The following is a 57322-nucleotide window of genomic DNA, read 5'->3' on the forward strand; positions in this document are numbered from 1 at the left end:
ATCCATCACAACAGGGCTACGGGCCACCTTCGTTCAAGGACACGAAACCAGATTTCACCACGAACCACGGAGAGCCGAAATGCCCCGAACCAATCAAGGTCCGGGGCATTTCTGTGTCCCACTCCTCGGCGGTGTCAAGCCGTCTTAGCAAAAACTGCCCTCGACTGTCTCGTAACCTAAGTGCCTCGTATCCCATGGGATACAAGACGCTACAACTCCAAGCCGGACGCCAAGGGCCTGTCGAGCAGGCACTGCGGGAGGGAATCGATCGGTCCAAAAGCTCGTTCCGCACGCACGTACGTGCCGGCACTTTCGGCATAACTATTGGTACACGCAAGTTACGCGGAATCCCTACATGTTTCACGACCGTCAGTGTCTCAGTGGGGGAGTGTCCCACTTCCTTGGAACTGGGACGAACCGCAAACCCCTAAAGCTAGTTTGGAGAACTAGCACCGACATTCTCAGAAATTTCAGCGAATTCCCCGTTCCCATAGAGCTTCCAGTTGATGCCGGATGAATCAGTGAACGTGACAAAGATCCGATCAGACAACCATTTTTTCGCCTGTGACTCGGGGCCGTAAGGCCAATTTTCCCCACGAAGGTGCCATTTGGCATCTACACCGCTTATCCCGACCGTGAGGTCGCCGAGATTGGCTGGTGGGGCCTCAACGACTCTGAACCCTTTCGGCACTTCTGGGAGAGTGAGCTTCACATGCTTGTATCGTCCGCCCCTAAGGATTCTGAGGGTGCATCCAACTAAAAGCTCTCTCTGATCGTCGTAAATGGCCTCGCTAGGTTTGATCGGGCGGCTCATAAAAACCTTGAGATGAACAGCGCTTACAGCCTGTTCTTTTATTCTTTGTGCCTCGAGCGCGGCCTTCTCCGCCTCGACGCCCTCAGCTATAGCCTTGGCCTCCTTGGCGGTGTTGTGCTGCTCCACGGTGACATCGACTGCAGCCCTTTGAACCTTCAATGCCGCAATCGCACCGACAAAACCCAAGAACGTCACAACCACACCCGCCCAGGACGCAACAGGACCCCACTCAGTTGCCATAGGTGCAGAATCACGCCTCAGCATGACCAACAAGACGACTATGGAGCAGAGCAGGAAGACGGAGACCAGCAACAGAATTTGTTCAAGACCTGTCCGTTTTGCCCAGATTTCAACAACAGCGTGCGCAAATTTTTTCACCACGTAAGTCTGCCCCATGACGGGGCATTCCGCCTTCATAAATGCGGAAAAGATCTTCGGAACCGTGGAACGTATTGAGGGCAGCGTCATTGAGCAAACAGAAATGGACGCAGCCGACTATCAGGCAGGTGTGGAAGTCATGCGCCGCAAGCCGAAGAGGGCTATCGGCTGTTGAGTCTAGGAGCCGAGCCCTAGGCAGAGAACCAATCTCTGTTCCTCCGTCATGGTCGTTGTCAGTGGGTGGGCCTACACTGGATTAGTAGAACTCTATTTCTAGTAGTTGGTGTGTCATGGCTCATTTATTGAATGTATGTTTAGTAGACTTCGCGCCCCCTGTGGCACACCCTTTGCTGGCCCCAGTGTTGGTTGCGGCGGGGTATCCGTCCCCTGCTCAGGACTACTTCGATGGGACCCTGAATCTCAATACTCATCTGATTAGGGATGTCACGAGCACTTTCGTGGTGAGGGTGTCGGGGGATTCCATGGAGGGCGCTGGCATCAGTGATGGCGATGAGTTGATCGTCAATCGGGCGCTCACGCCTCGGGATGGGTCTATCGTGATTGCGATCTTGGACGGCGAGCTGACCGTTAAGCGTCTTCTCCTGAAGGCCGGGGGAGTGGTCTTACATGCGGAGAACCCCAACTACCCGGATATTGAAGTTCCGGACGCTAATTCTCTGACGGTGTGGGGCGTCGCTGAAACGTGTTTACATGACCTGCGGAACTAGGGCGGTGCTTTGATGCGTATCCGCACCGCTGACCCCGCAAGTCTGGCCTTGATGCCTAGCAGTGACTATATTGCTCTTGTTGATGTGAACTCGTTCTATGCCAGCGCAGAACGGGCCTTCAATCCCTCTTTGGAGGGCATCCCCGTGGTCGTTTTGTCGAACAATGATGGTTGCGTGGTCACTCGCAGCGCCGAGGCAAAAGCGCTGGGCATCCCGATGGGGGAGCCGTGGTTCAAACTCAAACATCTTGCATCTGATGCAATTCCGCGCGGAAAGCGATTAGTGGCGCTTTCGAGTAACTATGAGTTGTACGGTGACCTGAGTTCCCGTGTGATGGAGTTGCTGGGTAGGTACAGTGCGTGGGTTGAGGTGTATTCCATTGACGAGGCGTTCTTGGGCGTCAACGGCACCCCTGTTCAGTTGCGCCAGCTGGGACGAACCATGAAGGACGCTGTTCGCCGGCACGTCGGCGTCCCGGTATGTGTTGGCATCGCTACAACGAAAGGCCTGGCGAAGCTGGCTAATAAGCTCGCCAAGCACAATCCAGACTTCGCCGGTGTCTGCCACTGGGAATCCATCCCCGAAGAGGTGCGGGATGGGTTGATGTCCAGGTTATCCGTGGTCGAGTTGTGGGGCGTGGCCACCCGCCTCACCAAACGGCTCAACGCCATGGGAATCCACACCATTCTGATTTGAAGAACTCTAGCGCGGCGATGATTCGTGACCGCTTCTCCGTGGTGTTGATGCGCACCGTTTTGGAGCTCCAAGGCACCCCCTGTATCCCCATGGAAGAGGAACGTGTAGGTAAAGATCAACTGATCTTCTCCCGCTCCTTCGCTACCCCCGTGACCACGGCCGCAGATATGGGCCAAGTCATGAGCGTGTACGCCCAACAAGCCAGCGCCCGCCTCGCCAAACACGGCCTCCAAGCAAAAGTTTTGACTGCTTTTGCCGGTACGTCCCACTTCAACCAGGACAACATCTCTTACCCTTCGGTGTGTGTGCCGTTGCCGATGCCCACCGCAGATCCCGTACTCCTCCACAAAGCCGCCAATAGCTTGTGTGAACGGATCTACGAGGGTGTGAAATACGTGCGTGCCGGGATCATGGTCACCGACCTGCGCCCCACCGGTAACCAGTCACCGCTGGAACTCTTCGAGAACCCCCATGAAGAACGCGGCATAGGCCAGTTGATGGAATCCGTCTCTAAGAAGTACGGACGCGGAAGTATCGGCCTGGGAAGTGCAGGTCTCCGAGGCGGACCGGATTGGTCTATGAAACGGGACATGCTCAGCCCCCGTTACACCACCCACTGGGACGAGCTATTGCTTGTCAAAGCCTCATAAATGGTGCGGGGCGGGCAAGGGATGCATTCAGATGCACTCGACTTGCCCGCCCCATAGGGTGAGTTGCTGTGGTCCTCTCAAGCTGTCGAGGACCACCTACTACTGATACTGCTGGTGTTGCCTTGGCCGTCTCAAGCTGTCGACGTCCAAGTACTGCTGGTGTTACTGGTACTGCGGTAGTGCTTGTGTTGCTGTGTCCGTCTCCTACTGCTTGACGGCCTGGTACTGCGGTAATGCTGTGGTCCTCTCAAGCTGTCGAGGACCACCTACTACTGATATTGCTGGTGTTGCCTTGGCTGTCTCAAGCTGTCGACGTCCAAGTACTGCTGGTGTTACTGGTACTGCGGTAGTGCTGTGGTCGTTTCAAAGTGTTTGACGACCGGGTATTACTGCAACGGTGCTTCCCCTTTGACAATCAACTACAGCTACTTTCAGCGGGGGAACTTCCGTTCTCTTTTTCTTACGAGAAAAAATATAACCACTCTCTGGAATCTCGTCAAGTCGATTTTTTTGGGTGGTCTGAGTTTGCCCGCTATTCGCGATTGGCTCGGGGGCCGGGATACTGTCAGGCAGTGTGGGAACCTAGCGCCGGGCCGCTTCGCCCTTGAACTTCCCGCGAGTGCTAACTGGCTACCTGATAAGGCATCGTGCTCAGAGGTTGGACGCGGCCGCTGCCCCGGCCACAACGGCCAGATTCCCTCCATCAGCCGTGGACAGTGGCGGCTTCGGCGTGGCTTATTTCTTCGTTTGGTTGCTTGCTGGTTCTATCCGCGCGATGAGTGCGTTCTGTGTGTGTTGCAGGGTTTCGATGGTGGCGCGGGCCTCGGCGACTTGGCTTTTCAGTGCCCCGATTTCCTCTGTATGCTTTCGATCCGCGAGGGCTAGTTGTTCCCTGGCCTCGGCGGCCGCGGTGGCGTTGTCACGGGCTGCTTGGTTGCTTTCTTCGGCTTGAGTCTGCAGTTCTTTGAGGGCTTCTTGGTGGGTGCGGGTTGCGGTGTCGAGGTCGGCGGCGAGTTCGTTGATTTCCCGGTCCTTGTGGGTTTTCTCCTCTCGCCAAGCTTTTTCAATGATGGCGTGCTCTGCTGTGGCGGTGTGGAGCGCTTCGGCCCAAACCGTGCCGGCCAAGTGCAGGGCCTGCTCAGTAATGGTCGCCGGGGTGGCTGCGATCTTAGATCCAGCGCTATCACGCTCAGTCCGCCATTCCTTCAAAAACCGGGTTGCGTCGGCGTTAGACACCCCGGCGGCTTCGCGCACGGTGGCGACCGTGGGGTTGCGCTCGGCGCTGATCTGCTCGGCGGCGGTGTAAACGCGATCTTTCACTGATTGTTCAGCTACGGGAGACCTCCTGTCTAGTAATCGTTGTAGTAGTCCTACTACGATTACTACTATTTTGAGCTTGCTCCAACACATCAATTTCAGGATCCGTCGTCCGTTGCCCGTGTTAGTGGTGGTGACGTGGTGAGGGGATTGTTAGTACCTCGGGAACGGCTACTTGGTGTCGTTGCTGGACATGGTCAAGGCAGTGACTCCGGTTAGGAGCACCTTGTGGGCGGCCGGCGTGTCTTGGAATGACTGCACTGACATCAGCGCATCATTGACCACGCCGGAATCTATAAGGGAGAGCACCCAGAAGCCGGGCAGTGCGGTAGCCATCACCGCTTTGGACCAAACTGCAGCGGGCCACTTCAGCTGCCTCTTCAGGGACCATCGCAGTGCGGTATACGAGCAATCAGTTGCTGGTGCCCTTGCGAACAGCCTTATTCATTAGCGGATTTCGTTGTGCCATTTTTAAGGTCCGCGAGGCTAGATGAAACGGCTAGGTGATCCCGATATGGCTCTGAGTAAAGTCTTGGGCGGTCATTCCTCTACCTGTAATCAGAATCTTGTAAGCGCGGGGACCCCGGGGACTTGTCATCCCTACACGGACTGCTACATGCTGGAGTAATGACTGATAACGAAGGAAAAATTACTGTTGCCCGCCTGTTCGATGCCCCGGCGAAGGAGATCTTCAAAGTACTGAGCAACCCTGCCAACCACGCAGAGCTCGATGGCTCTGGCATGGTGCAATCAGACGAGAAAACGGACAGAATCACCGCTGTGGGGCAGATCTTTACCATGAACATGTATCTGGATAAGCTGGGCGGTAACTATCAGACCGACAACTATGTGGTCGGATATGACGTAAACAAGCTTCTTGCCTGGAAAACAGCGAGTTCCGGAGAGGAACCCACTGGCTGGCAATGGGTGTGGGAGCTGGAGGCCGAGTCACCGTCATCCACCAGAGTCTCCCTTACCTATGATTGGAGCCAAGTTACGGACAAGTCTGTACTTGCACAGGTATCTTTTCCCTTGGTCCAGGCGCAACAGTTGGAGGGTTCGCTGGTAAAGCTGGCCGAAATGGTGGCCGGGCCACACCACACAGACTAACTACGGCAGCTGTTGCCTCATCCCACCGCACCAGAGAGCTAAGGCTAACTCCAACGGTGAGACCTAGCGACTATGCCCGGTCGGTGCTCAGCAGTCAGGCGGGATTTCCGAGGAAGAGATACACGTTTACTGACGCTGGTGGAAGTGAGAACACCACCTCCACCAGCGTGGGTGCGTTGCATCTACAACGTCACAACTTAGCAAGTAACGATAGAACGCGATATATCGCCTGCCTTAGATAATCATTATTATCGGGGGATCAGCACTCAGAACTTTAAGCTTCTTTGTTGTTGTCATGAATTTTGGTGACAAGCGCAAGCCGGAAAGCACGGTGAATTCTCTATGGTCAGGGATCTGTGAGATATGACGGTTCCACTGCGGGCAATGGAGGGTTGTGCTGAGACCTTCTGAAATTCCGTGCTTAGCACCTCTGAAAATCAGATGAGAGAACACCACTCCTGATATTCTTGCGTTCGTCTTGGGAAAATGACACACGTAGATGTTGGCGTTCTGCGATGTCCGCGGCTGAGTGGAAACCGCAGTCGGTGTCTCATAACCTAGTTGTCTCGAAACCCATAGGTTTAGAGGCAACTAGGTTATGAGACACCGCGCCCCTGAAGAGTATGAGCAAAGCTACTATGCTCATGAAATCAGCTCGTGATCCTACGACGCGCACCACAAAACCACGGCATGATTCTTGGGAAGGTTCACAATGACTGATCACGGCAAGTCATTCCTGGCACGACTCGTCGCGCCGTCGGGACGCACATCCACGCCACGCACGATCGTTCGTCTAGTACTGGGTGCAATTCTTGCGTTCGCCGGCGTCAGCCATCTGACAGTAGCCCGCGAGGAATTCCAGGCGCAGGTCCCGAAGTTCGTGTCCCTTGATGCCGACCTGGTCGTCGTAGCTTCCGGCATTGTCGAGATCACCCTTGGTGCGGCGCTGATGTTGCTCGCGCGTCGGCGCGTCCCTGTGGGGTGGGTGGTGGCACTGTTCTTTATCGCCGTCTTCCCCGGGAACATCGCCCAGTGGCTGCATGCGCGCGACGGCTTTGGGCTCGACACCGACTCCAAGCGTCTGGTGCGACTCTTCTTCCAGCCAGCGCTCATCGCGGTGACCTTGTGGTCAACCGGCGCTTGGAAAGACCGGCCCCGGGTTTCCTCAACGCACTCCGTCACTGCTCAGGACGACCGAAAGTAGCCGCGGAGGCATTCTTTGGGTCTGATCAAGGTTTAGTTGACATCTAACTTGTGACTTTCGGCCGATACCGTCATTCTTAGCACGCACCTGACCGTCCGCCCAATGGTTCTTTGCAGCGGATTAGCTGCTGAAGCCGGCCTGAGGGCGTGGCTTTAGAAGTCGTGGTCGTCGGGTCCGTAGATGAAGGCTTTTGCGTACTCGACTGCTTTTTTGAACGCCTGGTTGCGGAGGGTGATGTGCTGGGTTGTTTGGGATTCCAGATAGTCGATGCTGCCGGGGCGCAGTAGCCATATATCTCCTCCCGGTGGCAGATAGAAGGTAGCGAAGGAGCGGTTGCTTTCATCGCCAGCCCAGACTGGGACTACGGCTACTGCCGCTCCGGTGTCCACATTGATCCATTGCGCTCTTGGTAGGGGTTGTTCGTGTAATTCAGGGTCAAGAAAGGGAGCTGTGCCTTTGCCCCAACGTTGTTCAAAACGTTCGTTGAAGGCTGGTAATAAGGGAGAATCGTAACGACGCCATGCGCTCATCTAACTGCACCTCCTGGTGGCTGGTTCCCACTGCTGCAATCTTTTCGAATCCCTAACGCAACGCCTGTAGCCTCCGGATCAATATGGAGTGGTCTGTGTAGAGATGAGAAGCTTCTTTCATACCATTTCACTGCCTTAGGCCGTGAGGGAAAGCCCCCTATGCAAGGGTGATGGCTTCCTTGCGGGAATAGCTGTGAGTGGCGGTCCCCGGCCCTATGTCCGGGGACCGCCACTGTCTCTACCCTGCCGCCCCCCTCAGAACAGGAGCTGCCTGGTTTTTGGAAGGTTAGGCATTGATGGCTTCGTACTCCTTTTCGTTGGTGGTGATGGAGATTTTGCGTGGTTTGGCTCTCTCGGCAACGGGAATGCGGAGGGTCAGCACGCCACTGTCATAGCTGGCTTGGATTTGCTCCGTATCCAGATTTTCACCGAGGACCAGTTGCCGGCTAAACACCCCGCGTGGCCGTTCGGATGCCAGCATTTCCAGTTTCCCGTCCAAGGCTGGCCGTTCAGCCCTGACCGTCACGACATTGCGTTCTACATCTAGGTTGATCGAGTCCGGGCTCACCCCGGGTAGATCAAACTCAACTTCGAAGGTGTCCCCATCACGCCAAGCATCCATGGGCATGGCTGCGGGCCTGTTAGCTGTGCCCAGAACCTGCTGGGCAATCCGGTCGAGTTCCCGGAAAGGATCTGTACGCATCAACATGGTTAGTCACTCCTTGTCAGTGTCACACTATTTTTCTGTAACTACCCCGCTTCGATCTGTGTTGGCGGGTATAGAATTTTTATAACATGACTGACACGCTGATGCAAGATAACTTTTAGTAGAACCTGATGGATCATTGAGCTGAACCATTGAAAGGGAGTGACGAAAGTGGCAGAACATCCACGGGCCCGCGGGGTGTACGCTATCTCCGTCGCAGCTGAGATTGTGGGGATGGGCCAACAAAACCTGAGGCTCTATGAGCGCAAAGGGCTCCTAGAGCCGGGCCGCACCGATGGGGGAACACGAAGATACAGTGAAGATGACCTCACCCGGCTGCACCGGATAGCCGAACTGCTCGCACTAGGACTGAACCTCTCCGGAATCCGCTTGGTTCTCGCCTTGGAAACCGAGAACGCACTCCTCAAGGCCAAGTTGTCCCACCGCACCTAAAGCACGCCATCCCCGATTCGGGATGGGCGCGCAATTCAGAAAAGATTAGTAGCCTTGAGTCCGCAGTTTCGGTGACTAAACCCTGCAGTTCTGACTCAGCAAAGGAGCCAGTGGCAGGCACAAAGATGGTCCTGAATCATCCCCAACATATGACCTGACTCAGACGGACAAAAATTAGACTTGACGAGACTTCAAAGAGTGGTTATATTTTTTCTCGTAAGAACAAGAGAACGGAAGTTCCCCCGTTCAAAGTAGTTGTATTTGGTTGTCGAGGGGGAAGCACCGTTGCAGTAATCAGTGGTCCTTATCAGATGGAGAAGACCGCAGCAGTACCAGTAATGCCGGGCCGTCAAGCAGAAGGAGGCGGATATAGCAATACAAGATATAGCAATACAAGTAGTGCCAGTAGTACCAGCAGTAAGTGGTCCTCGACAGCTTGAGAAGACCACAGCAAGAGCAGTATCAGTAATACCGGGCCGTCAAGCAGGAGGAGACGGATATAGCAATACAAGATATAGCAAGACAAGTAGTGCCAGTAATACCAGCAGTAAGTGGTCCTCGACAGCTTGAGAAGACCATGGCAGTGCCATCATTAGGTGGTTGTTGACAGCTTGAGACAACCACAGCAGTACCAGTAATACCGGGCCGTCAAGCAGGAGGAGACGGATGTAGTAAGACAAGTAGTGCCAGTAATACCAGCAGTAAGTGGTCCTCGACAGCTTGAGAAGACCACAGTAATTAACCCTATGGGGCGGGCAAGAGATGCATGCGTGTGCATCTCTTGCCCGCCCCTCTTCATTGTGACTCTGAAGTGCTTTCTACCCTGGCGGGAATTCACGCGCTGTAAACCGGAGCTGGCCTTACCGCGAGGCACCCTCCGGAGAGCGTTTTCTTCACACAGGAAGTGCGGGGAAGCTACTTCTTCGTTTCGTCGTTGGGGTGCTCTTCGCGGAGCTTGGCCTCACGGGCCTCCAACTCTGCCTTGAGCTTGCGAAGCCTCTCTGCCTCAAGCATCTGGGCCCTGTTCACCGCAAGGTTGCGCAGGAACTCGGGATCGTCGTCGGGCGCGGAGGAACGCTGATGGTTACCGGAAGAGGCCGGGCTGCGTTGGCCGCTCGAGGACGGTCCAAACTTGGTGGCGGCACCCGAAGAAGCACCCGAAGACGCAGAGGCGTATTGTGGGCGGCCGAACAGGAACCACAGCCCCACACCAATGACGTTCAAGAAGATGATCACCAGTACCCATGCAGGCTTGGGGATGCTGCGTACGTCACTGGGTTCACTGCGAAGGCAGTCAATGAGTCCGTACACAAACAGGACAACACCTAAAGTCAATGGAATGATATAGCGCATACTTCATTCTAGCGTTGTGCGAAAAATCGGGCTCGGCAATGACGTAGGGCAGATGCCCAGCTTCAGCGGCTAAACTGAGAACGTGGCTTTCATCAAATACTCCCTGATCCGCGGCGTGCTCTTCTTGGCATTCTTCCTCATCGCCTACATGGCGCTGAACTTCACCCCGCTCACCGCAGCCCTCATTGCGGCCCTGTGTGCGTTTGTGGTCAGCTTCTTCTTCCTACGCAAGCAGCGTGACGGGGCCACTGCTATTGTTGCCAAAACCTTCGCCCCCAACGCCACCACCAGCCAGTCGGCCGGTGCCATGGCGGACGCTGACGCCGAGGATGCACTCATCGACGAAAACCCGGACATCTGGATTGACGCCGACCGCAAATCAGGCACAGCCACCTTGGACAAGCCCGCAGGCGCCGAACCCGCCTGAGCTGCTCGCCTAACGGCCCGCCCGGCTCAGCAGTTACGGAGCAGGGGCCGAGCAATTACAGCGCGGTCAGCATCATAGCCGCGGCGAACAACACGCTGAATCCAAGATTGATCAGCCCCGTTTGTTGCAGGACAGGAATAAGGCTCTTGCGCTTCTTGCCCTTGAGCATCAACCAACTGGGCATCAGCATGAACGGCAGCAGCAGCAGCACCAGCAAAATCCACGGCTTGGCTGGCACCAGAATCATCATGAGCACCAGCGGCAACACCAGCATCACCACATAGCTGAGCCGCGCGTTCTTATCGCCCAGCCGCACGGCCAGAGTCCGCTTGCCCACCTCCGTGTCAGTGGGAATGTCACGGACATTGTTGGCCATCAAAAGTGCGACGGCGATCAGTCCAGTGCCGATTGAGCCCAACACTGCCGCCGTGCTCACCTGCCCGGCCTGGGTGAAGGTGGTACCCAACGTTGCCACAGGGCCAAAGAAGATGAACACAAAAACATCTCCCAACCCCATATAGCCGTAGGGGTTCTTGCCGCCGGTGTACCCCCACGCAGCCAGAACCGCGCCGGCGCCCACCAGCAACAGCCACCACGCTTGGGACAACAACACCAGGGCCAACCCGGCAACCATGGCCAGTCCCAGCGCCGCAAACGCCGCCATCTTCACATGCGACGCCTTCGCAACCCCACTGCCCACCAGGCGCAACGGACCTACCCGGACCTCGTCCGTGCCGCGGATGCCATCGGAATAATCATTGGCGTAGTTCACCCCGATCTGCAGCAACAACGCCACCAGGGCGGCCAAGACGGCGCGCCCCCAGTGCAGAGCACCCAAATCGTAGGCTGCGCCAGTACCGATGATGACGGGGGCAATTGCCATGGGAAGGGTCCTCAGCCGGGCCCCGGCAATCCATTGACCCACAGTGGCCACAGCGTTACTCCTTATATAGATAAAAAAGTCAGCGGGCCAGAGAGCCCTACGTTAATTCTGCCTCTTTCCGCGCTCAGGCGGAGCGGGAGGCTTCGGTCAGTGCCGCCAAAATGGCGCGTCTGTCAGGTTTTCCCGTGGCTAGCAAGGGCAGTTCGGAGACTAACACCACAGTCTTGGGCACTAAATGTGGCTCCAAAACAGCTGCCGCACCCTGTAATAGTTCAGACTCGGAGCAGGAGGCAACCACCATGGCGGCTACCTGCTGTCCCCATTCAAGGGAATCTACGGGCACCACAAACGCTTCGCGCACGCCCTGCACCCGGTGCAGCCCATTGGTGACAGCAGCCGCGGAAACCTTCAGCCCACCGGTGATGATGACATCGTCAACACGGCCCAGAACACGCAGCCGTCCCTGGTCATCCAACTCGCCCAGGTCTCCGCTTGCATACCAACGCACCATCTCGCCGTGGTGCTCTTCCTCGAAGAAGGATGCTTCGGTGAGGGCCGAATTTCCCAGGTATCCGGAAGCCACCACGTCCCCGCCAAGCAGCACCCGGCCATCGCGGATGGTGAGGTGCACGCCGTCGAGCGGGACGCCGTCGTATACGGCCCCGCCGCAGGTCTCAGACATGCCGTAGGTGGTCACAACCTTCAGCCCGGCACCGCGTGCGGCCTCAAGCAGCACCGGGTTGATAGGCCCGCCGCCGAGCAGGATCGCGTTGAAACGGCGCAACACGGTCAGGGTTTCGGCGCTGGGATTTCTCAACAGGCGGCTGAGCTGCGTGGGCACCAGCGAGGTGAAACGCATCTTGTCCGTCAGTTCCAAGGCGGCTTCAGTGAACGCCTCAGGGGTGAATCCGGCGCTCAAATCCATGGCCCAAGGGCGGGTTCCGGCGAACAGGCTGCGCACCAAAACCTGCAGCCCGGCCACATAATTCATGGGCAACGCCAACAGCCATTGCCCCTCACCCGAGAGCGCCATCGCCGTTCCCACGCTTGAGGCGGCCAGCGCATCCACACTGAGCAGGGTGCGCTTGGGGGTGCCTGTGCTCCCGGAGGTCAGTACGACGGCGGCAATCTCGGTATCGCTGCCGGCGGGCAGTCCCAGCTCGGCTTGCGGGATGAGGGCGAAGCTGCCATCGGGGGAAATCTGGACCGCGGGGCCCTCGCCAGCGAGTGCGTCTGAGAGTGCTTTGAGCAGGGGTTCAATGTTCATCAGGAGGTGTTTCCTAGAAGTAGTAGGGGAAGGAAGACCAGTCGGGATCGCGCTTTTCCAAGAACGCTTCCTTGCCCTCCACTGCCTCGTCCGTCATATAGGCCAGGCGGGTGGCTTCCCCAGCGAAGACCTGCTGGCCGGCCAGGCCGTCGTCGGCCAGATTGAAGGCGAATTTGAGCATGCGGATGGCTTGCGGGGACTGACGGGCAATATCAGCCGCGTATTCCAACGCCACGTTTTCCAAGTCTTGATGGGCCACGGCTTCATTGACGGCGCCCATGGACACCATGTCCTCGGCGGAGTACTCGCGGGCCATGAAGAAGATCTCGCGGGCCTTCTTTTGCCCGATCTGGCGGGCCAGCAGGGCGGAGCCGTAACCGGCGTCGAAGGAGCCCACGGTGGCGTCCGTCTGCTTGAACTTGCCGTGCTCGCGGGAGGCGATGGTCAAATCCGAGACCACGTGGAGGGAGTGCCCGCCACCAGCCGCCCAGCCATTGACCACGGCAATGACCACCTTGGGCATGGTGCGCATGAGCCGCTGCACTTCAAGGATGTGCAGGCGCCCGGCGCGGGCGGGGTCAATGGTCTCCTTGGTTTCACCCTCTGCGTACTTGTAGCCGTCGCGGCCGCGGATGCGCTGATCGCCGCCGGAGCAGAAGGAGTGGCCGCCGTCCTTGGGGGAGGGGCCGTTGCCGGTCAGCAGCACGGTGGCCACGTCAGGGGTCATGCGGGCGTGGTCCATGGCCCGGTACAGCTCATCGACTGTGGCCGGGCGGAATGCATTGCGCACCTCTGGCCGGTCAAAGGCGATGCGGACTGTGGGAAGGTCACGGACAATGGCGCCATCGGAGTCCCTTTCCACTTGCCGGTGGTAGGTCATATCAGTGAAGTCGAAGCCTTCCACCACGCGCCACCGGGTGGGATCGAAGATGTCAGATACCTGGGGAGGAAGATTCATTGCATTCACGCTAACGATCTTAGCTGGGAGGGGTGCGTGATGGGGCGCGTCACAATGTGACGGAATGTGTCGATAAGTAAAGTTGATGGATTTTCAAAAAAGCTGTCAGCGGGTGACGTGCGCGCTACTGGCCAAATAGCTAGTTTAGCGAATGTTGCTTGCCCGAATGGTCAGGGTGGGCCATTATCAATCAATATCGAACAAGTTCAATCCTCCCTGCTTGACGTTGTTTCAGCCCGAACGCTCAGCGATCTGCGGGAGAAGATGGACTGAGGTGCGCTTCATGGTCCTTTTGGATAGTTTCAAATATGTTACCCACGAGTACGGGGTGTCATGGTTGCAAACAATTGGGGTTGAGAATTTTGAAAAAAAGTAGTTCGAGTTCCGTCAGGGGCTCAGCCATTCTGGCCGCGTCCGCATTGGCGGCAGCGTTGACTGTGGGCGGATTCTTGGCAGTGATTCCCACGGCAAATGCTGACGGCGGGTTTGCCTGCCCGGAGAACATGCCCGGGCTGGGCAACGGTGCGGTGGAAGGGTTTGACAACAACACCAATATTTTTGTTGGCGGCAACTTCACGGTGTCTGAGAAGGCAGCTGAAGCTGAAGGGCTCGTTGTGGTCATGGGAGATGCCTCTTTTAATAAGGCTGATGCGAGCCGGTACAACATTGGGGTTGTTGGAGTTGGCTCGCAGATTAGACCTACACCCGGCGCGGATATGCTGCTGGTGGGCGGGGATGCAAGCAGCAACGGGACCACCCTTGACGTTGGATTCGGCACGGACCAAGGCGGGGCCGTACGTATTGCGGGTGCCAACAAAGTCCCGGCCGGGAAACTGGTCACAAATGGTGGCGAGTTGTCCGTTCCGGATGCCTCCGCAGTTTCTAGCCACACGGATTTCAGTGCTTTATTGAAAGAGCGCTCAGAGGCGTTCTCCGCCCTGCCTGACACCGGCACGGCCGCACTGGATGCTTGGTCCGCTGTGTTGACGGGCGATGGCGTCTCATCCCCTCAAGTCTTTACTGTGGATGGCAGCAAGCTGGGCACCGCCGCAATCAACCTCTCTCTGCAGTTCAAGGACATCCCTGCCAACACACGTGTTGTTGTCAACGTGACGGGCGTACCTACCGCTGGACTCTTCTTCAATGCCTTGTTGGATGATGCTGGCTCTGTCATGAGCACTAACGCCACAGCGCCGGAGGAGTCTCCGTTTGGTGCCATTGCGGCGCGGCTGGTGTGGAACTTCGAGGGGGCGGCCAATGTGAGTGTTGGCGGTTCGGCACAAATTCCGGGCAGCATCTTGGTGCCCTCCTCAGGAGGGACTACTGAGGTCTCTGCGTCCGGAACGAACGGACGGATCTTCGTAGCGGGGAACTTGAATCACCGTGGAGTTGGATCTGAGATGCACGCTTTCCCGTTGCTCGGAGACGATGACTTCGGCTGCCAAGTAGACGTGCGCCCGACCCCGTCTCCGGCTACTACGCCTGCGACCACGCCGGCTACTACGCCTGCGACGACGCCGGCTACTACGCCTGCGACGACGCCGGCTACGACGCCTGCGACGACGCCGGCTACGACGCCTGCGACGACGCCGGCTACGACGCCTGCGACGACCCCGGCTACGACGCCTGCGACGACCCCGGCTACGACGCCTGCGACGACCCCGGCTACGACGCCTGGCCTGCGACGACCCCGGCTACGACGCCTGCGACGACCCCGGCTACGACGCCTGCGACGACCCCGGCTACGACGCCTGCGACGACCCCGGCTACGACGCCTGCTAGTACACCCGCGACGACCCCGGCTACGACGCCTGCGACCACGCCGGCTGGCGAGGATGATCTGGCTCATACGGGTCTGAGTTCCACGAGCTCGGTCATATTCATCGGCGCCGCATTGATGCTGCTTGCGCTGGGCGCGTTCTCAGTACTCTCGGTCCGCCGTCGTCACTAGTTTCATAGGGCTCGGCATCTAAGAGTTGTAGAACAAAGGCCGGACAGCGGTTACACCGCTGTCCAGCCTTTGTTGTATCTAGCTTTCAGCCGATGCAGAATTCATTGCCCTCGGGATTGGCCATGGTGAACTAGGGTTGCGGCCTTTGGTAGGCCTTCCCCCAAAATGCGCTGACCCAACGCCCACACATGAACGCCTCATCGGAGGGTTCCACCTCTGCCAGCTCATGGTTTCAGACCACCAAGCGGCCCGCGTGTGCGGATTCGCCGTGCCGCGAAAAAATATGCGCTGCGCTGGGCTGGGTGGCTGGGCGGCGCATCAACCAATATGCGCCCGGTTCATCAGTGTGAGGTACGCATAAGTTCAGGGCACGGCATCGGCTAGGGTTTTCCCATGACCGAGATTGCCCCAGTTACCCTCCAGGGTAAGTACGTAACGCTTGAGCCGCTGAGTCTGGAACATCATGAGGGTTTGGTGGCTGCTGCCTCAGACGGGGAGTTGTGGAACCTTTGGTACACCTCCGTTCCGAGGCCAGAGGCAATGAGCCAGGAGATTCAGCGGCGTCTTGCCCTCCAAGAGGTCGGCTCCATGCTGCCGTTCACCATAAGACTCAACGATCCGGAGACGGGAGAGCCTGGGCAGGTCATCGGCATGACTACCTACATGAACATTGACGCAGGCGTGCCTCGCTTGGAGATTGGCTCCACGTGGAATGCCGCGAGCGTGCAAGGTAGCGGCACCAACCCAGACGCCAAGCGGCTGCTTCTAGGGCACGCCTTTGAAAGTCTGGGCTGTGTGGCCGTTGAATTCCGCACGCACTGGATGAACATGCAATCACGCGGAGCCATTGCCCGGCTCGGCGCCAAACAGGACGGCGTGCTGCGCGCGCACATCCGCATGGCTGATGGCTCGTTGCGGGACACAGCGGTCTTCTCCATTCTGGCTGCCGAATGGCCGCAAGTGCGCAACGGCCTTGACTACCGATTGGCCAAAAAGCGGTGACTGGGCCGCAGTGGGAGGGGGCCGTCAATGCGCATCTGCTTGCAGGCGATATTTACCGGATGGGACGCAGCGAGTGGCTCACCGAACGTGGCTGGAGAGAACTGTACACTGACGGCGTCCGTACCGTCATTGACCTGCGCAACTCTGGCGAGCGTAAGCACAGGCCCAGCGACCCGGTGGTGAGTGAGGCCGCCAAGGCGGGGTTCAACGTGGTCCATTCACCCACGGAGGACCCTGAGCATCCACGTTATCGGGACCACTTCCATCCTTATATGAACCACCCACGGCTCTATGCAGACATGCTGGAGATGTTTCCGGAACGGGTGGCGGCCGTGTTCAAGGAATTAGCTGCGGCAAAGGGCAAGGTGGTGATTCATTGCTCGGCCGGGCGGGATAGGACCGGGCTCATTGCCACGTTGCTATTGATGTTATTGGGGCAGGCGGAGTTGGCGGTTGCGGAGGACGAACGGGCCACACGGGGTATTAATGAGTGGCATTTGGTGGCCCCCGTGAAACATCCCTATGAACGGCATCTGGAGGCGGGAGAGCTCTCCGCGGTGGTGCAGGGGCGCGGGCAGGCTGTGGAGAATTTTGTTGAGGGAGTGAATGTTCGGGCGTTCCTTCTGGCCAATGGTGTCACTGCGGTGGAGATTGAGGCTGTGATTGCCCGCAGCCGCCGGTAGCGCTGTGGCGGGGGAGGGCTGGCAGGGAACATCTGGCGGGCGAGGGTCTGGATGTCTCCTAGACTGATCCGCATGCACAATCCCACATTGAAGAAGACTGCCAGTGCCAATTCTAAAAAGATGGTGGCGCTGATTGCCGCACTGGTGGTGGTGATAGTGGGCATTGTTTGGGCGGTGCTGGTGCTGATACCTGAAACGGATTCCAGTGGAGATCCAGACGCGGTGGCAGCCCCTGATGCTAGCAAGGCGCAGAGCCGTGAATGGACTGGAACCATGGAGTTCAACGGTGAAACCATGGATGTGACACTCTTTGGCGATAAGGCGCCGGCCGCGGTGGCCTCATTTCTTCACTTGGCCGAGACGGACTTCTTTTCCGGTACCACCTGCCACCGACTGACCACGGGCGGCTTCGATATTTTGCAGTGCGGTGACCCCACCGCCACAGGCGCCGGTGGGCCTGGCTACGAGTTTGGCCCCATTGAAAACGCGCCCTCAGACAATGTGTATCAACGCGGCACCCTCGCCATGGCGCGAACCAGCTCACCGAACAGTCACGGTAGTCAGTTCTTCATTGTCTACGGGGACACCAGCATTGGCCGGGACGCCGCCGGGGGATACACGGTATTTGGTGAAGTGAACGGCGGCTTAGATGCTGTGGAAAAAGTAGCTGACCAGGGAACATCAAATGGTCAGCAAGACGGGCCGCCCGCAGCCCCCGCCGTGTTGGGGACCATGCGTTTCGAGTAGGAGGGGCTGGCAGGCTCGGTGCTCAGTGTCTGGTGGTGCTAGCGGCCCAGTGCCAGGTGTCATATAGCGCTGGTGGTGTCAGCGCTGACCTGCCCCGACCAGAGCCGGACCTGATCCGCTCGGGACGGGTTGGAGCGTCTCGCCGAGCTCTTCGTTGAACACGAAGTACCTGTAGGCCAGGAAGCGGAAAATGGTGGCCAGAACCAGGCCCACCACGCCGCCGGCAATGAAGTCTGCCGTGAAGGTGGTGTATCCCAGAACATAGCGGGAGATGACCTGGCAGGCCAGCACAATGCCAAGGCCTAGCCCGTTCATCAGCAGAAATAGTGCAAATTCTTTCCATACCCGCTCGGAACGGCGGTGGCGGAAAGTCCAGTACCGGCTGGCGAACCAGGCGAACAAGGTGGCGATGATGGTAGAGACCACGCGGGCCTTGATGGTGCCATCTGACATGGGGCCGTGCCACAGCAACGTGTAGATCCCGTTGTCTATAAACCAGCCCAGACCGCCCACTGCGCCAAACTTAAGCACCTCGCGCCACAGCAGGGCAATGAGGTTGGACATTTTCGTAATCAAGCGAGGTCCTTCCGGCGATTCGGGAGTTCCGGCGCCGCCCTCGCCGCCAGTGTTATGCATCACAATTTAGCATTGAGACTGCAAAAAGTCGCCCCCGCAGCCCAACTGAGTGGCAAATGATCCTTTTGTGACGCAGCGCACTAACGGTAGGGCGCTGTGCGTGTGCGTGTCTGAGGTAATGGGGAGAGGTGGGGGCCAGAAACAGAGGAGTAGGCTGTGGCTGCCTTCGCAAAAGTACTGAGCGCAACCGGGCAAACGCCGCGGCACTGAACTTTCGCTGTTGCCGGAACCGCCGGTGAAACTACAGCCGGGGAGGGTACGTTGGTAGGAGCACCGGCTGGACCGGTTCCCAGAGACTCGAGGTATTTTGCGCCTGCCTAACAAGTTCAAGAACTGGCTCTTCAACGCCCCAGGGGTTGTAGACACCAGCGGCCTCGGTGGCGTTGTCAGCAAAGCCGTCCAACGTGCTGCTAGCCGTGGCGCCGCGCCCGAGCAGATCGAGGCGCTGCTGCAGAAGCTTCGTTCCGCCGCCCCCTCTGGGAGCAGTTCCGCCGCCTCCTCTGGGAGCAGTCCCGCGGCTTCATGGAGCAATCAGGAACTCGAGGACTATTTATTTGCTGCCTCAGTGACAGCAACCAGGGCCCTAGGCATGACACCCTTTGACACCCAGCTGCTGGCCGCCGCCAACATGCTGCGCGGCACCGTGGTGGAGATGGACACTGGAGAAGGTAAAACTCTGGTGGGTGCGCTGGTGGCTGGAGCCCATGCCCTGTGCGGGCGCCACGTTCATGTTCTGACCGTCAACGACTACCTTGCCCGGCGAGACGCCGCGTGGATGGGCCCGTTCTTTGCGCGTCTAGGTGTCACGGCGGCCGCGGTGACCGAGGGTATGGAGTCGGAGGACCGCCGCCGCGCCCATGCATCCGACATTGTCTATGTCTCCGTCAATGAGCTTGGCTTCGATGTGCTGCGGGACCGCACGTGCACCGAGCCGGAACAAGCCATGGTGCAGCCCTTCGAGGTGTGCATTGTGGATGAAATTGATTCGGTCCTGGTGGATGAGGCAACGCTTCCGCTGGTCCTGGCCGGCCGGGCACGCAGTGAATTGCAGTCCGTTGACGTGGCGGACTTCGTCAAAACGCTCCACGCAGGCCGCGACTACACCGTTGAATCCGACAAGCGGAACGTGTCCCTGACGGACGCCGGGCTAGCCAAAGTGGAGGTGAGGTGGCCCGGCGTCGAACTTTATTCCAGTGAAGGCACGCCGCTGTTTTCCTCCATCAACACGGCCCTGCACGCCGAGGTTTTGTTGCAGCGCGACGTTGACTACATTGTCCGTGACGGCAAAGCCGAGATTGTCTCCGATTCTCGCGGCCGGGTTGCAGCGTTGCAGCGTTGGCCGGACGGTTTGCAGGCCGCCGTGGAAACGAAGGAGGGCCTGAACGCGACGGAGCAGGGCGAGGTACTGGACCAACTGCTGGTGCGGGACCTCATTAAGTCGTTCAAGTCCGTGACGGGTATGAGCGGCACGGCCGTGGCGGTTTCGGAGTACCTGCGCACGCACTATGAGCTGGATGCTGGCCGGATCGAATCCCACAAGTCGTGCATCCGCCAGGACCTGCCTGAGAAGATTTATGCCACCGCCGGGCAGCGCGATGCCGCCGTCATTCAGGCGGTCCAGGACGCCCATGCCACCGGCCAGCCCGTTCTGGTGGGCACCCACAACGTGGCCACTTCGGAGCGGTTTGCCACACTTTTTCAGGCCGCCGGCATCGACTGTCAGGTCCTGAATGCTCGCAATGACAGCGCGGAGGCGCAGGTAATCGCCCAGGCCGGGCGGCGTGGCACCGTCACGGTCTCGACCCAGATGGCCGGTCGCGGCACGGACATTCTGCTCGGTGGATCGCCGGCGGACCCGGCGGCGCACAAGGAGGTCGCGGCGCTGGGCGGCCTGTTGGTGGTCATCGTGGGCCGGTTCTACTCGCCGCGGTTGGACTCCCAGCTGCGGGGCCGGGCCGGGCGGCAGGGTGATCCCGGCGCCAGTATTATCTTCTCCAGCATGGAGGATCCCGCCGCCAATGGTGAGGAGGCGCACGGTCTAGAACTCACGGATGCTGTTGCCCAAGACTTGGACGACGCCGGACTGGTCACCAAGGCGGGCGTGTCCACGTTGTTGGACCGGGCGCAGCGGCTCGCGGAACAGGAACGCTTCACCACGCAGCAAAACTCGTGGAAGTACAACGAGTTGATCGCCTACCAGCGCAGGGTGGTGCTGGCCGAACGGGACCGTTTCCTGCGCACCCCGGGAGCGGCACTGGATGCGTTGGATGCCATTGCCGAAGGCCCCCGGCTGGATGAACTCCTCAAAGCCGTGGGGGAGGAGGAGCTGGCCCGCGTGTGCAAGGCCGTAATGCTCTTTGTGCTGGACGGGATGTGGAGCGATCACTTGGCCCAGTTGTCTGAGCAGCGGGCCGCGATCCACTTGCGGGCGCTGGGGCGGCAGAACCCGTTGGATGAATTCCGGCGCGAAACCATCAGAGTCTTTGAGGGCTTCCTCGACGACGCCCGAGCAGAAGCCCTCACCACTGTTGAAGAGCTGGACGTGGTGGACGGGCACGTGGACTTAGACGCGGCCGGAGTGCGCAGCGGCTCCACCACCTGGACGTATGTGGTGGATGAGAACCCCTTCGGCAACCCGGGAGACCAAGCCATTAAGTGGTTGTTGAAAAAGTTGGGAAAATAGCTTCCATCCAACGCCGTGACCCGTGAATACTTGAGAAAAACACAGTCACGTTCCGGCAGGAGACCCGCGCCATGGCCAAGCTCATTTACGCCACATTAACGTCACTGGACGGCTACCTCGAGGACCGCGAAGGCAGTTTCACGTGGGCCATGCCAGATGAGGAGGTCCATGGCTATGTCAATGAGTTAGAACGAGGCATTGGCACCTACCTTTACGGGCGCCGCCTCTACGAAACCATGAAGGTGTGGGAGCAGATCTACCACCAGCCGGAACAAAATTCCGTGATGCAAGAATACGCCGAAATCTGGCACGGAACGGACAAAGTTGTTTTCTCCGCAACGCTTGAAAGCGTGAATACGGAACGGACCCGCCTGGAGCGCACCTTTGATCCGGAGGCCATCCGCACGCTCAAGGCCGGCTCGTCCATGGACATCTCCGTAGGCGGAGCTAACCTTGCCGCCCACGCATTGCGGGCGGGGCTGGTTGATGAGATCCACATGTTCCTCTCACCCATTGTTGTTGGAGGGGGCAAAGCCATGCTGCCGCCTAATTACGCAACCCGGCTGGAACTGCTGGGCCAGCGCGCCTTTGGCAACGGCGTCGTGCATCTCCACTACACAGTCTCCAGTGCCGGGTGACTGCGCGCGGCTAGCGGGCCAGCATTCCCCACACCAGCCATGCCGAGACCGCGGCGGACCCTGCAATCACCGCCGCAAATCCACTGAGCCAAATGAACGACGGCGCGCCTGTCGCCTGAGCCAGAAGGTAGGCATCGGAGCTGGCAAGCTGAGTGCGGCGGCGCGTATGGACGGCTGCCACCTTAAAGAAGTCGCGCACGGAGCCCACGCCCAGGGCTATTCCCAGTACCAAAACAGCCCAGCTGACAGTCCGCGCATCCGCGAACATGACAAGGGTTTGGGCTATGCCAGCACTCAGTAACGCCACTACAATCCCCGTGAAATTGCGCAAAAACAACAACGCCACCAACAGGATCAGGGCGCCGATGGAGGCTGCAGCACCGGCCCAGCCAGCAGAAACAGACCAAACCAGTGCCAGCCCAACTACTGCCGGGGCCGGATAACCCCAGAAACCTGACCAGGTGGCACTGAAACCGCGCCGTCCGCTGCTCACCAGCTGGCCGGAATGGTCCAGTCCAATCTTGAGCCCGTGCACCACGCGCCCCGTCATGAGTGCTGCAAAGGCGTGGCCAAGCTCGTGCACAAACGTCACATAGAGCCCAAACCAGCGCCACGTTACCCGCGGGATACTCACAATGACGGCAACGGCCACAATGCCGAGCAGGATTCCGGCAGGGACACTTAAAGGATCCGTGCGGGTGAAGCCTGCCAGTACCGCGTTCCACCAAGTGGACGCGGCATTTGTGATCTGTTGCGCTGCGTTGTTCATTCCTGAAGAGTAGAGCATCCAGTGCGGTCTCTTGGCACCCAGACCTCCTGCGGTGGTGCTCTGGCGAGGTGCGTCTTTGCCCCCTGAACAGGACTACGGGGATAAGCTGGCAGGCGTGAGTCACATCCCGAAAGCAACGCGCCGTTTTGAAATGACCCTCAGCAAGCCGAAGCTGGGCTGGTATCCCAGGCCCACGGTGGTGGTCAGTGGAGACGCTCAACCCGCCCAGTGGGGTACCCGGAATTGGAAAGTCCCTGAGGCACAGGAGCTCACAGTCACAGTGTTCTTATTCAACCGGTTGTGGAAGTACGGAGAAGCGAGCTTTGTTCTGCGCCCTGGAGCTGACGGACCCTTTTACTACCGGGCACCGTGGTTGCCGTTCGGCCAGGGGCGGATCAACAACGCATCAGCTGCTCTTAGGAATTGAGCCCCAACGGCCCCAGCCGTACAACGCCAGGAGTCCTTGCGCCAAGAATAGGAAGATCAGCACCGAACCACCGGCGGAGAGCGTTGTGCCCACAATTCCGGTCAGCGAGGCCGCCGCAATCAAGAACCAGCCCCATCGGGACCGCTGTGCCAGGCCCAGCAGTCCCGCTGGCAGCAAACCAAACAAGAATCCGTTCAACGCCAGGATGCCCAGCACTCCAACGGGTGGCGTGCTGGCTGAAAATCTGAGGAAAATACTCAAGGTGGCTAGCAGCGATACGCCCGTATAGAGGATCGCCACGAGTAGCGGGAACAACAGATCCGAGGTTGCAAAGCGCCGCAACGTGAAGTCTCGGATCATTGAGTTAGCCGGCGGAAATTTTTGGAACATGAGGAGGCCGTAAACTCCCACACCCGCAGTCAACACCAGGGTAATAACAAGGCTGATCAAAGTCAGAGCCAGTACCACTGTAGAACCACCTGCGGAGCTCACATTGTTGATCAAAGCTGCTGCGCTTGCGCAGATGAAACCTGCCGCAACCAGCCACCAACCCAGCTGGTTCCGCCGGCCCAGAAGCGCCAAAGCAGCACACATCACGGCCACGCTCAGCACGTTCAAGGACACCACTATCACGCTGAGGGTTCCGGACGTACGGCAAAAAAGCAGATCGCTCATTCCATCCATGCCTCCACTCTAAAGGGGGCACTGAACTTTGCTTACTTCTGGCAAATAGCGGGGTGATTCGTGCCGCAATTTGCCTCAGAAGTCACTGGAGAGTGCTTGGATTGGGAGATACCCGTGAAAGGCGGAAAATGACCATGGCCCGTGGAATTTATGTCAGTGCAACCACTCCTGGATCCGGAAAAACGTTAGTGTCTCTGGGCTTGGCTGATGCCTTGCACAGGCGGGCGGACAGGATCGGTTTTTTCCGGCCCATCACCTCCGCAGCGGACCCCGAATCCGATCCCACCGTGGCCATGCTGCGCCGCATCTATGGGTTGAGCCCAGAGGTGTGCCGCGCCGGAATGAGCAGCTCAGAGGCACGCATGCTGCTGGCCGCCGGCAAACGCGAGGAAATAGATGCTCGCGCCGTGGAGATTTTCTCCGAGATTGCCAAGAACGCGGATGTCATCATTGTTGAAGGTACTGATCTCACCGGTCAGGATGCGGCTGTGGAATTTGATCTCAACGCCCGCCTGGCCAACAATTTGGGCCTGCCCATGCTGGCCGTGGTTGGTGCCCGCGGCTTGGCAGCAGCAGAGGTTGCTGACGCCGTTGACGTGGCCCGCAAAGAACTAGCCTCAGTGAACTGCTCACTGCTGGCCATGATGGTCAACCGGGCCGATCCGGCAAATATGGAAGCAATTGCTGCAGCTATCCGTCCGGGCCACAGCCACCGCCCCGTCTATGCCATCCCCGAGATTGACGAAATTTCCCGGCCCACAGTGGGGGAGGTGGCCGCTGCCCTTTCTTTACGCCAAATGGCTGGCAGTTCTGAGCTGGACCGTGACGTCCACGCCATCAAGGTGGCCGCCATGACCGTGGGGAATTTCCTCAGTCAGCTCCAAGCCAATGATCTGGTAATTGTCCCGGGGGACCGCGCCGATGTCATGGTGGCCACGCTGGCCTCCGCATTTTCCCCTGAATTCCCGGTGCCCAGTGGCATGATTCTGACGGGTGGGCTGGCCCCGGATCCTCATGTTCTAACGTTCCTTGCCCACGCCCCCTTCCCTGTTTTTGCGCACGACGGCGATACCTTCCGTGCCGCTCAAGAAGTGAGTGAAGTGCGCAGTGAAATCACTACGGGTCAACGGCGGAAGGTGGCTGCCGCCATGGGCGCATGGGCCCGCAGCGTGGATGAGAGCGAACTATTAGAACGCCTTACCTTGCCCCGTCCGGCCACCATGACCCCGCTGCGGTTCTTACACGAACTCATTGAGCGGGCGCGCAGCGAACGTAAACACGTGGTGCTCCCGGAAGGCAATGATTCAAGGGTGCTGGCGGCCGCCGAGATTTTGCACCGCCGGGATGTCTGCGAGTTGACGGTTCTGGGCTCTGTCAGTGCGGTGGAGGAACTGGCTGCCTCCCACGGCATTGACCTGAACGGGATTAACATTGTTGACCCGGCGCTCTCCCCGTTACGGGAGGCCTTCGCTGTTGAATACCACCGGCTGCGCGCCCATAAGGGTATTGACTTGGCCCACGCGCGGGAGGTCATGCTGGACGGCTCCTACTTTGGCACCATGATGGTTCAGCTGGGCCACGTAGACGGTATGGTTTCCGGCGCGGCCCACACCACGGCCAACACAATCCGCCCGGCACTGGAGTTCGTCAAGACCCGTCCCGGCGCAAAGATTGTCTCCTCCGTATTTTTGATGCTGCTCGCAGACAGGGTGCTGGTGTATGGCGATTGTGCCGTCAACCCGGAGCCCAATGAGGAACAGCTGGCGGACATTGCCATTGCGTCTGCGGCCACAGCCGCCCAATTCGGGGTGGAGCCGCGCATTGCCATGCTCTCCTATTCCACCGGCGGATCTGGCTCCGGCGAGGCTGTGGACGCGGTTCGCCGCGCCACGGAACTGGCCCGAGCTGCCCGCCCGGATCTGGCCATTGAGGGCCCCATTCAGTACGACGCCGCCGTGGATGTCTCCATTGCCGCCTCCAAGTTGCCGGCCTCAGCAGTGGCAGGGCAGGCCACGGTGTTCATCTTCCCTGACCTGAACACCGGCAATAACACCTATAAGGCGGTGCAGCAGTCTGCAGGTGCTGTTGCCGTGGGACCCGTTTTGCAGGGGTTGAACAAGCCCATCAACGATCTCTCCCGCGGCTGCACGGTGGAAGACATTGTGAATACTGTAGCCATCACCGCCATCCAGGCCCAAACCAGCCAAGTGAAGGATTTCTAATGCGAGTGCTCGTGATCAATTCCGGATCCTCCTCCTTGAAGTATCAGGTGCGGGATACAGACACCAATGAGGTGGCGGCCAACGGGCTGATTGACCGTATTGGAGAAGGTGCCGGCGGGCCCGCGGATCACGGCGAGGCGATGGATCAGGTAGCGGCTGCGTTAGAAGATGAGCTGGCGCAAAGGCCGCTGGATGCCGTGGGGCATCGAGTGGTGCACGGCGGGGAGCGTTTCAGCGAGCCGGTGTTGATCAACAATGAAATTACCCGTTCCATTGAGCGGTTGAATCCGTTGGCACCCCTGCACAACCCCGCGAACGTGCTGGGTATCCGGGCCATCGCAGCCAAGTGGCCGCACATGCCGCAGGTGGCTGTTTTTGACACTGCTTTCCACCGCACGCTGCCTGAGCACGCCTGGCGTTACGCGATCCCGGATGAGTTGTACCGCCAATACGGAATCCGGCGTTATGGCTTCCATGGCACCTCCCACCAGTTTGTGACGGGCCGTGCCGCCGAACTGCTGGGTGTGCCCGTGCACGCGTTCAACGCAGTGGTAGCTCACCTGGGCAACGGTGTTTCGCTCACCGCCATCCAGGGTGGAGCCAGCATTGACACGTCCATGGGATTCACTCCACTGGAGGGCCTGGTTATGGGTACCCGCAGCGGCGACGTGGACCCGTCCATCCTCATTTTCCTGCAACGTCAGGGCATGTCAGCGCAGGATATTGACACCATGCTGAACAAGGAATCGGGGCTCAAGGCGCTCTTTGGCGATAATGACATGCGGGCCATTGTTGATGCGGCCAACGCAGGTAATGCCCGGGCCACGCTGGCCTTGGAAATAGCCTCCTACCGGTTGGCGAAGTACATTGGCGGCTACCACGTGGCGGTGGGAGGGGCTCAGGCGTTGGTGTTCACCGCGGGCATTGGGGAGAACTCCGCAGACTTCCGTGCACTGGTGGTCTCCCGCTTGAGTGCCCTGGGGGTGAAGCTCGACGGCGCCGCGAACCTGGTGCGTTCTAGGGAGCCCCGGGTTGTTAGCGCCCCGGATTCACTCATTCCGGTCCTGGTGGTGCCCACCGATGAAGAGCAGGCGATCGCGGAGGCAACAGCCGCCGTGGTCCGCGGGGAATAGCAGGGACTAAACGGGCGGCAGGGCCTGTTGCTTAGGGTTCCAGAAGCTCGGCCAGCAGTTCGGTGAGGAGCCATTCTGTGACGCCACTGGGCAAGGCTTCCACCAGTGCCAGCACCGGGGCCATGGCGCTTGGCAGTCCGCCACCGTTCAGCCCCATAGCACCTAGAATTTGCCGGGCGGTGGCGGAATTCCGGGGGAACTGCGCTGCGCCTGCCAACAGTGCAGCCATGGGTCCATCGGCCGGGCCCAGCACCCGCTGAGGATCGATTCCGGGCACCCCCCGAACATCGGTACCGGCTTGGATCATGGCCTGTTGAAGCTCCGGCAGGCGGGACTCCGTGACGGGCGTGATGGTCAGGTGCGTTGTCCTGGGCAGAACCGAGCCATCGCTTTGGATGAAAGCTGGTTGTAACTGGGCTGTGAACCCGTAACTTTTTAGCCGGTCCGCCCAATGATGCGGATCGATCCGCCCTGCTTCCGGAACACCCTCATCAACAGCCACGGCAAAGAGCGGGCCGGTAGGGTTTCCCACCACCGCCAACCCCTCAATGCCCGCCACCGTTTCCAGCAGTGCCCCCGTGGAGCGGTGGCAGGACGTTGCCAACTCCGCAAAGCCGGCGGTGCCCAAGAACTTGATAATTGCCCAGGCGGCGGCCAGCGGCGCAGCGGACTTTGATCCGAGCAGGGTGGGGTTCACTACGGGGTAGCCGGGCCAGGATGTGCTCGCAAAGTACTGGGCCCGCTGCCGGTCCCGGCCGCGTGTCAGCAGCACAGAGGCGCCCTTGGGGGCGTAACCGTACTTGTGCAGATCCGCGGAAATGCTCGTGACGCCGGGAACGGCCAAATCCCAGGCGGGAAGATCCGGCCAGAACGGCAGCACCAGCCCGCCAATGCAGGCATCAACATGAAGGTCTATACCCTTGGCCTGCGCGGCTGCAGCGATCTCAGTGACCGGATCTAGTATGGCGTGCGGATAGGAGGGGGCTGAGATGACAACCAGGGCCACACCAGGAACCATGGCAGCGATCATAGCGGCGGCATCGGCTCTGCCGTCTGGGCCGACAGGGACCAGCTCAAGGGTCAGCCCAAAGTAGTGTGCGGCCTTGTGGAAGGCGGCATGCACTGACGCCGGGGCCAACAGCCGCGGGGCTCCTTGCCCGCGAAAGTTCTCCCGCGCCGTTTTGACCGCCAGCATGCAACTTTCCGTCCCGCCGCTGGTCACGGTGCCAACAACGTCCTCATCACCGCCCAACAACTCGCGCGTGAAGGCGATGACGTCGCGCTCCATGGCGGCCACCGAGGTGAACGTGGTGGGGTCCAGACCGTTGAGTGGCTGAACGGCGAGCATGGCTGCCGCCGCAAGATCGTCGAGGGCCGCCAGCCCTGAATCGTACACATAGGAGAGGACCTTACCGCCGTGAGTGGGGGCGTCGGCGGCACGCAGGGTGGCCAGCTCATGGAGGATTTCTTCAGCGGTGGCGGCGAACTGGATCATGAGGTTCCTTCCCTACGGGGTGTTGTTGAGATGTTCTGGCCCGCATCAATGTCCTGCTGACGCAGTGGGTAGCGGCGGAATACCAGCAAGCTGGCAACAACTAACAGCGCCGGGACCAGACTAAAGCTGAGGATGATGCCGTTGATTGCGGCGGGGCTCTGGGCCACTGTTTCACCGGCTACAGATTGAACATAGCCACTGGCAGTAAGCACCGCCGTCAGAACGGTGGCCCCCAAGGCCATGCCTGTGGTTTCTCCTGCAGTCCAGACACCACCGAAGATCCCTGCCGAGCCCTCCCCATGTTTTTGCCCATCATGGGAGATGACATCGGGGAGCATTGACATGGGCAGGGACTGCATTCCCGCGTAACCGGCACCAGCTAGGGCTACGGGCAGATAGATCCACTCGCCGGGCGCCGCCAGTAAACCCACCATTACCAGCGCGGCCAGGCCAAACATGATGCTGGCGTAGTTAAAGGACCGTTCTTTTCCTATCCGGCCCGCAAGCAGACGCCAGAGTGGGGCGAAGAGTAGAGCCGGGCCAATCAGGGCGATGAACAGGATTGTCACTGCCGACTCGTTCTTCAGCACCCACGTGGCCACATATTGGGCACCGGCCAGCATGCTGCCAGTGGCCAACCCTTGCAGCGCAAAGCAGAAGAGGAGGGAGCGGAAAGCCGGGCTACGTTTGAGAGCTGCGAAGCCATCCCTGTAGTTGCTGGCAATACTGCCAGATTGGCTAGATGCGCCCAACTGGCCATATTTGCCACGACGCTGGATTCCCTGTGGGGCCACTCGTGAGGAGAGCAGCATGAAAAATCCAATGAGCACGCCAGCAACCGCCGCCATGAGCAGATAGCCCACGGGCTCATTGTCTCCTCCCAGAGAACGCAACGCCGGCCCGCCCGCTCCGAACAACAAAATGGCGAGCGATAAGACCACCACGCGGACAGTAAGTAGCCGGGTCCGCTGATCGTAACTGGAAGTTAGCTCAGCTGGCAGAGCAATGTAGGGGACCTGGAACAGGCTAAATGCAGTTGCCGTCGCCATGAAGGCAAGCAGCACCCACACACCGGCCAGCCCGGGGCCCATCCCGGCTGGGACAGCGAAGGTCAAGAAAAAGAAGAGTGGCAGTAGCAGCCCGCCTAGAACCATGAAGCGGCGCCTTGAACCGGTGACCGCAAGGGAATAATCAGACTTGGCGCCAATGATGGGATCGATGATGACATCCCACACCTTGGCCGCTGTCACAAGGAGTCCAGCCGCAATGGCAGCAATGCCCAAGGTGTCCGTCATGTAGTAAATCAACACCAGGCCCGGAAGGGTGGAGAATCCTCCTGTACCGAGGGAGCCGATCGCGTATCCGGCTACGGTTCTACGCGTCAGCGGCTGTTCCACCATGGTCATGGTGTGAAGTGTACGCACATAGTGACCATGGTGGAATTGCGGCCAAGGCCGTAAGGTTAAACGCAACCCAGTATTGCCACCCTAAGCCGCGTGAACCATGCGAATCATTGTCAGCAGACTGGCCCGCTGTGCAACTGCCGCAGCCCTCGTCGCTTCCTTCGGTGCCGGCCCCGCCCCGGGAGAAGCCACCGTTGCCGTGTCCTTGCCAAGCACGACGGCTGCGCTCACCACAACAGCTGCGCTCACCACAACAGTGTCGCCGTCGGTGCAACTAGCCCACCTGACGATGCAACAGCGCATCGGCCAAATCTTCATGGTCTCCGCCAGTGCCACGGGAGCTTCCGCAGCTACCCTTTCAGAGATTTCCGCCAACCATGTGGGAAATGTGTACCTCTCCGGCCGCAGTGCTACGGGAACTACAACAACGGCAGGCGTGGTCAGGGCCATGACCAGTAAGGTTTCCCCTAGCTCCACGGGCAGCGTCAAATTGCTCGTGGGCACCGACCAGGAGGGCGGCTATGTCCAGGTCCTGAGCGGGCCGGGGTTCTCAACAATCCCCACAGCACTGTCCCAAGGAACCCAGGCGCCGGCCACCCTACAGGCCAATTCCTTGGCGTGGGGCCGGCAATTGGCGGCGGCCGGGCTGAACCTGAACCTAGCGCCCGTGCTTGACACTGTGCCGAGCGCCGCGTTTGCCCCCTCCAACGCCCCCATCGGTTACTACGAACGTGAATACGGATATGCGCCACAAACAGTTTCCAGCCACGGGCTAGCCTTCAACAACGGCATGGCACAGGCCGGTCTCGTCACTGCGGCAAAGCACTTCCCTGGGCTCGGTCGAGTCACGGCCAACACCGATGTGACGGGCAATGTCCATGACATGCTCACCACCATCAACGATGCTTATCTGCAGCCGTTCCAGGCGGCCGTCAACGCCGGTATTGGCATGGTCATGATTTCCAGTGCCTACTACGACAAGATCGACCCCAACCATATCGGCCCGTTTTCGGCGACCATCATGGAGACCATGTTGCGCCGAAACATCGGCTTCAACGGCGTGATCATCTCCGATGACCTTTGCAACGCGGTACAGCTGCCACCGTGGTCGCTCGCCACCCGGGCAACCAGCTTCTTCAACGCAGGCGGCACCATGCTCCTGTGTGCCAACCCCGCCAGCATCCCCGCCATGTACGGCGCCGTATTCAACCTGGCGAAGGCCAGTCCGTCCTTTGCCGCAGTGATCAACGCGGCAGCCTTGAAGGTGCTCCAACTCAAGGCCGCCACAATTCCCAGTGCGTTTGGCAATGGGGCAACGAACTACCTGACCGACTTCAATGGCGACGGGTTGGGAGATGTGCTGGCCCGGGATGCTGCGGGGATTTTGTGGTTGTATCCGGGCAATGGTGCTGGTGGCTGGTTGCCCAAGGTGCGTGTTGGTGGGGGGTGGAACATTTACAACAACATGTTCACTCCCGGTGACTTCAACGGCAACGGCACCTCGGACATCCTGGCCCGCGACGCCGCCGGGAAGCTGTGGTTCTATGACGGCAACGGGCGCGGCGGCTTCGCAACCCGGGTGCAAGTGGGGAATGGGTGGGGCGTGTTTACGGCGTTGTTGAGTCCGGGGGACTTCAAGGGTGACGGCCGTGCGGATGTGTTGGCGCGGGATGCTGCGGGGATTTTGTGGTTGTATCCGGGCAATGGTGCTGGTGGTTGGCTGCCCAAGGTGCGTGTTGGTGGGGGCTGGAACATTTACAACGCGATGTTCACTCCCGGTGACTTCAACGGCAACGGCACCTCAGACATCCTGGCCCGCGACACAGCCGGGAAGCTGTGGTCCTATGACGGCGACGGGCGCGGTGGCTTCGCAACCAGGGTGCGGGTGGGAAACGGGTGGGGCGTGTTTACGGCGTTGTTGAGTCCGGGGGATTTCAATGGTGATGGCCGTGCGGATGTGTTGGAGCGGGATGCTGTGGGTGGTTTGTGGCTGTATCCGGGAAATGGTGCTGGTGGCTGGCTGCCCAAGGCCCAAGTGGGAAACGGGTGGAACCCGCTCACCGCAGTCTTCTAACCAAGGCCGATTCGGTGCCGCCGGTTCGGGCGGCGTTAACGGATAAGGACGGTGTTCGCGGGTAAAGACGGTGGTAGGCCGCCGTCTTTACCCGCGAACACCGTCCTTTGTGTGCCCGGCCCGGTTTAGCGTAAGTTCCCCGGTTTAGCGCAGTTCCGTGGCGCCGATCGCGTCGGCCAGGAACGCGTAGTCCCAGGCCCGGGTCTTCCAGCCCTCGTAGCGGCCCGATGCCCCGCCGTGGCCGCCATCCATCTCAATCTTCATGACAATCGGCGCCGAGCCGGTGGAAACGGCACGCAGTTCCTGCACCCACTTGGCTGGTTCCACGTACAGCACACGGGTGTCATTGAAGCTGGTGACGGCCGCGATCTTGGGGTAAGCCACGGGGCGCACGTTCTCGTACGGCGTGTAGTCCTTCATGTACTTGTACACGTTGGGGTCCGTGATGGGGTTGCCCCATTCCTCCCACTCCAGTGCTGACAGGGGCAGTTCCGGATCCAAAATAGTGGTCAAGGCATCCACAAAAGGCACCTGCGCCACAATGGCCGCATACTTTTCCGGGGCCAGGTTCGCCACGGCGCCCATGAGCAGCCCGCCGGCCGAGCCGCCCATGGCGCCAATCCGCGCCGGATCTACCCAGCCGGACGCTGCCAGCCAATCGGTCGCTGCCACAAAGTCACTGAAGGTGTTCTTCTTGTTTAGCTTCTTGCCGTCCTCGTACCAGTGCCGGCCCATCTCGCCGCCGCCGCGCACGTGCGCAATGACAAACACCACGCCGCGGTCCAACAGCGACAGCCGCGGCACACCGAAGCCGGGATCCATGCTGACCTCATACGAACCGTAGCCGTACACCACTCCGGCGGCTGAACCGTCCCGGGTCAGGTCCGCGCGGCGCAGCACGGACAGCGGAACCAGTGTGCCGTCGCTGGCAGTGGCCCACTCACGCGTGGCCAGGTAATCCTCGGATCGGTAGCCGCCCAGCACCGGAGTTTCCTTGCGCAGCAGCAGCTCACCCTCGGCACCCGCGGCGGGCAGCACGTAATCGTAGACGCGCGGCGGGGTGAAATCGGAAGTGTAGACCAGCCGGATGACGGGGGATTCATACTCGCTCCCACCCATGCCCGCGGTGTACAGCTCCTCGTCAAAGACAGGTTCGACGGCGGCACTCTGGCCGGGCGTTCCCAACCCTTCCAGCGCGGTCACCTGAATACGCTCAATGGTGTCCTTGCGCAGTGAGACCACCATATGGGTGGCGGTGACTGTGGCCCCGTTGATGCGAACGGCGTCATCGTGGGCAACCACCGTGGCCCACGTTTGTTCCTCCACAGGCTTACTGAACTCCGCGGCGTCAACCACGGAAATCATGGAGTTCACGGCGTCACGGTCATGGGTGAGAAGGACCTTTTCGGTGCCGTCTAAAAGGAAAGGTTCGGCGTCGTACAGGATCTCGGCACTGCGGGGGATAAGCACCTGTAGGCCCTTTTCCGGGGCGGCGAAGTCCAGCAGGCGGGTCTCGCTGAATTCGGAGCAGCCGATGCTGATCATGAGGTGGCGGCGGTCAGCGGAGAGGCCAAACCCGGTCCACATGGCCACATCGTCCTCCTGGTAGAGGATCTGATCGCTCTCTACCGGTGTGCCCAGGACGTGGGTTTTGATCTGGTGCGGACGCCATGAATCATCGGCAAGTACGTAAAAGAGGGTGCGCCCATCGGGGGAGAAAGCCAATCCGTAGAAGGCGTTCTCAATGGTTTCGCTCAACAGTTCCCCGGTGCGCAGATCCTTGATGCGAATGGTGAACAGCTCGTCTCCTGCATTGTCCACAGCGTAGGCGTACAGGTTCCCGTCGCGGGTCACGGCGGCGCCGCCAAGAGAGAAGAAGGGCTGGCCCTCCGCTTCTGCGTTGCCGTCCAGCAAGATTTCCTCGCCATCCACCGGAACGCCCGGCTCCACCAGCGGCGGGGTCCAATCCTCAAGAGTGCCGTTACTTTCGGCCTTCACCCGGCACTGGATGCCATAGGACTGACCCTCAACCATGCGCGAGTAGTACCACCAGCCGTCCTTGCGGCTGGGCACCGACAGGTCGGTTTCCTGGGTACGGTTCTTGATCTCGTTGAAGATGTCCGTGCGCAACTGCTCCTGACCGGCCGTGACGGCGTCCGTGTACGCCTGCTCGGCGTTCAGGTGCGCCACCACATCCGGGTTTTCCTTCTCCCGCAGCCATTCGTAGTTATCCACAAAAGTATCGCCGTGGTGGGTGCGCTCCACGGGAACCTTCTTGGCAACCGGGGGTGTGGGAGACGAATCGGGCGCAGTATTCACATCAGCAAGAGTCATGGAATCCACTCTATAGAGGGAGGCATGAAATGCGGCGGGGTGTCAGCCAACAGCAGAGCGCCGGGAGTTATTTGCGGCCCGTGAAATGCTCCATTGACTTGTAGACGCCAAAAACGCGTCCGGCCACCACGTCCCATGCCGCGATCGGCAGCACTCCACGCAGGGCCGTGCTCAACTTCACGGTCCAAGGCATCATGAGCATGGGCGTGCCTTCCTTCATGGCCCGCCACACGCGCTCCGTGACAGCTGCCGGTTCCATGAGAGGGGTGAACAGTGGCCCGCGGGCACCTTCGAACATGCCTGTTTTGATGTAGGAGGGGCAGAATGTGGTGACCTTGATCTGGTTGTGGCCGGCCTGCTTCAGCTCCAGCCGCAGGGAATCGCTCCAACCAATCACGGCCCACTTGGAGGAGGAATAGACACTCATCCGGGGATTGGCCAGCAGCCCCGCGGCTGAGGCGACGTTGACAATCCGCGACTCCCTGCCTCCGGCAATCATCTCCGGCAGGAATTCTCGGGTGATGTGCATCAGGGCCAGGGTGTTGATGGACATGGTGGCGACAATGTCTGCGCGCTGGTCGTGCTCCCAAAAGTACTTGCCACGCACAATGCCGGCATTGTTGATCAGGACGTCCGGGGTGCCCACCTCATCCCGCACCTTCTGTGCGGCCGCCTCAATGTCTTCGAGCTTGCTGACATCCACCGCGTAGGCGTGAATTTCAGCCCCGCGCCCGCGCATTTCCGCTGCGGCGTGCTCCAGCATCTGAGCATTGATGTCCCACAACACAACATGCGCGGCGTGGTCCGCCACGGCCAGGTGGGCGTACATTTTGCCCATTCCCATGGCGGCGCCAGTGATCAGGATGGTCTGCCCGGAAAGGTTTTCGAGGGTGTTGCTCATGGGGTTTCCTTTGTGGTGGGGGAGGTGGTGACGGGAGGTGCGGTGGTAGGGGGAATCAGCTTGCCGGGGTTCATGATGCCTTCGGGATCCAGGGTGTTCTTGATGCCAGCCAGCACCTTGATGCCCAACGCCCCGATCTCGGCACCCATGTACGGTGCGTGGTCTATTCCGACGGCGTGGTGGTGGGTAATGGTGGCGCCGGCGGCAACAATGGCTCCCGACGCCGCCGCCTTCACCCGCGCGTTCTGGGCCAGACCATCCGCTTCCAGACCGGACAGGAATGTGAAGTACAGGGATGCGCCGTCGGAATAGACGTGCGAAATGTGGGTCTGCACGTACGCTGCGGCGCCGTTTATCTGCAGGGAATCGAGGATGGCCGCCCTGACACTGGCGTACGTTCCCGCTAGCAGTCCCCACGTGGCCGCCGTCTCCAGCGTCTCCACATACACGCCGCGCGTGAGCAGCTCATCGCGCAGATACGGGCCGCTGAACCGCCCGTGCTCCCACGACTTTCCAGGCAACGGGCCCATGGAAATGCCGCCAGCGGCCCGCATGATCTTGGCGCTGCGCCGCTTGCCTGCCCTGTTTTCCCGCGCGTCACCTTCCCACACGAACAGCGCCATGGCCGGTGTCTTCTGCCCGCGAATGCCCAGATAACGTGCCAGTGCCCCGGTTTTCCAACCGCCCAGCTTAAAGGTCGACGCCGTTTCGTCCGTATCGCTCAACCGGCACACATGCGGCATGTCACCTCGTGCGCCGTCGTGCTTGAGCCTGCGCAGGGCCTCAGCACCTGCCTCAAAAGAGGGAAAGGCCCATGATCCGTACACCTTCTGCGCCGGCACGGGCACCACCTTGACCGTGGCACTCGTGATGACGCCCAAGGTCCCTTCACTGCCAACCACCACATCCAGCAACTTGGGGCCGGCGGCCGTTCCGGGGGCCGGGGAGCCTGCGTCGAACGCACCGGCAGGTGTTTCAAGATGCGCGGACTTGACCAGATCATTGGAGCGGCCGTAACCGGTTGAGGCCTGGCCTGCGGAGCGGGTGGCCACGTATCCGCCCAGCGTCGCCTCCTGATGACTCTGCGGAAAATGGCCCAGCGTCATGCCATATGGGGCAAGCGCAGCCTCAATGGCCGGGCCGCGGATGCCGGCCTCAAACGTTGCCGTCCGGGCCAACGAATCCACATGAAGCAGCTTGTCCATGCGCGCCATGTCTACGGTGATGACGCCGGCAAAACGTCCCCGCAGCGGTTCCACGCCGCCCACCACGGACGTGCCGCCACCAAAGGTGACAACAGCCAGTTTTCGCTGCACACAGAGGGCCAGGACTGCGCGGACTTCTTCGGCGGTGCCGGGAAAGACGACGGCGTCGGGAGCGTCCAGCGCGTCGCCGCTGCGGCGCCGGATCAGGTCTGGTGTGCTCTTTCCGCCAGCGTGCAGGATGCGGGTGGTGGCGTCGGTGGCAACGTGGTCTGCTCCCGTGATGGCCCGCAATTGCGTCAGTACGTCATCGGCCAAGGTGACAGGGCCAACACGCACATCGGACAGCTCCACCGGTGGGTGATTCTGGGCGACGCTGCCCAATTTGAGTGTGCGACGCAGGAATTCCAAGGCGTGCGACCCCAGTGGTTTCCCCCTGGAGGGGTCACCCCAGCCATACCAAACAGAGCGGGGAACTTCATCTGTAACGTGGATCACCATGGGATACAGTGTGACACATGGCATCACAACGTACCATCTTGCCGGTAGATGAAAAGATGCCGGATGAAAAGCTGATCGCCGCGATCAGGGAGTCAGTGGTGCTGCACGGGGTGCGGCGCACCACGGCCAACGACATTGCCGAGCGCGCAGGCATCTCTCGCATGACGTTTTACCGCCGCATGGGATCCGTGGAGAACGCAGTGCTGGCGGCCCTGACGCAGGAGTTTCGGGCCTACACCTCAACAGTGCAGACCGGAACCCCGGCTGGTACCGGCCGCCAACAGCTGGTCCACTTCGCCGTGGAAAGTGTGCGGGTCTTCGCCACCTCCGACCTGCTGGGTTCCATAGCCGAACGTGACCCGGAATTTCTGATCCCCTACGTCACCGACAGGCTTGGGGCCAGCCAGCAGCTCATCCTTGACCAACTGCATGAGCTGCTGGATTCCGGTGTCCGGGACGGCAGCATTGAATCCGCAGAAGGCACGGCCACAATGCTTCTGCTCGCCGTCCAGGGACTCGCACTGTCCTGCCGGGTCCTGTTCCGGATGGGCGCCTTCGAGGAATCCCTCACAGAGCTGACGAAAATGCTGGAACGCTACCTCACGCCCTCGAACGTCACAGGCGAAGGCAGCCAATCATGACGCCGAACTCCAGCTGGATCAACGAGACCACCAGGCAGAGCTCGCTGGCGTACGTGGCCGAAAACATGGTGGATGTGGCGGTGGTGGGCGGCGGCATCACGGGGGCGGGCGTGGCGTTGGATGCGGTGAGTCGGGGCCTGAGCGTGGCGCTGATTGAGAGCGGCGACCTCGCATCTGGGACCAGCGGCTACAGCTCCAAACTGGTCCATGGCGGACTGCGGTACCTGGCAAAAATGGAGTTCCCCGTGGCTTGGGAGTCGGCAAGGGAGCGGCGCTGGCTCATGGCCACCATTGCCCCGCACCTGATTCGGCCACTAGGTTTTGTCATCCCGGATGCCCGCAGTGCCCCTGTTTGGGAAGGGTTGGTGGCCGGTTTTGGGACAGTTATTTACGATGTGTTGCGCAGGCTTTCCGGATTGGGCAGCAAGGTTCTGCCACGCCCGCAGCTGCTTTCCAGCCAGGCTGTTGCCGCGCTGGCTCCCGGCCTCGATGTCGCCATGTTGCGGCGCGGCTACCTGTACTGGGACGGCCAAGTAGTGGATGATGCCCGGCTGGTTTTGGGTGTTGCACGCACTGCGGCCGGGCTTGGCGCGCACATCCTGCGCGACGTCCAGGCAACCGCCATGACGGCGGAAACCGTCGACGCCGTCGATGTGCGCAACGGTGCGCCCCTGCGCATCCGGGCCCGTTCCGTGGTGAACGCGACGGGTGTGTGGGCTGCCGACTTTGACCCCGGCCTGACCGTCACGCCCAGCCGCGGCACCCACTTGGTGGTCCGGGCGGAGCGGCTCGGCCGGCCTCACGCCGCGCACACTGTGGCCGTGCCGGGGCACTTTGGCCGCTACGTCTTTGTGCTCCCGGAACCCGGCGGCCGGGTCTACATTGGGCTCACCGATGAGGAAGACCACAGCGCGGACGGACACCATCCGCTGGTGCCGCCGCACGACGTCGACTTCCTCCTGGACGTTGTCAATGCCACCCTGGCGGTGCCCCTGACGCACGACGACGTTGTGGGAACCTTCGCCGGGTTGCGGCCCCTGGCCGAGGCTGCTCATGGTGACGGGTTTGACGGCACCTCCGACATCTCCCGACGCCACCTGGTCCGCAACGAGCCGGGCATGCCCATCACCATTGTGGGCGGAAAAATGACCACGTACCGGCGCATGGCCCAAGACGCGGTGGATGCAGTGGTGGGACGGCTCGGCTCCAGCGCGCAGTGCCGCACCAAAACCCTGCCGCTGGTAGGGGCGGCGCCGGCCACAGTGCTGCGGAACCTCCCTGTGCCAGCCCGGCTGGTGGCGAAATACGGCACCGAAGCTGTTGAGGTCCACGAGCTTGCGCTGCTGGAGACCATCCTTGCCGAGCCCCTGTTTGAAGGGACCGACATTACCGGTGCGGAAATCCTGTTCGCAGTGCTCGCCGAGGGCGCCGCCACCGTAGAAGACCTACTTGAGCGGCGCACCCGGCTGGCTTTTGTGCCCGCTGACGCAGACAAGGCGCGGGAGAGGGTGGCGCAGATCCTTGCCCTGGCAGCCTCCGGGGCCTTCGGTAGGGGAGGCGCGCAATGAGTGCCCAACGTGGCAGGCCGGGGAGTCCTGATATAAGTGGCGGGCCCATCCTACTTCTGGTCAATCCGACGTCGGGTCACGGCCGCAGCATGAAGCTGCTGCCACGCACGGTTGCAGCCTTGGAAGGCGCAGGATTCACGCCCACCGTCCACATCACGGAGAACCTGGCCGATGCCACCGAACACGCCGGCGCCGCAGCAGCAGGCAGCATCGTCGCGGTGCTGGGTGGCGACGGCTTTCTGGGTGCCAGTGCCGCAGGTGCCAAGGAGTCGGGGGCCGTGTTGCTGCCGTTGGCAGGTGGCCGCGGCAATGACACCGTGCGCCGTCTTGGGCTGGCCTTGGACCCGGTAAAAGCCATTGGCAGCCTCGGCCGGTTGGTCACCCGGGACCTGGACATGGGAACCGTGAACGGGCGGCCGTATCTTGGTGTGGCGAATGTTGGCTTTGACGGCCTGGCCAACGAATATGGCAACTCGGCGCGTCTGAACCTGGGCCCGTTCGTCTACCTCTATGGCGGACTCAAGGCGTTCCTGGACTGGAAAAACGTGACGTTCACGCTGTCCGTGGACGGGCGCCAGGCGGTGTTTCCCGGCTGGTTCGTAGCTGTGGGTAATGTGGGCCAGTACGGCGGCGGGTTGCGGATTTGTCCGCAGGCCAAGGTGGACGATGGCCAGCTGGATGTGGTGTCCCTGGGCCGGGCGGGAATTTTGGGCGTGGCAGCCACCTTCCTGCGCTCCTACCGCGGCGCGCATCTGGGCCAGCGCAACATCACGTTCAGTCGGGGCGCCGCCGTGACCATCAAGGCCAGCAAGCCCCTCAACGTCTACGCCGACGGCGAGCTGGTTGCACCCCTGCCCGCGGAGATCGGGGTACTGCCGCAAGCCGTCAAGGTCCTGGTCCCAGCCAACTCCCCGGCCTTGCGCTAGATCCTTCAGGCCGGGATGGTTGACCGCCTGCCCGGCGCATGGAATATTTATAGAACGAACGGTCGGTAATGATGCTGGCCGTGCCGTGCGGAAGGCCCCCGCCGTTCCGCACACCCACGTGATCCGTGAAGGGTGTGGCCATGTCACAAAAGGTGCCGCAGGCGTTCCTGGTGGATGGCGTGCGCACGCCCGTGGGCCGTTATGGGGGAGCGCTATCCAGCGTTCGCCCCGACGATCTCGCCGCTCTCGTGGTCGGGGAACTCGTCGCCCGCACCGGGATCGACCCGGCCGCCGTGGACGAGGTGATCCTCGGCAACGCCAACGGGGCAGGGGAGGAAAACCGCAACGTGGCCCGCATGGCATGGTTGCTGGCAGGCTTCCCGGACACCGTCCCCGGCATTACAGTCAACCGGCTGTGCGCCTCCGGCATGAGTGCCATTACCTTGGCCGGAAACATGGTCAGCGCCGGCGATGCGGACTTAGTTGTGGCAGGCGGCGTGGAATCCATGTCCCGCGCGCCCTGGGTCATGGCGAAACCGGAGAAGGCTTTCGCCAAGCCCGGCGCCAGCTTCGACACCTCCATAGGTTGGCGCTTCACCAACCCGCGTTTCCTCTCCGGCGAGCTGTCCCGCGACGGCAAAATGACGTTCTCCATGACCGAAACCGCCGAGGAGGTCGCCCGCCGGTTCAACACCAGCCGCGAGGACTGCGACGCCTTCGCGTTCCGTTCCCACGAACGCGCCCTGGCAGCCATTGCCGCCGGCCACTTCACGGCCGAAATCGTGCCCGTCACAGTCCCCGGCCGCAACGGCAACACCATGGTCATTGACGACGAAGGCCCGCGCCCCGACACCACCGCCAGCGTCCTGGCCGGACTCCGGCCGGTGGTACGCGGCGGCACTGTGGTCACGGCCGGCAACTCCTCCACCCTGAACGATGGTGCCTCCGCCATCCTCGTCGCCTCCGAAGCCGCCGTAAAACGGTACGGGCTGATCCCGCGCGCCCGCATCGTCGGCGGCGCCACGGCCGGGCTCGCCCCGGAAATCATGGGCATGGGCCCCGTCGCAGCCACCCGCAAGCTCCTCGAACGGCAAGGGATCGGCGTTAGCCAGCTCGCCGCCGTCGAACTCAACGAAGCGTTCGCCTCACAGTCCCTGGCCTGCATCCGCGAGCTCGGACTGGACCCCGGCACCGTCAACCTTGACGGCGGCGCCATCGCCCTGGGACACCCGCTGGGCTCCTCCGGCTCACGCATTGTCATCACGCTGTTGGGGCGGCTGGAACGCGAAGCCCGTGGCGGGCTGGGTCTGGCCACCATGTGCGTCGGCGTGGGCCAAGGCGCCGCACTGCTCGTAGAGGGACTCTGATGGAGCGCGCCGAGCACCACCTCCTGCCCAAAACTTTCGCCACGCTGCTGGTCACCGAGTCTGCGGACCGTGTTGCCGTCCGGCTGAACCGGCCGCAGGTGCGCAACGCGATTGATGCGGCCATGGTGGCGGAGCTGAACACCGTCTGCGCGATGCTGGAAGCGGAACCCAAAGTGCTCATCCTCTCCGGCACCCCGGCGGATGAAGCCGCTGGCACGAAGGGCGTTTTTGCCTCCGGCGCGGACATTGCCGAGCTGAAGGAGCGGTGCCGGGAGGATGCCTTGGCCGGCATTAATTCCGGGCTGTTTGAGCGGATTGCCCGCCTGCCCCTGCCCGTCATTGCGGCCCTAGATGGGTACGCATTGGGTGGCGGGGCCGAGCTGGCTTACGCGGCCGACTTCCGCATTGGCACCCGAGCCCTGCGCATGGGCCAACCGGAAGCAGGCCTGGGGATCATGGCCGCGGCCGGCGCTACGTGGCGGCTGAAGGAACTCGTGGGGGAGCCCGTCGCGAAGGAAATGCTGTTGGCCGGACGCATCCTCACTGGCGAGGGCTGTCTGCGTGCCGGACTCATCACCGAACTCGTGGAATCAGCCGGACTCATGGCTGCGGCCCACGCCCTCGCGGACCGGATCTGCGTTCAGGACCCGTTGGCGCTGCAGGCCACCAAACGCGTGTTCCACCTGCCCCGCGACGCGCACCCGGAGGCGGACAACAAGGAGCAGGCGGAGCTATTTGAGTCCCCGGCGAAGTTTGAGCGCATGCAGGCCTTCCTAGACCGAAGGAAAACGAAATGACCCCGCCCCAATCAGACGCTATCCCACCTTTGGGGCCATTTTCGCCAACGCTATCGCACTCCCCAGTCCTTCCACAGCTTGTGGGGGTGCTCGGCGGTGGGCGCATGGGGGCAGGGATCGCACACGCGTTCCTCATGGCTGGCTGCGCTGTAGTTGTGGTGGAGCGCAACGCCGAGGCGGCAGCTGTGGCCCGCGCGAGGGTGGCGAAGTCGGTGGCTGGCTCGCTCGAACGGAACCCGGAACCCACTGCTGAACGTGGCAGTGCTGACGAAATCCTCGCCCGTCTGACCGTCTCCACCAGTTCCACAGACTTTGCCCTCTGCGCCCTCGTGGTGGAGGCCGTGCCTGAGGAGCTGAACCCGAAAAACTCCGCCCTGCAAATGGTAGAAAAACAGCTGGCACCGCAGGCGTACCTGGCCTCCAATACCTCCTCCCTATCCATCAACGTTCTCGCCGAGGGGCTGCAACGCCCCGAGAACTTCGTGGGTCTGCATTTCTTCAACCCGGTTCCTGCCTCGTCGCTGGTGGAGGTGGTGCTGGGCCAACAAACTGCACCCGCACTAGCGACCACGGCGAAAGGGTGGGTTGAGGCACTCGGCAAGACGGCCGTCGTCGTCCGTGATTCTCCTGGGTTCGCCTCCTCTCGGCTGGGGGTGGCGCTGGCCTTGGAGGCCATGCGCATGCTGGAGGAGGGCGTGGCCTCGGCGGAGGACATCGACGCGGCCATGGTGCTCGGATACCGGCACCAGACCGGGCCGCTGCGCACCACGGACATCGTGGGCCTGGATGTGCGATTGGAGATTGCCGAGTACTTGGCAGCGATGTTGGGGGAGAGATTCGCGCCACCGCAGATTTTGCGCGACAAGGTGGCCCGTGGCGAGTTGGGACGTAAAACTGGCAAGGGATTTTTCGACTGGACTGAGCCCGAAATCGAGCGAAGGAATGCACCATGAACACCACAATTGAAATGATGCCCAGCTATGTCCAGGAAAAATGGTGGGTACCGGAAGGATCCGGCGGCACCGAGGCGTTGGACGCCAGTACGGGGGAGGTGCTGGGACGGGTGTCAACCGAAGGCCTAGACCTGAGCGCTGCAGTACATTATGGGCGGACAACGGGGCAGGCTGAGCTCGGGAAGTTGACCCTCCACCAGCGGGCCTTGAAGCTGCGCGAACTGGCCACATATCTCAACGGTCGGCGTGAGGAACTGTATGAGATCTCCGCCAGGACCGGCGCCACACGGGGTGATTCCATGGTGGATATTGACGGCGGCATTGGCGTGCTGTTCACGTATTCCTCCAAGGGCCGGCGTGAACTGCCCAACTCAAACGTCATTGTGGACGGGCCTCTGGAGGTGCTCAGCAAGGACGGCTCGTTTGCCGGAGAGCACATTTACACACGCATCCCCGGCGTGGCTGTGCAGATCAACGCCTTCAATTTCCCCGTGTGGGGCATGCTGGAAAAGTTTGCACCGGCGTTCATTGCCGGCGTGCCCACCGTGGTGAAACCAGCCACCCCCAGCATGGAACTGGCCGTTGCTGGCGTGCGCATGATGGTGGAATCCGGGATACTGCCCCCGGGTTCGCTCCAACTGCTGTCCGGCCCGGCCCGCAGCATCCTGGACGCGCTGGACTACCGCGACATGGTCTCCTTTACCGGTTCCGCCAGTACCGCCAACTTGCTGCGCGCACACCCAAACGTGGCCGCCGGAGGGGTCCGCTTCAACGCCGAGACGGACTCGCTCAACGCAGCCATCCTTGGGCCCGACGCCGTGCCGGGGACCCCGGAATTTGATGCGTTCATCCGCTCTGTGGTCACGGAAATGACCGTCAAGGCCGGGCAAAAGTGTACGGCAGTGCGCCGTGCCATCGTCCCGGAGCAGTTGAAACCGGCAGTGATTGAGGCGATCGGTGCCCGGCTGGCCGGGCGCGTGGTGGTGGGGGACCCGCGCACCGAAGGCGTCACGATGGGCGCGCTCGCCTCCCTCGACCAGCTCTCCTCCGTTCGCGCCGCCGTCGACACCATGCTCCACTCCGGGGGCACGCTCGCCTGGGGGACGCTCGATGCCCCTGACGTTGGTTCTGCCGGTGGGGGCGCGTTCATGTCCCCGGTCCTGCTGGACTGGGCCGACCCCGATTCCCCCGCCGTGCACACCCTGGAGGCATTCGGCCCGGTGTGCGGGGTGCTGGGTTTTTCCATGCACGACGGCGGCGCCTCCGAGGCGGTCCGGCTCGCGGCGCTGGGGGCCGGCTCCCTCGTGGCGACCGTCTGCACAAACGATCCCGACTTTGCCCGGTCCGTGGTGACGGGTATTGCCGGGCACCACGGCCGCGTGCTGATGCTTAACCGGGAGGATGCACGCAGCTCAACCGGGCATGGTTCACCGGTTCCGCACCTGGTGCACGGCGGGCCTGGTAGAGCTGGCGGCGGTGAGGAACTGGGCGGCATCCGTTCGGTCATGCACCACATGCAACGCACCGCCATCCAGGGTTCGCCGAACATGCTCACGGCCGTGACCGGGGTGTGGCACGCAGGCGCTGATCGTGTTGTTGCTGGTGACCCCGAGTATGGCGGGATGGAAGGTGCTGTGCACCCGTTCCGGAAATCGCTCGCGGAGTTGCGGATCGGAGACGCATTCGCGTCGGGGCTGAGGCAGGTCACCTTGGCGGACATCACGGCATTTGCCCAGTCCACCGGCGACACGTTCTACGCCCACACGGACCCGGTTGCTGCGCAGAAGAACCCGTTCTTCCCGGGCATCGTGGCACACGGCTATTTGTTGGTGTCTTGGGCTGCCGGGCTGTTTGTGGAGCCCGCGCCGGGGCCCGTCCTGGCTAACTATGGTCTGGAGAACCTGCGCTTTTTGACACCGGTCGCGCCCGGGGACTCCATTCGGGTTACCCTCACGGCCAAGCAAATCAGTCCGCGCGTCACCGATGACTACGGTGAGGTGTGTTGGGACACTGTGCTGCACAATCAAAACGGCGACATCGTGGCCAGCTACGATGTCCTGACCCTCGTGGAAAAGGAAAACACGCTCTACCCCTGATGCGGGCGGTTAGTGACGGCCACGGTCGTGGTGGTAGGTGTTGCGGCGTTCCCTGCGGGTCATGTCTTCGGACCAAGGAGGCGTGAACCATGCGGTGCCGCCGTCGAGCCTGACCGTCCATCCCCTGTCGTGCAGGTAATGATGATGCAGGCTGCAGCACAGCACTCCGTTATCGATGCTGGTGGGCCCACCGTCCTGCCAAGGGATGATGTGGTGGGCCTGGGTCCATTGCGGCGGTGCCATGCAGTCGGGGAACACGCAGCCCATGTCCCTGGCCACGAGAATTTTCCGTTGTGCGAAGGTGAAAAGCCGTTGCGTACGGCCGACATCCAGGATTGCTCCGTTGCTATCATGCAATACTTCCGTGACTTCAGCGCCGCACACTTACTCGTTGAACAGGGCCAGGGGTACTTGTCCGCTGTAGGGGGAATCGATACTCCCCGCTCCCTTGCGGCAGTCCAAATCATCTTGTGTCAGTGACAGGTACAGCTGGGTCTTCAACCCGCCATTCAGGGGCAATTTGCCCGTACCTGCGGCCATAGCGAGGCAATGGAGCATGCCGTCCAACAACATTTGTGCCCGAGTGCGCCGGTCCTTGACTGCAGGATCAGTGCTATCAGGATCGATGGGGCTCAACCCGGGTAGGGCATCTTCAGATCCTGGTGCAGGAACCGAGACGCCATTGATCAGATGTGGCCACGGTTCCGTACTTTCCGCGGAACTTCCGTCGGCGGAGCCACCCTCTTCCAGATAATCCGTGTCATCGAGATCCGGTCCCGACCAACCGGAATTTTCTGCGGTTTCCTGCGCTGCGTGGCTTGCTGGTGGGGGCCATTGCTTGGGCGAAGGTTGGGGGCCAGGATCCGGGATACCTGGAATCCAGAACCATGAATCGCCTTCGTGAACCGGAGGTGACGCATGGGGAGGTGCATCCGGCGGTCGCGGCGGGATTTCGTCCGGATTTAAGCGCCTGCGCCATCCTGGCCCTGTTGTGGGCGCAGATGGGCCCGTACCGGTGTCACCGAGAAGAGTCCGCAACAGAGTTTCCTGAGGAGGCTGCGCCCCGGTGCCCTTCGCCCTGCTGTCGTCTGCCCTGCTGCCAGGCGCCCCGCTGCCAGGCGCCCCGCTGCCGCCCGGAGTCGCCTCGTTCTCGGTGGGGGATTGGGAAGATTCCTCGCTCTGGTTGTCCGCCCGCTTGGGGTTCGTTGCCCAGTCGATGCATGCCATTGTTTGTTCATATTGGTTGATGGTCAGGTAGCCGTCCATCCTGACCCACCCCTTATACGGGCGGTGGAAGGAAAGTCCTTGTTTTGCCAACCGTTGCGACTCGGATGGCTTTTCCCCGTCTGGGTCAAGCAGCGCTAGCGCTCTGATGCCCAGGTGCCGTAGGAAATACGGCGGCTCCACTTCGGCGTGTTCGCTGAGCGTGCTCTCAAGTGAAGACACATCTTGGGCATCAACAACTCCCGATTTGGCTAGATGGCTGGCTTTGTCGACGAAACCGGACACCACCAGCGCCTGCTCTATGGATACTTTGCCGGAGAAGAGGGCCGATCCGAGAGTTTGCTGGCTGGGCTCGGTCTCCACGTGGGTCAGTGGGTCGGTGGACGGCAGGAACCTTTGCGCCAGCCGCAGCCGGTTGTTGGCTTCTGCGCGGCTCAGCTTCAAGGATGAACTCAGGAAGTCTACGGGTGTCCGTGCCCCGACTTCCTGATACCGTCCGGCTGAAATGCGTTCGGCCAGTTCGCCGGAGGTGTGTACGATCAGCCCCTGCAGGAAGCGGTTCAAGTGCTCAAGGGTTTGCGACCACGCCGCGACATCGTTGTCCGTAAGAGAAGCAAGCTCAACGCCCAAGGGTGCGGCAACGAAGGCCTTGGGCTCCGTGCGTGCAGCGGCAGATGTGGCGAGCGCTTCGGCAAGTGCCAGCAGATGGTGGACATGTCCATCAACTGCCCTGCCGTCCTGCGGGGATCCGGTGTAACCGGGCTCCTTTGCCGTCGTCTCCATAGGGCAAACATTACGCGTAGGCACTGACATTGTTCGGTGAAATATATGAAATGTGGAAAACTCTAGAAACTATTCGAACTGTGGAGGAATCGTTCGGGAAAATTACCTCTCATCAGCTATTTCGAACAGGAAGCGGCTGTGCCGGCAGCTGGCCGAATTAGCGGCGCAGGCCCTGAAAGGACATGGCTAGCACGTCGTCGGCTAGCTGTTCGGCAGTGAGTTTCCCGCCTGGCCGGTACCATTCAACGATTGAATTTATGGTTCCGGAAAGCAGTCTGCTGATGGAGGCGGCTTCGATGTCATCCCGAAGTGTTCCGGAGTTCTGGGCGTCTGCAACAAGTGCGGTCATGGCGCGGTCGAAGGTGCGCCGGCGGGCCATCGCATCCCGTTCCATCTCCGTGTTTCCGCGCAGCCGCAACAACAAGGTGACAAAGGGGAGTCGGTCCGCGAGCACCGCGATCATCCCCCGCAGCACAAACTCGAGGCGGGCTTCGGGCGCTCCGGACGTGGCGCCGTCGAGCATCAACATAGCTTCGAGGCCACCCAGCGCCTCCTCCAAAGCCTGGCGCAACAGTTCTTCCTTGGATGGGAAGTGGTGGTAGATCGCGGATTTGGAGATGCCAAGTTGCTCGGCGAGGATCCCCATGGAGGTGGCCTCGTAGCCGTGCTTGTTGAAAACGTCCACGGCAATTCGCAGCACTGACTGCTGGTCATACCCTGGCCTGCCGCGTTTGACGGGAGGTGCGGGTGTACCGGTGGGGGCGGAGTTGGGCATGTTTCCTAGTTTCTCACGGGGGTCGGTAGGTCAGCGGGTCAGGGCTTGGGGCGGTTGTCGTAGATGCGGCGCAGCTTGCCGTTGGAGCGTGCCAGGGAGCCAGGTTCCACCACGTCCACGGTGCAGGAGGAGCCGATGGTGGCCTTGATGTGATGTTGCAACGTGGCAGCGGCACCAGTGCGCTCCTCCGCGCTGGTGTTCTCCCTCGGTTCAATGTGGATGGTCAGCTGGTCGAGGCGCCCGGTGCGGGTCAGTTCCAGCTGGAAGTGCGGGCTCAGCGCCGGGATGCGCAGCGCAATTTCCTCAATTTGTGACGGGAACATGTTCACCCCGCGCAGGATGATCATGTCGTCGCTGCGTCCGGAGATGCGCTCCATCCTGCGCATGGCCGGCCGGGCTGTGCCCGGCATGAGACAGGAGAGGTCCCCGGTGCGGTACCGGATGACGGGCATTGCTTCCTTGGTCAGCGAGGTAAACACCAGCTCACCCTTTTCGCCGTCCGGCAGTGCCGTGGCGTGGTCAAAGGCGTCCACGATCTCCGGGATGAAGTGGTCCTCCCACACGTGGTTGCCGTCCTTCGTCTCCACACATTCACCGGCCACCCCCGGCCCCATGACCTCGGACAGCCCATAAATATCGCACGCGTCCAAGCCCATGCCCGTCTCCAATTCCGTCCGCATCTCTTCCGTCCATGGTTCGGCGCCGCACACGGCAAACTTCAGCGAGGTGGTCCGCGGGTCGATCCCGCCGTGCGCCATGGCATCCATGATGGTCAATAAGTAGGTGGGCGTGCACATGATGGCGTCGGGATCGAAGTCCAGAATCAGTTGCACCTGCTTCTCAGTCTGCCCGCCGGACATGGGAATCACTGTGGTGCCCAGCGCCTCGGCACCGTAGTGCGCGCCTAGGCCTCCCGTAAACAATCCATAGCCGTAGGCGTTGTGGACCTTCATGCCAGGACGGACCCCCGAGGCGCGCATGGACCGGGCCACGAGCGAGGCCCACATGCTGATGTCGTTCTTGGTGTACCCCACCACCGTGGGCCGGCCGGTGGTGCCGGAACTGGCATGAATGCGCACCACCTGGCTTTGCGGCACGGCAAACATGCCAAAGGGATATTCCTGCCGCAGGTCCTCCTTGGTGGTGTACGGAAATTTCGCCAGGTCCGCCAGTTCCTTCACGTCGGAGGGGTGGACGCCGGCGTCGTCGAACTTGCGCTTGTAGAGGGGCACTCGGTCATAGGCCCATGCCACGCTCTGTTGGAGTCGGGTGAGCTGCAACGCCGCTAACTCGTCGCGGCTCATGAGCTCGGCGGGGTCCAGCTGGGCAGGATCGGCCCCTTGTTCATTGCTTGTGCTGGTCATGGGATGGGCCTTTCAGTGCGGGTGTTTCTTGGGGATGGTACGGCTGCGGCCACGGAATTCCGCAACCACGGTGGGGGAATCGGCATCACCGGTGAAGACCTGCACGTCGTACAGCCCACTGCGCCCCTGTTGCTGGCGCAGCGTCGCGACGGCTGTGATGCGCTGGCCCGTGTGTGTTGGTGTCAGGAAATTAATGTCGACGCCGGAGGCAACAGTGACGCTGTCCCCGTCCCCGCCGGGAGGGTTGCAGGCCATGGCAAACGCGGAATCGGCGAAGGCGAAGATCATCCCGCCGTGAGTGGAACCAAAACCGTTCATCATTTCTTCGCGCAGCGTCATGGCGATGACCACATGCCCATCTGCCACCTCGAGCACCTCGATCCCGAGCCACTTGGACGCGCGGTCATTGAGCAGGATCGCATGGGCGGGCCCCGCTTCGGACCCCACGCCTGAATCAACCGCAGTCATGTGTGCTCCCAAAGTTTCCTACCGAATGTTCATTAGGTAATACCCTTGTGCGCGGCCTGTCAATGGAATCACTCCGCGACCTTGGAATGCCCTGCAAAGGCTGCGTAGATTCATTGACTGCCCATGCACTCCACTATATCCTGAACGAACGGTCGGTAATTATAAATGGCCGCCCTGAATGGAGAGACCATGGCAGAGAATCAGCCCGTCGATGACGCCGGGCAAGCCAACTTTGATGCAGTCATCGCCAAGGATTCACGGATTGAGCCGAAGGACTGGATGCCCGCCGACTACCGCCATGCGCTGGTGCGGCAAATGTCCCAGCACGCGCATTCGGAGATCATTGGCATGCAGCCGGAGGCCAACTGGATCACGCGTGCCCCCAGCCTGAAGCGCAAGGCCATCCTCATGGCGAAGGTGCAGGACGAGGCCGGGCACGGGCTGTACCTGTACTCCGCCACGGAAACCCTGGGCACCACCCGGGATGAGATGACGGAGGCTCTCCTGGCCGGCAAGGCCCGGTACTCCTCCATTTTCAACTACCCCACAGTCAGCTGGGCGGACATGGGCGCCATCGGCTGGATGGTGGATGGTGCCGCCATCACGAACCAGGTGCCGTTGTGCCGGGCGTCGTACGGCCCGTATGCCCGGGCCATGGTGCGTATTTGCAAGGAGGAATCCTTCCACCAGCGCCAGGGTTTCGAGATCCTGCTGGAGCTTTCCCACGGCACACCCGGGCAGAAGGCCATGGCGCAGGATGCCGTGAACCGCTGGTACGCGCCGTCGCTGATGATGTTCGGCCCGCCGGACGCCGATTCGCCCAATACCAGCAAATCCATGGCCTGGAACATCAAGAGATTTGGCAATGACGAGCTCCGTTCCCGCTTTGTGGGCATGCTCGCCGAGCAGGTCAAGGTCCTGGAGCTCGAGCTGCCGGACCCTGACATCCGCTTCAACGAGGACACCAAGTCCTGGGACTACGGCCCGCTCGATTGGGCAGAGTTCAAAGAGGTCCTGGCCGGCCGTGGCCCCTGCAATGCCCAGCGTATGGAACGCCGCCGTGCCGCGCACGACGACGGAGCCTGGGTTCGTGAGGCAGCCGCCGCTTACGCTGCCAAACAGTCCGCTTCGAATGACAGGGAGGCCGCGTAGCCATGGGCACTGGAGAAGTATGGCCCCTGTGGGAGGTCTTTGTCCGGTCGAACCGTGGACTGAGCCATGTCCACGCCGGTTCGTTGCACGCCCCCGATTCCGCCATGGCGCTGCGTAATGCCCGCGACCTCTATACCCGGCGCAATGAAGGCGTGTCCATCTGGGTGGTCCCCTCCGACGCCATCGCAGCCTCCGACCCCGATTCAAAGGGCTCATTCTTCGAATCGCCGCAAGGCAAGGACTACCGTCACGCCACCTACTACGTGAAGAGTGAAGGGGTGAAACACCTATGATCCCCACCGGCTCCCATCACTCGCAGGCTCGCGACGGGTCCCTCGCCGGCGTGGGCCCATCCACCGGCTCCCATCACCGGAACCCCACGCCCTACTCTCTCGGCGACAGCTCCGCCTCCGCCACGAGGATCACGCCCGGCAATGCGTTGCGTCCCGAAGACATTGCGCTGGCAGCAGCCGAAGGAACGGCGCATCCGCGCGAAGCCGTGGCCGAATATGCGCTCCGGCTTGGCGACGATGCCCTCATCCTGGCCCAGCGCCTAGGGCATTGGATTTCTCGCGGGCCAGAACTGGAAGAAGACGTAGCGCTGGGCAACATTGCACTGGACCAATTGGGCCATGCCCGCTCCTTCCTCACCTATGCGGGTGCCGCATGGGGCAAGAGCGAAGACGATCTGGCCTATTACCGCCGAGAGCCTGAATTCCGCTCAGCCCATCTCTTTGAACAACCCAACGGCGACTTCGCCGTCACGATTGCCCGCCAATTCATTGCCGCCAGCTACCAGTACCTCTTATATAGGGAGCTGACCCGCTCCAGCGACCCTATGCTGGCGGCCATTGCTGGAAAAGCCGTGAAGGAGGTCGACTACCACTTGGACCACAGCACCCAATGGGTGCTGCGCCTCGCCGGAGGCACGGAGGAATCGAACCGCCGCATGATCGCAGGGCTGGAGCTGATGTGGCCGTTTGTTGGCGAGCTCTTCGAAGACGATCCGCTGATTGCGGAAGTGGGGGACGCCGGCGTCGTGCCTTCCAGTCTGAAGGAAGAATTTGACCGGGCCACTGCTGCTGTCCTGGCGGAGGCCGGGGTAGAGGTTCCCGCACACCCCATGGCCACCGGCGGCGGGCGGCATGGGCGGCACTCGGAACACTTGGGGTACCTGCTGGCGGAAATGCAGGTCCTGGCCCGCGAATACCCCGGGGCAAGCTGGTGAGCGCCGTGGCTGAAACGAAGAGCGCCGCCGGGGAAGCAGTGCGCGCACCCGCCAACGCAGTGGACCAGGCAACGGCGTGGAACATCGCCGCCACCGTGTGCGACCCCGAACTTCCAGTCCTCACCATCGCGGACCTCGGCATCCTGCGCGCCGTGGACGTGGGGGTGGACACCGTACACTCCAACGCAACCGGGGTCCGGGTCACTATCACCCCCACGTATTCCGGCTGCCCTGCCATGGATGTCATCCGTGCCGACGTGCGCAGCGCTTTCGAGAGGGCGGGCGTATCTAATGTGGAGATCGTGACGGTGCTGGCCCCGGCCTGGACCACAGACTGGATGAGCGCCGAAGGCCGGGACAAACTGGAAAAGTTCGGCATCGCCCCGCCCAGCGGAAGCTCCCATGCCGGCGGGCACAGCGGCCCCATCCGGCTGGCCCTGCAGGTGAAATGCCCGCACTGCCAGTCCCTGGACACCCGCGAAATTTCCCGTTTCGGCTCCACCTCCTGCAAGGCGCTCTACAGCTGCCGCGGCTGCGGAGAACCGTTCGACTACTTCAAGGTGATCTGATGAGCATCCCAGCGAACGCCACCGCCCGGCGCAGGGCCTCGTTCCACACACTGACCGTGACCGAGGTGCGGCGGCTGACCGAGGACGCCATCGAGGTCACCTTCACAGTCCCCGCCAAGCTCGCCGGTCATTACGATTATCTGCCCGGCCAGTACGTGGCCCTGCGCCTGAAAATGCGCGACGAGGCCGGTGTGCTCCGGGAATTGCGTCGCAGCTACTCCCTGTGCGCCGTCCCCGTGCAATTCCCGGACGGCAGCTCGGAACTGAAAGTTGCCATCAAGCGCGACATCGGCGGGCAGTTCTCCACCTGGGCCAACGCCGAACTCGCCGCCGGGGAAGTCATTGAGGTCATGAGCCCCCAGGGTGCATTCGTCTCCCGCCACGCCGGGGCAGCCGTCAACGGTGGCGTGAACATCCTGAACAGTATGAACCACCCGGAGGAGCTGGCCCGCCACGCCGGAAACTATGTGGCCATTGCGGCAGGCTCCGGCATCACACCGGTCATGGCGCTGGCAAAGTCGCTGCTTGCCAGCAACAATGAGACCCGGCTGGATCTGGTGTACGCGAACAAGGCCGCCATGGACGTGATGTTCTTGGAGGATCTGGCGGATTTGAAGGACAGGTACCCGGGACGCTTTGCCCTCCATCATGTGCTCTCGCGCGAGCAGCGCATCTCCCCCCTGCTCAGCGGCCGTCTCGATGCGGTGAAGCTGGAAACGCTGCTGGACACGGCCATCCACGCGGACGGTGTTGATGAGTGGTTCCTGTGCGGCCCCTTCGATTTGGTACAGCTCTGCCGTGACGTGCTGGCGGCACGGGGCGTCCCACGGGACGCCATCCGTTTCGAGTTGTTCACCACCGGAAGCCCGGACCGTCCCGCCGGACAGCATGGGCGCCCGGTCCTGATTGACTCCTCCGAGGAAACGTGGAAGCTCACGTTCACCTTGGACGGCCTGCGTGCCGAGCTGCGCAGCCCCGTCCATGCCCGCGAATCCCTCCTCAATGCCGCATTGCGCGTGCGCCCGGATGTGCCGTTTGCCTGTGCCGGGGGAGTGTGCGGCACCTGCCGAGCCAAGCTGGTGTCCGGCGACGTGACGATGGATGAAAACTACGCCCTAGAACCCGACGAGCTGGAAGCCGGCTACATTCTCACCTGCCAATCCCACCCAACCACGCCGGAGGTCACAGTTGACTACGACGGCTGATCCCCAACCAACCTCAGGAGGGCCTGTGATTGAGCTGTCCATCGCCAATTCCGTGGCCGAGATTGTGCTGAACGCCCCGGAAAAGCTGAATTCCCTGAATGAGGCGGCCTTGGGGGAGCTGTCCGCCGCGTACGACGACGCTGCTGCCGCCGCCTCCGCGGGCACCGTTCGGGCGCTGCTCATCAGAGGTGAGGGACGGGCGTTTTGTGCCGGCCGCGACATTGCCGGGGTGGACGGGGCGAACGATGATGCCCGCGGCTACCTTGAGGGACTACTACTGCCGTTGCTGCGCAAGATGGCTGCATTTCCGGCACCCACCTTTGCCGCAGCTCAGGGCGCGTGCCTCGGTGTGGGACTGGGCCTGTTGATAGCCACGGACGTGGTCTACGTGGCAGAGAATGCCAAGTTTGGTTCGCCGTTTGGCAACCTGGGCGCCACGCTGGATTCGGGAGGGCACTGGCTGTTCACCGAAACGCTCGGCGCACACCGCACTCTCGACCTCATTTACACCTCGGAGCTCATGAGTGGGGCCGAGGCAGTGGCCTCCGGTTTGTTCAGCCGAGCCATGCCGGTGGAGGGGCTGCTGGACTTCACCCGGGCGGCAGCAGTGAAAACCGCAACCGGCCCCACCCAGGCCTTCAACGCCAGCAAAACCCTTGTTGCGCGGATCCGGCAGGAACGGCTGGGACTGTGGGACGCCGTCGGACGTGAAAACGAGGCGCAGGTGGCCCTGTCAGCTACAACAGACTATGCGGAAGGGTTCGCCGCATTCACGGCCAAACGGAAGCCCGGCTTTACGGGGCAGTAACCGCGGCAGCCTTACGGCGGCCGGTGAAGAACGCCCAGGCGATGGTCAGGGCGCCGAGGACGGCCAGGACGAGCGCCTCGCCGGGGAAGTCGAGCACGCGCAGTACGATGGCGGCGGCCAGATAGGGCAGTGCCGCCCAGCTGAGTGGCGCGAACTTGAGCCGGACGCCCCACGCCAGGAACATGAGCGCGAAGTACAGGCTTAGTTCAAAGCGGACCGAGAATTCCACGAAGAAGAACACCACACCCACAATGGCAAGGGCCCCGGCAGCCGCCGTGGTTTGGCGGCGCGCCTCCGTCTTGGGCGTGAACTTGAGCGAGAGCCAGAGCAGTACGGCGCAGATGGCCGGGATCATCGGGGTCAGGAAGAACACGGGCGCGCTGATGGTGGCGGGGTCACCGGAACCGAGCAGGAGCAGCAAAGCCGAAAGCAGTGCGCCGAGTCCGGCCACCATGAAGACCCGCCCGTTTACCAGCGGTGCCTCCTGAGCGGCGATGGCGGACTGGTCGGGAAGAGGTGCGGCTGCGGGGGAAGACGTCATGGTTCAATCGTCGCAGGTAAAAGCCGAGGCTGAGTTCAGCCGGGCACGGCCCTAAAAGCGGTCCCTTCTAGGAGACGGCGACCTTCACCACTTCTGTGACTTTTTCTCAACTGCCGGGCTCCACGTTTTCAGTGCCTAGGACACAGGCTAGATCTCCCCGCCATCGAGGCGTGCCGCGTCCTCGAACTCGGCGGTCGGGTAGCGGGTGTTAAACTGCCCGAATTCTTGACGCAGAAAATGACCTTGCCGTTGCTGTTCGCATAGGCTGGCATGCCGTACTAGGTCTTCGGCAGCAGCCCCGGAGCATTTTCAGACACGATCAGGCGAACGCGTTCTGCGAGCACACGGTCGTCGGTGCTGAAGCTAGTGAATTTCTCGTTCATGTATGGCTGCCCTTGTGCGACCGCGTTCAATGGCCCGGTAGACAGTGGAGCGACCGATGGAGAACAGCTCGGCTATTTCGCCCATGGTGTGTTCACCGGCAGCGTGCAGTTCTAGGAGGTGTAATTCTTGTTTGATGGAGAGCTTTGGTTGTTTCCCGCGGAGGCGGCCCTTGGCCTTGGCGATTTTCATTCCTTCGCGAGTACGCATGCTGATCAGGTCGGCTTCGAACTCAGAGATCATGGCCAACACGTTGAAAAGTAGTTTGCCCATTGGATCGGTAGGGTCGTGGACAGAGCCACCGATGTTGAGTTTGATTTCACGGCTGGCGAGGTCGTCGGCTATTTCGTGGGCGTCGCGGACGGAACGGGCAAGGCGGTCTAGCTTGGTCACGACGAAGGTATCCCCGCCGCGACATGCTGCCAAGGCTTCGCGGAGCCCGGCGCGGTTCTTGTTCCTGCCGGTAAAGCCGCGATCAACGTAGATTCGTTCACTGCCAACACCAAGGGCAGCAAGTGCATCACGCTGCGCGGTGAGGTCTTGTTCTTCCGTGGACACGCGTGCGTAACCGATCAGTAGTTTAGACATACGACTTAGTGTGCCATATAGCACCCCTTCACCGGTCGGGTGGTCGGACGGGTGTTACGGGACGTTGTCGGGGTGAATTTCACAATGATGCAGGTCAGGGGCCTGTGCGCCCGGTGGAGGACCGGCTTGTGGGACGGTTGGCCGACATCCTTTGACAGACAGTCTTTGCGGGGACCCAAGCTGTTGTGACGTTAAGGAAGCCATGTTCCGGATTCCTCAACTGGTGGTGTTATATGCTCGAAGAGCGATTCGTTCATTAACGCCACCGAGCAGGTGGTACTGGAAAGCTGGGGGTTCAAATGTATGGTTTTGGTGTCATGGGCGGCCTTTTTATCGGCCTCTACTCATTGGTTCTCGTCGTTATCGCAGTACTTGTCATCTGGGTCTTGATCCTGGCCGTTACTTTTCTGCGACTCCGGATTGCGGAGATTAGGGGCACCACGGGGTCTGCAAGCCGAAGCGAATAGTCTCAGTATCGCCATGCCGGCTTCGGTGGCGCTTGAACCCAGATGGATATCTGTCATCCGTACAAGGTTCCCTTGCGGGTGAGCATCGTCTATTCCAGACTGCCCAGACAGTGCTCGGATCCCACATCGATTCTCCTCAGCACCTAGTCCAGCGAAGAATTCAGACGGTGCACATTCCACAAGATTCCTGCACCCTGTATGTATAGCTCAGTGCCTTAATGATGGCTCGCATAAGGGCTCAACCAGTGCCTGACGAGAACGCTGACGAGACTTCACCAAGATGACCACGAACACTGCGGCCAAGACATCAGCGACCAGCACCATGAGCAAGGAAGCATGCGACGCCATCCACATAAGATCCGCATTAGGAAGCATCTGGGATGGATCGAAACCATTAGTCGTCTCCATCCGATTAATAGCCGCACCATCCGCGATCTGCCAGAGAGCGAAAAACAGCGAGAC

54 protein-coding genes and 1 pseudogene (1 of these 55 cut by a window edge) are annotated in these 57322 nt (G+C 61.1%); 30 read left to right on the top strand and 25 right to left on the bottom strand.

Annotated elements, in window-relative coordinates; all coding sequences use genetic code 11:
* Positions 1-433 precede the first annotated feature (433 nt).
* Complete coding sequence (locus CVS29_RS05560) at positions 434-1210, bottom strand: hypothetical protein (RefSeq protein ID WP_110105369.1); 777 nt, start codon at positions 1208-1210, stop codon at positions 434-436.
* On the opposite strand from CVS29_RS05560, the gene CVS29_RS18370 reads away from it, so the two are divergent.
* From CVS29_RS18370 to CVS29_RS05570, 3 genes and pseudogenes are all read left to right on the top strand, one after another.
* On the top strand, positions 1209-1367 hold the full coding sequence (locus CVS29_RS18370) for a hypothetical protein (protein WP_170120904.1): 159 nt from the start codon (positions 1209-1211) through the stop codon (positions 1365-1367). The genes CVS29_RS05560 and CVS29_RS18370 overlap by 2 nt on opposite strands.
* 160 nt (positions 1368-1527) lie before the next feature.
* On the top strand, positions 1528-1920 hold the full coding sequence (locus CVS29_RS05565; protein WP_245932082.1) for a LexA family protein: 393 nt from the start codon (positions 1528-1530) through the stop codon (positions 1918-1920).
* A gap of 51 nt (positions 1921-1971) precedes the next feature.
* Positions 1972-3266: pseudogene (locus tag CVS29_RS05570) on the top strand (Y-family DNA polymerase).
* A 735-nt stretch (positions 3267-4001) separates the two neighbouring features.
* Here CVS29_RS05570 and CVS29_RS05575 read toward each other — a convergent pair.
* A complete protein-coding gene (locus CVS29_RS05575; protein WP_245932083.1) occupies positions 4002-4586 on the bottom strand; it encodes a DNA-binding protein in 585 nt (194 codons plus the stop codon).
* A gap of 168 nt (positions 4587-4754) precedes the next feature.
* The gene (locus CVS29_RS18375; protein ID WP_170120905.1) at positions 4755-4919 is read right to left on the bottom strand and encodes a hypothetical protein; all 165 of its coding nucleotides are present in this window, start codon (positions 4917-4919) and stop codon (positions 4755-4757) included.
* Positions 4920-5210: 291 nt separating this feature from the next.
* On the opposite strand from CVS29_RS18375, the gene CVS29_RS05580 reads away from it, so the two are divergent.
* Both CVS29_RS05580 and CVS29_RS05585 read left to right on the top strand, forming a co-directional pair.
* A complete protein-coding gene (locus CVS29_RS05580) occupies positions 5211-5693 on the top strand; it encodes an SRPBCC family protein (protein ID WP_110105372.1) in 483 nt (160 codons plus the stop codon).
* Between the two features lie 712 nt (positions 5694-6405).
* Positions 6406-6897, top strand: a complete 492-nt coding sequence (locus tag CVS29_RS05585) for a DoxX family protein (RefSeq protein ID WP_110105373.1) — start codon at positions 6406-6408, stop codon at positions 6895-6897.
* Positions 6898-7049: 152 nt separating this feature from the next.
* Here CVS29_RS05585 and CVS29_RS05590 read toward each other — a convergent pair whose 3' ends face one another.
* Both CVS29_RS05590 and CVS29_RS05595 read right to left on the bottom strand, forming a co-directional pair.
* Positions 7050-7427 (bottom strand): hypothetical protein, encoded by a 378-nt coding sequence (locus CVS29_RS05590; protein ID WP_110105374.1) that lies wholly within the window; start codon positions 7425-7427, stop codon positions 7050-7052.
* Between the two features lie 286 nt (positions 7428-7713).
* Positions 7714-8136, bottom strand: coding sequence for an Hsp20/alpha crystallin family protein (locus CVS29_RS05595; protein WP_110105375.1), 423 nt, complete (start codon positions 8134-8136; stop codon positions 7714-7716).
* A gap of 168 nt (positions 8137-8304) precedes the next feature.
* Between CVS29_RS05595 and CVS29_RS05600 the strand changes: the two genes are divergently transcribed.
* Positions 8305-8586 (top strand): MerR family transcriptional regulator, encoded by a 282-nt coding sequence (locus CVS29_RS05600; protein WP_245932084.1) that lies wholly within the window; start codon positions 8305-8307, stop codon positions 8584-8586.
* 915 nt (positions 8587-9501) lie between these two features.
* Here CVS29_RS05600 and CVS29_RS05605 read toward each other — a convergent pair.
* Positions 9502-9939: a PLD nuclease N-terminal domain-containing protein gene (locus tag CVS29_RS05605; RefSeq protein ID WP_110105376.1), complete on the bottom strand. Its 438-nt coding sequence runs from the start codon at positions 9937-9939 to the stop codon at positions 9502-9504.
* An 82-nt stretch (positions 9940-10021) separates the two neighbouring features.
* Between CVS29_RS05605 and CVS29_RS05610 the strand changes: the two genes are divergently transcribed.
* Positions 10022-10366, top strand: coding sequence for a DUF4229 domain-containing protein (locus tag CVS29_RS05610; protein WP_110105377.1), 345 nt, complete (start codon positions 10022-10024; stop codon positions 10364-10366).
* A gap of 55 nt (positions 10367-10421) precedes the next feature.
* On the opposite strand, the gene CVS29_RS05615 is transcribed toward CVS29_RS05610, so the two are convergent.
* The 3 genes from CVS29_RS05615 to CVS29_RS05625 form a co-directional block, all read right to left on the bottom strand.
* Positions 10422-11300: a 1,4-dihydroxy-2-naphthoate polyprenyltransferase gene (locus CVS29_RS05615; protein ID WP_110105378.1), complete on the bottom strand. Its 879-nt coding sequence runs from the start codon at positions 11298-11300 to the stop codon at positions 10422-10424.
* Between the two features lie 73 nt (positions 11301-11373).
* On the bottom strand, positions 11374-12516 hold the full coding sequence (locus CVS29_RS05620; RefSeq protein ID WP_110105379.1) for an AMP-binding protein: 1143 nt from the start codon (positions 12514-12516) through the stop codon (positions 11374-11376).
* Positions 12517-12529: 13 nt separating this feature from the next.
* Entirely contained in the window at positions 12530-13474 is a 945-nt protein-coding gene (locus tag CVS29_RS05625; RefSeq protein ID WP_110105644.1) for a 1,4-dihydroxy-2-naphthoyl-CoA synthase, read from the bottom strand.
* A 362-nt stretch (positions 13475-13836) separates the two neighbouring features.
* On the opposite strand from CVS29_RS05625, the gene CVS29_RS05630 reads away from it, so the two are divergent.
* From CVS29_RS05630 to CVS29_RS05645, 4 genes are all read left to right on the top strand, one after another.
* A complete protein-coding gene (locus tag CVS29_RS05630) occupies positions 13837-15333 on the top strand; it encodes a choice-of-anchor A family protein (protein ID WP_170120906.1) in 1497 nt (498 codons plus the stop codon).
* 485 nt (positions 15334-15818) lie between these two features.
* Entirely contained in the window at positions 15819-16427 is a 609-nt protein-coding gene (locus tag CVS29_RS05635; RefSeq protein WP_110105381.1) for a GNAT family N-acetyltransferase, read from the top strand.
* Positions 16424-17110, top strand: a complete 687-nt coding sequence (locus tag CVS29_RS05640; protein WP_245932085.1) for a tyrosine-protein phosphatase — start codon at positions 16424-16426, stop codon at positions 17108-17110. Before CVS29_RS05635 ends, CVS29_RS05640 begins: the two co-directional genes overlap by 4 nt.
* 72 nt (positions 17111-17182) lie before the next feature.
* Complete coding sequence (locus CVS29_RS05645; RefSeq protein WP_245932086.1) at positions 17183-17857, top strand: peptidylprolyl isomerase; 675 nt, start codon at positions 17183-17185, stop codon at positions 17855-17857.
* A 78-nt stretch (positions 17858-17935) separates the two neighbouring features.
* Here the strand turns inward: CVS29_RS05645 and CVS29_RS05650 are convergent, their stop codons facing one another.
* Positions 17936-18433: a GtrA family protein gene (locus tag CVS29_RS05650; protein ID WP_170120907.1), complete on the bottom strand. Its 498-nt coding sequence runs from the start codon at positions 18431-18433 to the stop codon at positions 17936-17938.
* A gap of 367 nt (positions 18434-18800) precedes the next feature.
* Here CVS29_RS05650 and secA2 point away from each other — a divergent pair, with 367 nt between their 5' ends.
* Positions 18801-21176 (top strand): accessory Sec system translocase SecA2, encoded by a 2376-nt coding sequence (secA2, locus tag CVS29_RS05655; RefSeq protein ID WP_170120908.1) that lies wholly within the window; start codon positions 18801-18803, stop codon positions 21174-21176.
* Between the two features lie 71 nt (positions 21177-21247).
* Positions 21248-21814, top strand: a complete 567-nt coding sequence (locus tag CVS29_RS05660) for a dihydrofolate reductase family protein (RefSeq protein ID WP_110105384.1) — start codon at positions 21248-21250, stop codon at positions 21812-21814.
* 10 nt (positions 21815-21824) lie between these two features.
* Here the strand turns inward: CVS29_RS05660 and CVS29_RS05665 are convergent, their stop codons facing one another.
* Positions 21825-22583 carry a M50 family metallopeptidase gene (locus CVS29_RS05665; protein WP_110105647.1) on the bottom strand — a complete coding sequence of 253 codons (759 nt, stop codon included), beginning with the start codon at positions 22581-22583 and terminating at the stop codon, positions 21825-21827.
* Positions 22584-22659: 76 nt separating this feature from the next.
* Between CVS29_RS05665 and CVS29_RS18180 the strand changes: the two genes are divergently transcribed.
* Entirely contained in the window at positions 22660-23010 is a 351-nt protein-coding gene (locus tag CVS29_RS18180; RefSeq protein ID WP_146212997.1) for a hypothetical protein, read from the top strand.
* Here CVS29_RS18180 and CVS29_RS05670 read toward each other — a convergent pair.
* A complete protein-coding gene (locus tag CVS29_RS05670; protein WP_110105385.1) occupies positions 22990-23694 on the bottom strand; it encodes a hypothetical protein in 705 nt (234 codons plus the stop codon). The genes CVS29_RS18180 and CVS29_RS05670 overlap by 21 nt on opposite strands.
* Before the next feature lie 134 nt (positions 23695-23828).
* Between CVS29_RS05670 and pta the strand changes: the two genes are divergently transcribed.
* Together pta and CVS29_RS05680 are read left to right on the top strand one after the other, a co-directional pair.
* Positions 23829-25916, top strand: a complete 2088-nt coding sequence (pta, locus tag CVS29_RS05675; RefSeq protein ID WP_110105648.1) for a phosphate acetyltransferase — start codon at positions 23829-23831, stop codon at positions 25914-25916.
* Positions 25916-27049, top strand: a complete 1134-nt coding sequence (locus tag CVS29_RS05680) for an acetate/propionate family kinase (RefSeq protein WP_110105386.1) — start codon at positions 25916-25918, stop codon at positions 27047-27049. The genes pta and CVS29_RS05680 overlap by 1 nt, the downstream gene beginning before the upstream one ends.
* A gap of 31 nt (positions 27050-27080) precedes the next feature.
* Here CVS29_RS05680 and CVS29_RS05685 read toward each other — a convergent pair whose 3' ends face one another.
* Both CVS29_RS05685 and CVS29_RS05690 read right to left on the bottom strand, forming a co-directional pair.
* Entirely contained in the window at positions 27081-28544 is a 1464-nt protein-coding gene (locus tag CVS29_RS05685) for a pyridoxal phosphate-dependent decarboxylase family protein (RefSeq protein WP_110105387.1), read from the bottom strand.
* A complete protein-coding gene (locus tag CVS29_RS05690) occupies positions 28541-29950 on the bottom strand; it encodes an MFS transporter (protein ID WP_110105388.1) in 1410 nt (469 codons plus the stop codon). Before CVS29_RS05690 ends, CVS29_RS05685 begins: the two co-directional genes overlap by 4 nt.
* 97 nt (positions 29951-30047) lie before the next feature.
* On the opposite strand from CVS29_RS05690, the gene CVS29_RS18810 reads away from it, so the two are divergent.
* Positions 30048-32021, top strand: coding sequence for a glycoside hydrolase family 3 N-terminal domain-containing protein (locus CVS29_RS18810; protein WP_245932087.1), 1974 nt, complete (start codon positions 30048-30050; stop codon positions 32019-32021).
* 144 nt (positions 32022-32165) lie between these two features.
* Here CVS29_RS18810 and CVS29_RS05700 read toward each other — a convergent pair whose 3' ends face one another.
* The 3 genes from CVS29_RS05700 to CVS29_RS05710 all read right to left on the bottom strand — a co-directional run bounded on the left by CVS29_RS05700 (position 32166) and on the right by CVS29_RS05710 (position 36959).
* Entirely contained in the window at positions 32166-34355 is a 2190-nt protein-coding gene (locus tag CVS29_RS05700) for a S9 family peptidase (protein ID WP_110105389.1), read from the bottom strand.
* 67 nt (positions 34356-34422) lie between these two features.
* A complete protein-coding gene (locus CVS29_RS05705; RefSeq protein WP_110105390.1) occupies positions 34423-35256 on the bottom strand; it encodes an SDR family oxidoreductase in 834 nt (277 codons plus the stop codon).
* Positions 35253-36959 carry an FAD-binding oxidoreductase gene (locus tag CVS29_RS05710; protein ID WP_110105391.1) on the bottom strand — a complete coding sequence of 569 codons (1707 nt, stop codon included), beginning with the start codon at positions 36957-36959 and terminating at the stop codon, positions 35253-35255. The genes CVS29_RS05705 and CVS29_RS05710 overlap by 4 nt, the downstream gene beginning before the upstream one ends.
* 17 nt (positions 36960-36976) lie before the next feature.
* Here CVS29_RS05710 and CVS29_RS05715 point away from each other — a divergent pair, with 17 nt between their 5' ends.
* The 7 genes from CVS29_RS05715 to paaZ all read left to right on the top strand — a co-directional run bounded on the left by CVS29_RS05715 (position 36977) and on the right by paaZ (position 45307).
* The gene (locus CVS29_RS05715) at positions 36977-37600 is read left to right on the top strand and encodes a TetR/AcrR family transcriptional regulator (protein ID WP_110105392.1); all 624 of its coding nucleotides are present in this window, start codon (positions 36977-36979) and stop codon (positions 37598-37600) included.
* Positions 37597-39168 carry a glycerol-3-phosphate dehydrogenase/oxidase gene (locus CVS29_RS05720; RefSeq protein ID WP_110105393.1) on the top strand — a complete coding sequence of 524 codons (1572 nt, stop codon included), beginning with the start codon at positions 37597-37599 and terminating at the stop codon, positions 39166-39168. The genes CVS29_RS05715 and CVS29_RS05720 overlap by 4 nt, the downstream gene beginning before the upstream one ends.
* Positions 39165-40094: a diacylglycerol/lipid kinase family protein gene (locus CVS29_RS05725; protein WP_110105394.1), complete on the top strand. Its 930-nt coding sequence runs from the start codon at positions 39165-39167 to the stop codon at positions 40092-40094. Before CVS29_RS05720 ends, CVS29_RS05725 begins: the two co-directional genes overlap by 4 nt.
* Positions 40095-40246: 152 nt before the next feature.
* Positions 40247-41461, top strand: coding sequence for a thiolase family protein (locus CVS29_RS05730; protein WP_179442567.1), 1215 nt, complete (start codon positions 40247-40249; stop codon positions 41459-41461).
* On the top strand, positions 41461-42258 hold the full coding sequence (locus tag CVS29_RS05735) for an enoyl-CoA hydratase/isomerase family protein (protein WP_110105396.1): 798 nt from the start codon (positions 41461-41463) through the stop codon (positions 42256-42258). Before CVS29_RS05730 ends, CVS29_RS05735 begins: the two co-directional genes overlap by 1 nt.
* Positions 42255-43211 carry a 3-hydroxyacyl-CoA dehydrogenase family protein gene (locus CVS29_RS05740; protein ID WP_110105397.1) on the top strand — a complete coding sequence of 319 codons (957 nt, stop codon included), beginning with the start codon at positions 42255-42257 and terminating at the stop codon, positions 43209-43211. The genes CVS29_RS05735 and CVS29_RS05740 overlap by 4 nt, the downstream gene beginning before the upstream one ends.
* Positions 43208-45307 carry a phenylacetic acid degradation bifunctional protein PaaZ gene (gene paaZ / locus CVS29_RS05745; RefSeq protein ID WP_110105398.1) on the top strand — a complete coding sequence of 700 codons (2100 nt, stop codon included), beginning with the start codon at positions 43208-43210 and terminating at the stop codon, positions 45305-45307. Before CVS29_RS05740 ends, paaZ begins: the two co-directional genes overlap by 4 nt.
* A gap of 9 nt (positions 45308-45316) precedes the next feature.
* Here paaZ and CVS29_RS05750 read toward each other — a convergent pair whose 3' ends face one another.
* From CVS29_RS05750 to paaI, 5 genes are all read right to left on the bottom strand, one after another.
* Positions 45317-45664 carry an HNH endonuclease signature motif containing protein gene (locus tag CVS29_RS05750; RefSeq protein WP_146212998.1) on the bottom strand — a complete coding sequence of 116 codons (348 nt, stop codon included), beginning with the start codon at positions 45662-45664 and terminating at the stop codon, positions 45317-45319.
* Positions 45665-45691: 27 nt separating this feature from the next.
* Entirely contained in the window at positions 45692-47314 is a 1623-nt protein-coding gene (locus tag CVS29_RS05755) for a DUF222 domain-containing protein (RefSeq protein ID WP_170120909.1), read from the bottom strand.
* A gap of 157 nt (positions 47315-47471) precedes the next feature.
* The gene (locus CVS29_RS05760) at positions 47472-48089 is read right to left on the bottom strand and encodes a TetR/AcrR family transcriptional regulator (RefSeq protein ID WP_110105401.1); all 618 of its coding nucleotides are present in this window, start codon (positions 48087-48089) and stop codon (positions 47472-47474) included.
* Positions 48090-48127: 38 nt separating this feature from the next.
* Positions 48128-49453, bottom strand: a complete 1326-nt coding sequence (paaK, locus tag CVS29_RS05765; protein ID WP_110105402.1) for a phenylacetate--CoA ligase PaaK — start codon at positions 49451-49453, stop codon at positions 48128-48130.
* Between the two features lie 12 nt (positions 49454-49465).
* Positions 49466-49921, bottom strand: coding sequence for a hydroxyphenylacetyl-CoA thioesterase PaaI (gene paaI, locus CVS29_RS05770; protein WP_110105403.1), 456 nt, complete (start codon positions 49919-49921; stop codon positions 49466-49468).
* 189 nt (positions 49922-50110) lie between these two features.
* Between paaI and paaA the strand changes: the two genes are divergently transcribed.
* The 6 genes from paaA to CVS29_RS05800 are packed head-to-tail and all read left to right on the top strand — an operon-like array spanning position 50111 to position 54883.
* Entirely contained in the window at positions 50111-51073 is a 963-nt protein-coding gene (gene paaA, locus CVS29_RS05775) for a 1,2-phenylacetyl-CoA epoxidase subunit PaaA (protein WP_373366704.1), read from the top strand.
* A 2-nt stretch (positions 51074-51075) separates the two neighbouring features.
* Positions 51076-51366 (top strand): 1,2-phenylacetyl-CoA epoxidase subunit PaaB, encoded by a 291-nt coding sequence (gene paaB / locus CVS29_RS05780; protein ID WP_110105405.1) that lies wholly within the window; start codon positions 51076-51078, stop codon positions 51364-51366.
* Entirely contained in the window at positions 51363-52301 is a 939-nt protein-coding gene (gene paaC, locus CVS29_RS05785; RefSeq protein WP_110105406.1) for a 1,2-phenylacetyl-CoA epoxidase subunit PaaC, read from the top strand. The genes paaB and paaC overlap by 4 nt, the downstream gene beginning before the upstream one ends.
* A 38-nt stretch (positions 52302-52339) precedes the next feature.
* Positions 52340-52870 (top strand): 1,2-phenylacetyl-CoA epoxidase subunit PaaD, encoded by a 531-nt coding sequence (gene paaD / locus CVS29_RS05790; protein ID WP_110105649.1) that lies wholly within the window; start codon positions 52340-52342, stop codon positions 52868-52870.
* Entirely contained in the window at positions 52870-54075 is a 1206-nt protein-coding gene (gene paaE / locus CVS29_RS05795) for a 1,2-phenylacetyl-CoA epoxidase subunit PaaE (RefSeq protein WP_110105407.1), read from the top strand. Before paaD ends, paaE begins: the two co-directional genes overlap by 1 nt.
* 25 nt (positions 54076-54100) lie before the next feature.
* Complete coding sequence (locus CVS29_RS05800; RefSeq protein WP_110105408.1) at positions 54101-54883, top strand: enoyl-CoA hydratase/isomerase family protein; 783 nt, start codon at positions 54101-54103, stop codon at positions 54881-54883.
* On the opposite strand, the gene CVS29_RS05805 is transcribed toward CVS29_RS05800, so the two are convergent.
* From CVS29_RS05805 to CVS29_RS05815, 3 genes are all read right to left on the bottom strand, one after another.
* Positions 54870-55424: a hypothetical protein gene (locus CVS29_RS05805; RefSeq protein WP_110105409.1), complete on the bottom strand. Its 555-nt coding sequence runs from the start codon at positions 55422-55424 to the stop codon at positions 54870-54872. The two genes, CVS29_RS05800 and CVS29_RS05805, sit on opposite strands and share 14 nt — an antisense overlap.
* A 363-nt stretch (positions 55425-55787) precedes the next feature.
* Positions 55788-56393: a recombinase family protein gene (locus CVS29_RS05810; RefSeq protein WP_110105410.1), complete on the bottom strand. Its 606-nt coding sequence runs from the start codon at positions 56391-56393 to the stop codon at positions 55788-55790.
* Positions 56394-57067: 674 nt separating this feature from the next.
* Positions 57068-57322, bottom strand: partial view of a hypothetical protein gene (locus CVS29_RS05815; RefSeq protein WP_110105411.1) — the 3' portion only. The gene runs 69 nt beyond the window's last position; 255 of the gene's 324 nt are visible here — the last part of the coding sequence; the start codon falls outside the window, past its right edge; the stop codon is at positions 57068-57070.

The sequence above is a fragment of the Arthrobacter psychrochitiniphilus genome (genome assembly GCF_003185915.1).
In the GTDB taxonomy this organism is placed as follows: Bacteria; Actinomycetota; Actinomycetes; order Actinomycetales; family Micrococcaceae; genus Specibacter; species Specibacter psychrochitiniphilus.

Bases quoted from the DNA above. Each gene is read 5' to 3' on its own strand.
- pta (WP_110105648.1), top strand. From the start codon at position 23,829: ATGGCCCGTGGAATTTATGTCAGTGCAACCACTCCTGGATCCGGAAAA.
- paaI (WP_110105403.1), bottom strand. From the start codon at position 49,921: ATGACTGCGGTTGATTCAGGCGTGGGGTCCGAAGCGGGGCCCGCCCAT.
- CVS29_RS05700 (WP_110105389.1), bottom strand. From the start codon at position 34,355: ATGACTCTTGCTGATGTGAATACTGCGCCCGATTCGTCTCCCACACCC.
- paaB (WP_110105405.1), top strand. From the start codon at position 51,076: ATGGGCACTGGAGAAGTATGGCCCCTGTGGGAGGTCTTTGTCCGGTCG.
- CVS29_RS05755 (WP_170120909.1), bottom strand. From the start codon at position 47,314: ATGGAGACGACGGCAAAGGAGCCCGGTTACACCGGATCCCCGCAGGAC.
- CVS29_RS05595 (WP_110105375.1), bottom strand. From the start codon at position 8,136: ATGTTGATGCGTACAGATCCTTTCCGGGAACTCGACCGGATTGCCCAG.
- CVS29_RS05810 (WP_110105410.1), bottom strand. From the start codon at position 56,393: ATGTCTAAACTACTGATCGGTTACGCACGCGTGTCCACGGAAGAACAA.
- paaA (WP_373366704.1), top strand. From the start codon at position 50,111: ATGGCAGAGAATCAGCCCGTCGATGACGCCGGGCAAGCCAACTTTGAT.
- CVS29_RS05670 (WP_110105385.1), bottom strand. From the start codon at position 23,694: ATGGATGGAATGAGCGATCTGCTTTTTTGCCGTACGTCCGGAACCCTC.
- CVS29_RS05580 (WP_110105372.1), top strand. From the start codon at position 5,211: ATGACTGATAACGAAGGAAAAATTACTGTTGCCCGCCTGTTCGATGCC.
- CVS29_RS05605 (WP_110105376.1), bottom strand. From the start codon at position 9,939: ATGCGCTATATCATTCCATTGACTTTAGGTGTTGTCCTGTTTGTGTAC.
- CVS29_RS05625 (WP_110105644.1), bottom strand. From the start codon at position 13,474: ATGAATCTTCCTCCCCAGGTATCTGACATCTTCGATCCCACCCGGTGG.
- CVS29_RS05590 (WP_110105374.1), bottom strand. From the start codon at position 7,427: ATGAGCGCATGGCGTCGTTACGATTCTCCCTTATTACCAGCCTTCAAC.
- CVS29_RS05560 (WP_110105369.1), bottom strand. From the start codon at position 1,210: ATGGGGCAGACTTACGTGGTGAAAAAATTTGCGCACGCTGTTGTTGAA.
- CVS29_RS05710 (WP_110105391.1), bottom strand. From the start codon at position 36,959: ATGGTGATCCACGTTACAGATGAAGTTCCCCGCTCTGTTTGGTATGGC.
- CVS29_RS05645 (WP_245932086.1), top strand. From the start codon at position 17,183: ATGCACAATCCCACATTGAAGAAGACTGCCAGTGCCAATTCTAAAAAG.
- CVS29_RS05585 (WP_110105373.1), top strand. From the start codon at position 6,406: ATGACTGATCACGGCAAGTCATTCCTGGCACGACTCGTCGCGCCGTCG.
- CVS29_RS05685 (WP_110105387.1), bottom strand. From the start codon at position 28,544: ATGATCCAGTTCGCCGCCACCGCTGAAGAAATCCTCCATGAGCTGGCC.
- CVS29_RS05635 (WP_110105381.1), top strand. From the start codon at position 15,819: ATGACCGAGATTGCCCCAGTTACCCTCCAGGGTAAGTACGTAACGCTT.
- CVS29_RS05725 (WP_110105394.1), top strand. From the start codon at position 39,165: ATGAGTGCCCAACGTGGCAGGCCGGGGAGTCCTGATATAAGTGGCGGG.
- CVS29_RS05735 (WP_110105396.1), top strand. From the start codon at position 41,461: ATGGAGCGCGCCGAGCACCACCTCCTGCCCAAAACTTTCGCCACGCTG.
- CVS29_RS05705 (WP_110105390.1), bottom strand. From the start codon at position 35,256: ATGAGCAACACCCTCGAAAACCTTTCCGGGCAGACCATCCTGATCACT.
- CVS29_RS18375 (WP_170120905.1), bottom strand. From the start codon at position 4,919: ATGGCTACCGCACTGCCCGGCTTCTGGGTGCTCTCCCTTATAGATTCC.
- CVS29_RS05720 (WP_110105393.1), top strand. From the start codon at position 37,597: ATGACGCCGAACTCCAGCTGGATCAACGAGACCACCAGGCAGAGCTCG.
- CVS29_RS18370 (WP_170120904.1), top strand. From the start codon at position 1,209: ATGACGGGGCATTCCGCCTTCATAAATGCGGAAAAGATCTTCGGAACC.
- paaK (WP_110105402.1), bottom strand. From the start codon at position 49,453: ATGACCAGCACAAGCAATGAACAAGGGGCCGATCCTGCCCAGCTGGAC.
- CVS29_RS18810 (WP_245932087.1), top strand. From the start codon at position 30,048: ATGCGAATCATTGTCAGCAGACTGGCCCGCTGTGCAACTGCCGCAGCC.
- CVS29_RS05620 (WP_110105379.1), bottom strand. From the start codon at position 12,516: ATGAACATTGAACCCCTGCTCAAAGCACTCTCAGACGCACTCGCTGGC.
- CVS29_RS05760 (WP_110105401.1), bottom strand. From the start codon at position 48,089: ATGCCCAACTCCGCCCCCACCGGTACACCCGCACCTCCCGTCAAACGC.
- paaZ (WP_110105398.1), top strand. From the start codon at position 43,208: ATGAACACCACAATTGAAATGATGCCCAGCTATGTCCAGGAAAAATGG.
- CVS29_RS05740 (WP_110105397.1), top strand. From the start codon at position 42,255: ATGACCCCGCCCCAATCAGACGCTATCCCACCTTTGGGGCCATTTTCG.
- CVS29_RS05690 (WP_110105388.1), bottom strand. From the start codon at position 29,950: ATGACCATGGTGGAACAGCCGCTGACGCGTAGAACCGTAGCCGGATAC.
- CVS29_RS05805 (WP_110105409.1), bottom strand. From the start codon at position 55,424: ATGACGTCTTCCCCCGCAGCCGCACCTCTTCCCGACCAGTCCGCCATC.
- paaE (WP_110105407.1), top strand. From the start codon at position 52,870: ATGAGCATCCCAGCGAACGCCACCGCCCGGCGCAGGGCCTCGTTCCAC.
- paaC (WP_110105406.1), top strand. From the start codon at position 51,363: ATGATCCCCACCGGCTCCCATCACTCGCAGGCTCGCGACGGGTCCCTC.
- CVS29_RS05715 (WP_110105392.1), top strand. From the start codon at position 36,977: ATGGCATCACAACGTACCATCTTGCCGGTAGATGAAAAGATGCCGGAT.
- CVS29_RS05660 (WP_110105384.1), top strand. From the start codon at position 21,248: ATGGCCAAGCTCATTTACGCCACATTAACGTCACTGGACGGCTACCTC.
- CVS29_RS05680 (WP_110105386.1), top strand. From the start codon at position 25,916: ATGCGAGTGCTCGTGATCAATTCCGGATCCTCCTCCTTGAAGTATCAG.
- CVS29_RS05665 (WP_110105647.1), bottom strand. From the start codon at position 22,583: ATGAACAACGCAGCGCAACAGATCACAAATGCCGCGTCCACTTGGTGG.